Consider the following 51,508-nt stretch of genomic DNA (forward strand, 5'->3'; position numbering starts at 1 on the left):
ATGCATCACCAAATGCTGTTTGCCCAGTGTTCTCCACAATTCAAGCTGCCTTCATGGCAATCCGACCGTGGAAAGTCGGAAGTTTTGACCATTTTTGTCAATTTATTTCTCTCGCTACGCATTTGAAACTCTGCAACTTAACGAAATTGATTGCAATCGCAATATGGACATGCACAATCTTAATCTGGACGGGTGTTCAGAGGTATTCAGATTAAGAATTCAATTAACAACCGCAATCCATGAATAATACCGCTAGACACATTTTTTAAGTATTAACCCACTAAGAGGTATCAAAAGGCGAACTCCTGCAACAAGGGTTCGCCTAATACTTTTGTGGTGAAGTATAGGGGGATCGACACGTATTCGCTTCACGAATCCGTAAAGACCTTAAGCCTTCGGCTTTCGACCCACAACAGCCCACTGGGCTGCTGTGCTCTCGCGGGGTTCGATCCTTGAAGGCTTCACAAAAATGAAAAAGAGCCGAACTTGTCGGCTCGAAAATTCGTGGTGGAGCATAGGGGGATCGAACCCCTGACCTCAGGCTTGCAAAGCCCGCGCTCTCCCAGCTGAGCTAATGCCCCACATATGTTAGCAAATGTTTCACGTGAAACATTCTTGCCCGTTTGCCAAACCGTTCAGTCTGACAACAGACCCACACTTTTAATAAACGCTCCACCGGCTAACTCGGCTCACGATGGAGCGTTTATCGCAAAATGGTGGGCCCGAATGGATTTGAACCAGCGACCTCACGCTTATCAGGCGTGCGCTCTAACCAACTGAGCTACGGGCCCTCAAAAAAGTGCTTGACAAGACTACCTCATTTCAGCAGTTCGGGTCAAGGAATTTTTATAAGAATATTACAGTAATGGCGTAAATTACCAACAGATGAACTGGATAATACGCATAAAAAAGCCATTTCATAGGTTTTCCGCGACTTCCGCGGTAAAAACATAGCATTATTGTTGCCGCCGTATAGCCAATTAATGCATACCCAATAGTAAGCATGTCGTTAGTGCGAAGTCCATTAAATAAAGTTACACACATAGGAACAAGCATGGTGCCGATTATCGTTATAAGATTTGCTCGTCTTTCAGCACGCAGCATGCGCTCTTGTGCTGCGTGGTCAAAAACAGAAAGTTCATCACCTGAGATTTTTACATCGCGCAACACGCTAAACATATAAATTACTACTAACCCAGTAGTTGCCCAATCAAAATGCGCACTCAAAACTACTGTGCAACAAAGAGTTGCCAAAAGTCCAAAGCCTACTCCACACCTGTCGTTTATGCGCAAAATTCCTAAACCTATTAACAGCGTAAATAACACATTTCCACATGCACCAAACAACAATGAATACGGAATCTGGGAAACAAGCGCAAATACAAAAAGACGTAGTGCATACCTCTTTAAACTTGATGTATGAACATAACCTTCGACCAACAAAAACGCCATTATGGGAAAAGTAATGCCACCCGCAGCAAACAGTACAAACAATATTGGCAATGGCAACCAAGCTTCAAAAACATTTGCAACGTGATTGCACGTCATGGCAACAATGGCCACTATTTTTAACTCGAAACCAGTTATTTCTAAAGAATGTTTCACGTGAAACATTATAAATTCCGGCGGCTGCAACTAACCCCCACAGCACTTAGTTCAATAAGTACTTGCTATGGATGTCCGCTACAACCGCCGGACTAAACACCGCAACAATTCAATACACTTGCTGGCGTTTTCTGCTTATATTCAATCGTGCATCAAATTATCAAGCTAATTAATTTCCTCCACACCTGTTAAGCTAGCATCTTCATCAACGGAATCGGTGTTTTGTTTTTTCTTGTTGCCAGTGTCGCTAATGGCTACCGCAGTTACTCTGTCGCCATCTGATATATTCATGCAGCGCACGCCCTGAGCCTGCCGCCCAAGTTCACTGATTCCTTTCACAGGAGTGCGAACTATAACGCCCTCTTCAGAGATAATCATTATCTCGTCGCTAGCTTCCACAATCTTCATGGCAACTAGCAAGCCTTTCTTTTGCGTCATCGTAATAGTGTAAACGCCCTGTCCGCCACGATGATGTTCGCTATATTCACTGACAGATGTACGTTTGCCGTAGCCTTTTTCTGTTATAACAAACAAGTCTGTGCCCGGACGCGCTATTTCCATGCCTAGCACATGCGCATCGGCTGGCACCATCATGCCGCGCACACCTGTAGCAGTACGACCCATTGCGCGTACTTCCGATTCATCCCACAAAATGGCTTTACCCGCACTAGAAACCATTATGACTTTTTCGCCCTTCGCCACACGGCGCACCGAAATTAGCTCATCGTCATCATTCAGATTGATAGCAATTAAACCGTCGCGGCGCGTTCTGTCATATAGATCCATAGCGGTCTTTTTCACAGTACCCTTTGAAGTGGCGAACATTAGGAATTCGTCGGCTGGGAATTCTTTAGTAGAAATAACTGCCGAAATAGTTTCACCCTTTTCCAGCGGCAACAAATTTACTATAGCCGTGCCGCGGGCATGGCGCGAAGCTTCGGGAATGTCGTACACATGCAGACGATAAACTTTGCCTTTTGTAGAGAAGAACAGCATGTAGGAGTGATTAGTTGCCACAAACAGATGCTCTACGAAATCGGAATCTTTTAGGTTTACGCCTTGCATGCCCTTGCCGCCGCGCTTCTGCTGACGATAAGCTGTAACCGGCATACGTTTAATGTAGCCCGCTTCCGTCATGGTAACTACCATATTGTCGTCGGGAACCAAGTCTTCAACTTCTATATCGCGCGCTTCACCGGTAATGCGAGTACGGCGCGCATTTGCATATTTCCTGCGAATTTCAAGCAGCTCATCTTTGATAACACCGCGCAGCAAATGCTCATCATCTAGCAAGCTTTTTAGATAGGCAATGCGTTCGCGCAAATCGGACAATTCAGCTTCTATCTTTTCGCGCTCTAAGCCGGTCAAACGACGCAGACGCATTTCCAAAATAGCATCGGTTTGGCGTTTCGTTAATCCAAAACGTTCACGCAAACGCTCGCTTGCCTCTTTGTCGGTTTGGCTACTGCGAATTATATGGATAACCTCGTCAATGTTATCTAAAGCAACTATGTAGCCTTCTAAAATATGTGCCCGCTCTTCCGCTTTTGCTAATTCATAGCGCGTGCGGCGCGTAACAACATCTATCTGGTGCTGAATGTAGTAATGCAAGATTTCTTTTAGCGACAACACGCGCGGTGTATTGTCAACCAAAGCCAGCATGTTTATTCCGAATCCAACTTGCAACTGCGTATGCTTAAACAGCTTATTCAGTACTACCTGCGGAATAGCGTTGGCTTTTAGATCAATTATGATGTCTATTCCGCGACGATCTGCAGCATCATGAATGTTCGAAATTTCAGGTAGTTTCTTCTCGCGCACCAGTTCGCCTAGTTTTTCTAACAGGCGCTTACGGTTAACCTGATACGGAATTTCTTTCACAATAATAGAACTGCGACCCGACTTCTTCTCTTCAAACACACATTTAGCACGCACGGTTATATTGCCGTGACCAGTTTCATATGCGTCAACAATGCCTTTTTTGCCCATGATTAGACCACCGGTTGGGAAGTCTGGTCCCGGCATAGCGCTCATTAGCTCTTCGGTGGTGACATCAGGATTATCCAACATAAGAATAGTCGCATCTATGGCTTCACCCAAGTTGTGTGGCGGAATATTGGTAGCCATACCTACAGCAATACCATTACTGCCGTTAACCAACAAGTTCGGGAATCGCGCAGGAAGCACCTTAGGTTCTTGCAGGCTTTCGTCATAGTTAGGCTGAAAATCAACAGTTTCCTTGTCAAGGTCGCGCAGTATTTCCATAGCCGGCTTGTCTAAGCGCGCCTCGGTGTAACGCATTGCCGCCGCAGAATCGCCGTCAATGCTGCCAAAATTCCCGTGCCCGTCTACCAGTGGCAAGCGCATACTAAATGGTTGTGCCAAACGCACCATTGTGTCATACACCGCAGAGTCGCCATGAGGGTGATATTTACCTATAACATCGCCCACTGTACGCGCCGATTTCATATGCGGCTTCGTGGGTAGATAGCCCGATTCGTTCATAGCGTAAAGAATGCGCCTATGTACCGGCTTCAGGCCATCGCGAACATCAGGCAACGCGCGCGCAACAATAACGCTCATGGAATACTCCAAGAACGACTGTTGCATTTCCTTACCTAATTCCGCTATCTGCACATCACCAGTAACGGCAGTTTCTGCATCCGATAATTCGGCGCTTTCCTGCTCAGCAGCCTCTTTCTCGGTTACATCTGTTGTGTCGGGCGTTTCGCCCTCATGCTCTTCATTAAACATTTCGTTATCTGACATATTCTGCCTTCCTGCAGCATATTTCGTTGGTCTTTATATTTGCAGCAGTTATCGCTAAATATCTAAATAGCGAACATCTTTTGCATGGCGCTGGATGAACTCTTTTCGCGGCTCAACCTGTTCTCCCATCAATTCGCTTACCACGCGCTCGGCACGGGCAGCATCATCAATATTTACTTGCAAAAGTGTACGATTCTGCGGCTCCATCGTAGTTTCCCAAAGCTGCTCAGGATCCATTTCACCAAGACCCTTGTAGCGCTGCACGTCAAATTTGTCAGGGTCGGGAAGCGATGCCAAATAAGCCTTCAGTTCATCTTCCTTAAAGATATACTTCTCTATCTTTACGTTGCGGGAATTTTTTTTCTTCAGACCATATAGCGGCGGACACGCAATGTAGATGTAACCGCGGCTGATCAGCTCTGGCATATAACGATAGAAGAAAGTTAGCAGTAAACAACGAATATGCGCACCGTCTACATCAGCATCAGTCATTATGATAATGCGATGATAACGTGCTTTTTCAGCATCGAAGTCTTCACCGATATTTGTGCCAATAGCGGTGATAAGACTGCTGATTGTGTCGGAATTTAGCGATCTGTGCAAACCAGCGCGTTCCACGTTCAGAATTTTGCCACGTAGCGGCAAGATAGCTTGAAATTTACGGTCGCGCGCTTGTTTGGCTGAACCACCTGCAGAATCGCCCTCTACAATGAATATTTCCGACAAAGATGCATCTTTGCTAGAACAATCAGCCAACTTACCCGGCAGCGCAAAGCTATCAAGCACGCCTTTCCTGCGCGTAGCTTCCCTAGCTTTACGAGCAGCTTCTCTAGCTTTTAGCGCTTGGCTTGCTTTTTGCACAATGCGCTTTGCTGGTGTGGGGTTTTCTTCCAAATACTCTGCTAAACCTTGCGTAACAGCATTTTGCACAAGCGGGCGAATTTCGGTATTACCCAGCTTGGTTTTTGTTTGACCTTCGAATTGCGGGTCGTGCAGCTTAACGCTTATTATTGCGGCTAAACCCTCGCGAGTGTCATCGCCACTTAGGTTGCTATCTTTTTCTTTTAGCAACCCTTTACTGCGCGCATAATCGTTTAATGTGCGCGTGACGGCTTGCTTGAAGCCATCCATATGGGTGCCGCCTTCGTGTGTATTAATGTTATTCGCGAAAGCCATTATTGATGTGCTGTAACTACTTGACCACTGCATTACCACTTCTACTTCGCCATCTGCATTTTCAGCTGCGAAGTAGATAGGCTTGTTCAGAACTTCCTTGCCCTCGTTCAAATATTTCACAAAATCAATTATTCCACCATCGGCTTTGAAAGTTTCGGTGCGCTCTTTGCCAAATCGTTCGTCGTGCAGGGTTATTTTCAGCCCTTTGTTCAAAAATGCCATTTCGCGAAAACGATTAGCCAGCGTATCAAAATCAAACTCGGTAGTTTCAGTAAATATTTCTGGGTCAGGCCAGAACGTGGTTTTTGTGCCCGTGCCTTTTGCCCTGCCTATTTCGTGCAGTTTTGTAGCTGTTTTACCATGATCAAAGCCGATGGAATATTCCTTTCCATCTCGGCGGACACACACTTCCAACTTTGTAGACAGCGCGTTTACAACCGACACGCCTACACCGTGCAATCCGCCTGACACTTTATAACCTTCACCGCCAAATTTACCGCCAGCATGCAAAATGGTAAGCACAACTTCAACGGTAGGTATTTTTTCTTTAGGGTGTTTTTCTACAGGAATACCACGACCATTGTCGGCAACAGTAACGGAATTATCGGGATGAATCCAAACTTCTATTGTGTCGCAATAACCTGCTAGTGCTTCGTCAACAGAATTGTCCACCACTTCGTAAACTAAATGATGAAGTCCACGTGGACCAGTAGAGCCAATATACATACCTGGACGCTTACGAACTGCTTCCAAGCCTTCGAGCACCTGAATATCAGACGCACCGTAATTCTCCGGTTTAGCTGCCATTAACACGCTCCTATTTGTTTATGGGATTTGAGGCGTTTAGAGCGCCGTTTTCCAATTTTATCATACAAATAGTCGTTTTTTACTAATATGCTATCTTAAACGGCGAAATTTCAGCCTGTTTGAAGGGGTAATTTCACTATATGTGCATCTGAAATTGCTTTTTTGTCGAAATAGTCCATATTTGTAGTAGTTATGAATGTTTGAGAATCGCGTTGTAAATAATCAACCAGAGCGCTGCGGCGATCGCCATCCAATTCACTCATTACATCATCTAGTAACAAAATAGGCAAAGTGCCTAGAAGGTCTTCTATTATTTCAGCCTCGGCAAGTTTCCAAGCTAATACAGCCGATCGTTGTTGACCCTGACTGGCAAATTTGCCAGCATCCATATCATTAATGGCAAATTCGATACGATCATGATTTGGTCCAACAAGTGTGCGCCCAGCATTTAATTCGGCTGCGGTGTTCGCTTCGACCGCTTTTTGTAAGTCTTCATAAAAGTTTTCTTCATTCATCCATGAAGAAACATACGTACCACTAAGCTTTTCTCCACCAGATATTTGTTGATATTTGCGCGTAATTTCAGGCTCAATTCTGGTGAATAATGCGTGTCTATAATTCTCTAACTGCGATCCTACACGTACAAATAATTCATTTATCGCATCTAGCATGTTTTTTGCGCCGTCTTTAAGAAGTTTGTTTTTATGGTGCAGTACTTTTTCAAAATCTTTTTGTATAACATGATAATTTTTATTTAACTGAGCGCCTAGTGCATCTAAAGAATCACGCCGTTTACTGGGAGAACCTTTTATTAGATTCAAATCGTCTGGTGTAAAAGCAACCGATGGAACTAGTCCGCGTAAATCCGATGCACGCTTTGCTTTACCATTCAATTTATAATGCCGCGCCTTCTCTTCAAGTGCGAGTGCAATTTCAAGTTCTCTATTCCCGTCGCTGGCTTTTATTTCAACTCGCGAATTAGATGCACCATAGCGAAGCAGTTCCGCTGTTTTTGAATGACGAAAAGACTGCATAGATGTAAGCAGCTGTATCGCCTCTACAATATTAGTTTTTCCTATTGCATTAGGACCAACCAGTACCGTTAACTTACCCGGCACTTCAAGGTGCAGCCGATTGTACGACCTAAAATCGCGCAAATAGATATCTGAAATACGCAACATGCGGACTATAAAAACTATATACGTACAGGCATTATGAGATACAAATAATTTTCTGGTTCTTCAGCGCGCAAAATACCCGGTTTCATATCGGATTGCACTTCCAAATATACTTTTTCTCCGCTTATAGCAGACAGTCCATCTTGTACATACGAAGAATTAAAAGCAATTTGTATATCTTCGCCTTCAATTTGGCAAACTATAGTTTCTTGCGCAGTACCAACATCAGGCGCAGAAACAGTTATTTGCGTAGTTTGCGATGCTATATTTAAATCGAAACGCATAGGTGCAGTTGATGAACTTAATAAAGCTGCACGCTTAACACTTGCTGCTAGTTCTTTCACATCTATTTGCGCGCGGGATGTATAAGTATTTGGAAGTAACTGCTTATAATTTGGATAGTTGCCCTCGATACGTCTGTTAATAAATGTAACCGGTCCACATTTTGCAACTATTTGATTTTCCGCTAAAGCAATAGAAACATTACCTTCATTTCTTGGCAATGCTGCAATTTCATTAAGAAAATTCCCAAGAATAACTGCTTCAAAATCTTCAGCAGCAGAATCTGGCATTGGAATTTCTGTTATAGCAAGACGATAGGAATCAGTAGCAACCATTCGTAATACATGTTCTTCTAACGTGATAAGAACACCTGTTAATATAGCACGGCTTTCGTCGCGTGATACTACTCGCGAAACACGACGAACCATATCTTGAAATTGGATAAATGGAATTTCTAATTCACTATCGGTTTCTACGTGCGGAAAACCGGGGAAGTCTTCATAGTTAAGTGTACGTACTGAAAAAGATGAAGTATCGCATGTAATATGAGCGGTGTTATCAGACTCTTGAATACAAACAGCTGCATCAGCAAGATTTTTGACAATATCATTGAATAATTTACCGGGAACGACGGTTTTTCCGGGTTCATCTACTAGCGCCGGCAAAATATATTTCACAGAATATTCTAGGTCGGTCGATTGAAGTACCACTTCATCGCCACTAACATCCAACATAATTCCAGATAAAACTGGTAAAGTAGAGCGTGTAGATACACCTTTTAGTACCACTGAAAGCGCATTTTGTAGTTCTGTTTTGTTAATAGTGAATTTCATTCATGCTCCCTATATTGCTGAATTTATTTGTCATTATACAGTGCGAATATTCTTAATATATAGTTAATTCCGGCATCGCTTTATTTATAAAAATAACCGATTAATCTCAAAGGTTGGTCTTGTTTTTATTTCATATTTTACATTCAATATATATTTGAAATATCAAATTACTGTATGAAAATGTTGACAAAAATAATTTTTCAGAAAATATTTTTATTTTTATTTTTAATATCTCAAATAGTTTGAAAAATCCCGAAACTTTCAGCAAATTGTGAAAAAATATGAAAATCTAAATAGTATTATCGGTTTTATTCCTAGTCGTTTAATACTGAATTGTGGAAAATGTTGAAAACTTTTCTTTTAATTATCAAATTTGTGTAAAACTTTTAACTATCGCAGTTCTACCTTGTTTTTCTTTTATTTTGCACTGTTGAAATCTTCGTGCGTACTTTTTATTTTATTTTAATTTATTGGTATCTAGCTGGGATAATACAATTACAATTCAAAAATAGAACATAATTTCGCTTGACGGGATTAGTTTATTGTACTCAAGATATAACTTGATATTTTTATAAGTAACTTAACTGGGGAAACTAATTTTTCTAAAAAATCAAGCTAAAATCTAAAAAATATTTAACAATGCCTTATAAAAATTCATAGATTTTTTTCAACCTACTTAAATATTTTCCACTTTTTCTGAATTAAATGTTGAAAACTTTTATCGACCTCTATTTTTTCACCAGTATTTGATATATATTTCAGAAAAAGTGTCATACTTCTTTACCTAAAGTAATTAACTTGCTCTTTAAAGCGTCATTGAAAGGAGATGCAAAATTGGACTACTCTTTTGTACCTAATGCAGCGCGCATCGCCTTATATGACGATATGCTTAGTTCTCCTCAAATAATTGAGGTACCACCAGCTAATACTACTAATTTTATCGGAGAGTTATCTTCTCAAATATACAACTTATCCCGCCAAGCAGGTGGAGGTATTCCCTTCAGCGCTATAAAGCAAGTAACTGAAAATTTTATTCATGCAGATTTTCGCGAAATAGTTGTTTCTATTATGGATGATGGAAATACAATACGATTTACCGACCAAGGTCCCGGAATTAGCGATAAGCAACGCGCGCAACTTCCGGGTTTTTCTTCAGCAACTGAAGAAATGAAAAAATATATAGACGGAGTAGGTTCTGGATTACCTATTGTTCGAGAATACTTAGATGTAAAGCACGGCACACTTACATTAGATGATAATTTAAATGGTGGCTCAGTAGTAACGCTTAGTTTAACCCCTCAAAAAACTTCTAATTTTGAAAAGCACACACCAAATATACCTACAACAACTTCGCAAGTCTCTAATATACCTTCCGAAATAGTTTTATCTTCTCTTTCAAAAAGATCTCAACAAATTCTTTCGTTATTTAAAAATGAAAGCACTCTTGGAGTCCAAGACATATCAAATATGACAGATATCCCACTTTCAAGCACTCATTCCGAATTACGCAAGTTAGAAGAATCGGGAATTATTGAAAAACTTGGAAAGAAGCGTATTCTTAGTAATCTCGGACGTAATATTATTGAATCTCTCTAGTTTTCCACAATATAATCTTTCGGCTGGTATCATAATGAAAACTAGAACAATAACTAAGAAGATGGATTCTTAAGTATGAATAGTGACACTTTAAAACAAAAATGGGCAAATGTTTGCCAGCGTGTGGTGTCATACAATGATGTTGACAGTTTGCAATTTAGCGCACTAGCATCACGCTTACAGCCACAAGCTATAAGCGATGGATTTCTTATGCTTACAACTGAGAATGCATTTTTAAAATCGTGGGCTGAAAAAAGCTTTATAACTGCTATACAACGTGCATTACAAGACTTATATGGAATGCCTTTTATAGTTGTTGTTGAAATTGATGAAGTAAAAGAAGAACCAGCGGAATCGATATCTATTGAAACTACCCAAGTTTCTCAATTATCTCAAACGCAGAACATTAATCCTATTCCTAATCAATCAAACATCAATAATATAGGTGAAGAACCTAAACCTATAAGAACTACAATTAACACACCAAAATCTTCTCCTATTGAGCCAATAAACGTACAAAATGTTTCACGTGAAACATTTTTACCGGTTGAATCAAATTTAAATGAAGATTCAGTTGTTGATATAAGTTCAGCAAAACCAGATTCAGTACAACACGAGCAAGTATTGTCTTCTCTTACATTTGAAAATTTTGTTATTGGTGAATCAAACCGCATGGCATATTCTATGGCAGTTCAAGTCGCGGAAATGCCGGGCAATACAGCACTTAATCCTCTATTTATTTACGGGAAAAGCGGGCTTGGAAAAACGCATCTAATGCGCGCTATACAAAATTATATAAATGAAACTCAGCCACACCTTCACACAATATACGTTGACTCTGAAGAGTTAATTAGCGGGTATACCGATGCGGTAGCTGAACACGATCGTGAAAAATCAAGTTACAAAAATTTTAAAACATATTACGAAGCTGCCGACGTATTATTAGTTGACGATATTCAATTTTTGCAAGGTAAAAAACAAACTTTAGATATTGTTTTCCAAATTTTTAATAAGTTAACAAATCAAGGAAAACAAATAGTTCTTTCCGCAGACCGCGCCCCAAAAAATATAGACATAGATGAACGTTATAGTTCTCGGTTTGTGCAAGGTGGCACAATAGATATTCAACCACCTGAAGTTGAAACAAAACTTGCAATTGTTAAAAGCTATATAAATATGTACAGAAAATCTGAAGGAAATGAAAATCTTTCCATTCCTGAAGATGTGCAATTTTATATTGCAGAAAATTCTGGATCTAATATCCGAGAATTAAAAGGTGCTTTAACTATAGTTATTTATCATATTAATTTCTTACAGAGAGACACCATTTCAATTGGTGATGTAAGTCAGCTTTTAGAGAATCATTTTTCTGGGGGAATTCGCAAAAATCTTACTGTTGAAGATATACAAAAAGAAGTTGAACAATTTTATAAGGTAAAACATTCTGACTTAATTGGTCCAGCACGTGATAGAGGAGTAACTTATCCGAGACAAATAGCTATATATCTTTGCCGGCAGTTATTAGATCTACCTTTTAATGATATAGGGAAGAAATTTAATCGTGATCATACGACCATTATGCATTCAGTTTCTAAAGTTGAGAAGATGATCATAACAAACAGAGATGTACAAGAAGAATTAGAAGCCTTAAAACAAATGATTAAAGAACTTTAATTTATAAAATTTTGATACTTTCTTATCTACAGCTATTCCACATTGGTAATAAAAACAATCATAGTCTCTAACTTGAAAAATGTTTCACGTGAAACATTTTTCACCCGTTTTAACAGATTGAAATATCTGAAAAACTTAAATACTGGTGAATATATCTATGAAAACTAGCAATTTTTTCTACTTTTTTAATAATTTTTTGTGTAAAGATTTTTTCTATTAAAAATGCTGTGTATTTCAGCTACATTTTCTTAACCTAAATATTTGAATAAAATCTCATATTTACACTGGTGATTTGCAACTTTTCACCTTTTAAACCGTCTTTATTATATTTATTATTTCTTAAAACATTTATATACCCCATCTAAATAATATCCACTTATCGAATTTCATTGACAGTTTCCGCAGGTGAGATATACTTTTCAAACTGCTCTTTTTAGAAAAGGATTCATAATGAAACGTACATATCAACCAAATAAGCGCAAGCGTGCTAAATGTCATGGTTTCCGTGCCCGTATGTCCACTAAAGGCGGTCGTGCAGTATTATCTCGTCGCCGGGCAAAAGGTCGTAAGCGTCTCTGTGTCTAAAATAATTGGAAACTATTAAATCAAACGCTGAGATTTCTAAGATATTTAAGGAAGGTAAGAAGTCATCTAATAAATATATTACGGTGATTATTTTTCCTAAAAATCTTGAAAAACTTAGCCTAGATGCAGATTTTGAACACGGTCTAAACGGCCGTGTTGCTTTTATTGCTGGCAGAAAAAATGGAAATGCTTGTTGGCGTAATCGCGCAAAACGTAGGCTACGTGAATTAACTAAACAGTTTAATGGTCCGTGGTCTGGTTACGATGTACTATTAGTAGCAAAACATTCACTTACAGAAGCTAATTATAGTAAAGTGTCTTCTACTATAAAAAATACACTGCAAGAATTAGGTTTGGTGGAACCGGGTGCGGAATAGAATTCCGAAATTTGTTAAAAATATTCCTATGAACTTAGCCATAGGTTTAATTTTGCTTTATAAAACTCTTATTTCACCCTTATTACCATCTTCTTGTCGTTTTATTCCGAGTTGTTCGGAATATGGATTGATAGCGTTTAGAAGATTTGGATTCCGAAAAGGTTTTATTTTAACTATCAAAAGATTATTACGTTGTCGTCCGGGTGGTCCTCATGGATATGATCCGGTTCCAGATATGTAAATTCATTAGAAAGGGATTAACCTACTATGTGGGAAGTTATCTTGCAATGGATATTTAATGTTATCGATTTTTTCTACGGTTTAGTAGGAGACTGGGGTTTATCTATAATTATTATTACGGTAATTTTCCGTATTCTTGTAGCACCCCTTATGCATAAGCAGGCTAAATCAAATTACAAAATGCAAAAGATTCAGCCTCAAATGCAAAAGCTACAGGAAAAATATGCAGGTGATCAGGTAAGACTTAGCCAAGAAATGCAAAAACTTTATGCTGAAGCGAAGTTTAATCCATTGGCTGGATGTCTTCCAATGTTATTACAGATGCCTATATTTATTGCACTTTTTCAGGTTCTTCGGAATATTGGAGATTACATTCAAGGGGATCCGGGAGCTATTTCATTCTATAACCTCGTTCCGAGTCTTACTCAAACACCAGCCGGTGCATTTAGTGAAGGAATTGGAACATTTGTTCCCTATTTAATTCTTATGATTATTTTTGCTGGTGCAACATTCTTCCCTATGATTCAACAGCAATTAAAGAATAAAGACAATAAAATGCGTAATCAAACTTTGATTATGGGAATTCTTATGTCTTTGTTTATGCTTTGGATTTCATGGGGTTCTCCTGCTGGTGTACTTCTTTTCTGGGGTGTTTCTTCACTTATTGGTATTGCGCAGAATCAATTCACTCTTTCGAGATGTCGCAGAGCAGATGCCGCTGAAGAAGCAGCTGCGAAATTAGAAGTAAAACCTGTTGAGGTTGATGTAGTTCGTAAACAAAAAAAGCAACGTCAACATAAAAAGCATTAGTTTATTTTGATATGAATAATGTTTCACGTGAAACATTTTGGTTAATAAGGAGTTATGATGACGGAAGAACAAGAATTTAATATTGAAGATGATATTCAATCTGAAGTTTCTGAAGAAGAATTAGATGAGATTGCTGATAAATCTATTACTATTCTACAGAACATTCTAAAGCATTTTAATATCGGTGAAGTTGTTATTGATGAATATGAAGGGGATGAAGGAGAACTTATCTTAGATATTACCGGAAATGATCTTGCAGTAATGATTGGTAGACACGGTAATACTCTAGATGCCCTCCAAACTCTTTTTAATTCTATTATTATTCGTGAATTAGGTTATAGATATCCTATTGTTATCGATGTTGAGGGTTATAAAGGACGTCAAAGACAAAAACTTGAATCTATTGCTAGGTCGTCGGCAAGCCGCGCTGTTACTCAACATAGGAATGTTAGCCTTCATCCTATGACTCCATATGAACGCCGAATTATTCATGTAACATTAAAAGATAATAATAAAGTAACTACTATTTCTGAAGGCGAAGGAAATACTCGACACGTTATAGTTATACCGAATTCAAACTAAGTTTTTAGGTTGGTTTAGTGTTTCACGTGAAACATTTTAGCTATCAAAGTTAATTGTTTCACGTGAAACAATTTTTACTTAGAAATTAAAGGCTTTTTTTGAGCTAACCCTACACGTCTTGGTAATTGAATTGATGGTTGTGTAACTTTTTCGAACACTATACATTCTCTGTAAGTTTTGTCATCGCTTAAAATATAACTTCTTTTTGATAAAAAACTCATTCCTGTTTCTTTCTTAATCTGTTTTGCTGCTTTTAACTCTTCATCTGTATGCGATTTAAGACAAATAAGTCTTCCACCTATCTTTAAAAGAGGAGAAGCTAACTCTAAAAGAGATGATAAATTAGAAAGGGCTCTTGCAGTTAATACAGAAAATTCTTCCTTCTTTTCTAATGACAATTCTTCTATACGTTGATCACATACTGAAATATGTTCAGATAAACCTAAATCAGTTAGTATTTGATTTATTGCTGCCATTTTCTTTTTTACTGAATCTATAAGGATTGTATTTCTTCCAGAAACTACTCCAAGAGGAACTCCCGGGAATCCGCCACCTGAACCCATATCTCCATATAAACCTTTAGGTGCTTCATTCAGTTCCTTTATAACAGCAAGAGAATCTTCTATATGAAGAAGTTTTGCTTCTTCAAAATTTCTTATATTCGTTAAATTAATTTTATTATTTATCAACAATACAGATCTTAAATATTGTTCAATTAAATCATTCATTTATATCTCCATATGTTTCACGTGAAACATTTTTAAGTATAAGTAAAACGATTTTACCTTATGAATAGATTCTTGTTAGATTTCTGTAAGTTTTATGCAAGGTTTTTAATGAATTAATACAAGATTTTTGTTAGATTCATGCAAGGTTTTTGCAAGGTCTAAACAAGATTTTTATGTTGAACCGTATTATATTTCTGTAAGGTTTGATTGCTACACTTTATATATCTGAGAGAAAGGATATATATGTGTAGTTCACATCGTCACATTATGGCTGAACGAGCCAAAGAATTACGGAATAATATGACATGGGCAGAAAAGAAATTATGGTACAAATTCCTTAGAGAGTATGAACCAAGATTTTGTGCACAAAAAGTTGTAGGAAATTATATTCTTGATTTTTACTGCAATAAAGTTAGATTATGTATAGAATTGGATGGAGATTCTCATTACAACACTCGCGCCATTAGATATGATGAAATTAGAACTTTATATCTAGAAATGGAAGAAATAGAAGTTCTACGTTTTACTAATACAGATATAAAGGAATCGTTTGAAGGGGTTTGCGTAACTATAGATCAGGCGGTTAAGAGAAGGCGTAATGATTTATCAAATACGTTATTTGCGGCCTTACGCTCCAAACATTAAAAAATTGTTTCACGTGAAACAATTATATAGCTCTAATAACTCTAATAAATGTTTCACGTGAAACATTTATTAGAGTTACGTTTGATATACTCGTTAGAAACAGCCTTGAAGGGAGTTTTATATGGGGTTGCTTGATGGTCGTAAACGCAGTAGTTCTAAGTCAAACTCAGTAGAAGAAATTACAGATCCTATTGAAGATGTCGAAGTGGTTATTCGTGATATAACTCATCCACAGGAAGATATTTCTTCTCATCGTGAAATTAAGTCATATAAAGAAAAAAATCCTGTTAAAAGAGTTGTTGGACAGACAAAAATTATAGCAATCATTAATCAAAAAGGCGGAGTTGGTAAATCTACTACTGCGGTTAATTTGGCTGCTGCCCTCGGTGAACTAGGGAAACAGGTTTTACTTGTAGATTTAGACCCACAAGGGAATTCGTCTAGTGGTTTAGGAATTGAAAAATCTCTTGTTGATAGATGCATATATGATGTTATTCTTGCAGACTGTCCAATAGAAGACGTAATTATTCCAGATATATGTCATGGTTTAGATGTTGTTCCTGCCACTATTAACCTTGCTGGTGCTGAAGTTGAGTTAGTATCGGAAATGGCGCGGGAAAATAGACTTAAAGATGCTGTAGGTACTATGCGCGGCAAATATGATTTTATTTTGATAGACTGTCCCCCATCTTTAGGGCTTCTCACAGTAAATGCTTTAGTTGCTGCAGATAAACTACTTATTCCCATTCAATGTGAATTTTATGCATTGGAGGGTGTGACAAAACTTCTTGAATCAATGAAACGTGTCAAATCGCGTCTGAATCCAACTTTAGATATTTATGGTGTTTTATTAACTATGTATGACAGCCGTACCACTTTATCTAATCAAGTTGTAGATGAAGTTAAAGGGTATTTCGGAAGAATAGTTTTTAATACTGTTATTCCTAGAACGGTAAAATTGTCAGAGGCACCATCATTTGGACAACCTATAACTGAGTATGACCCTCGTGGAAAAGGTGCAATTGCTTATATGGAACTTGCTAAGGAAGTGATAGAACGTGGCTAAACCAGTGAGAAGTGGATTAGGTAGGGGATTAAGTTCTTTAATGGGTGGTCCCGTAGAACAGCCCCAAGAACGCACTACAAAACGCGATCAAGTTGAATATGAGGAAGATTTTGACTACGCGAATGTTTCACGTGAAACATCTACGAGTACATCTATGAAAAATTCTCAAGTTGAAATTATTAAAGAAAGCGTTAGAGAAGATAAAGTAGAGCCCAACTCATATCTGAATAAAAGTAGCGAAATTCTTTCAGAAAAAGAATTACTAGCTGCTGTTAAGAAAAGAATGGATGAAATACCTGTTAGTGATATATCTCCAAATCCAGATCAGCCACGAACTAATTTTAAACAAGATGAATTAGAAGAATTAGCTAAATCTATTAAACAGGACGGATTGTTACAACCTATTCTTGTAAGACCAATAGGTAATAATAAATATCAAATTATTGCTGGGGAACGCCGTTGGCAAGCGTGTAAATTAGCCGGTATAGATAAAGTACCTGTTCGTATCAAAGAAGTGGATGACGATAGAGCACTTGAATTAGCTTTGGTCGAAAATGTACAGCGTTCAGATTTGAATCCGATTGAAGAGGCTTATGGATATAAGCGCCTTATGGATAGAAAAAAGATGACACAGGCTGATATAGCTCAATCAATGTCAAAAGGGCGTTCGACGGTTGCAAATGCTTTGAGATTATTAGAGCTACCAGAAGACGCACAGCAACTTTTATTTGAGGACAAAATTACAGCTGGTCATGCACGAGCTATCTTATCTATTCAGTCAAAAGAGGGTCGTGAAAAGCTAACTGAAAAGTTAAAAGAGAAAAAACTTACTGTTAGAGAAACGGAATCTTTAGCTAGACTTATGTCGTTAAAACCCGGCGAAAGAGCGAGAGAAAAAGATGTATTACCTCAAACTTTCAAGACAGTTGCTAAGGCTCTAAAAGATGTTTTAAAAACACCTGTTAAGGTTAAATCTTCTAATGGTAAGAACAAAATAGAGATTGAATTTAAAGATGAAACTGATTTAAAAAGACTATTTGAAGAATTGATAGCTACTGTTTCTTAATATTTAAAAAGCCATCAAAAGATGGCTTTTTAATAAGAGACAATATATAAGACTAAAATGTTTCACGTGAAACATTTTAGTTGCTTACTTTAGATACGATTACGTTTTAATTGTCCACATGCTCCAGAAATATCAGAGCCTTTAGAATTACGTATAGTTGCCGAAATATGATTCAATTCCAATTCTTTAATCCATGTTTGAATAATTTTCATTGGAGAGCGTTTTAGGTCCGCATTAATTGCATTAAGAGGAATTAAATTTACGTGGCAAAGTAATCCTTCACAGAAATTTATAAGATTTAAAAGATCTTCTTTGCCATCATTTAATCCGTTAATCATTAAATACTCAAATGTTACACGGCGATTTTTTATATCAATATAGTTTTGGATAGAATTTTTTAATTTAGATAATGGTTGATTTTTCATTGACGGCATAAGTAGATCACGCTTAGATTGTATTGCTGAATGAAGTGATATAGCTAATGTAAACTGTTCAGGTTCTTCAGCAAATTTATTAATACCATCAAGAATCCCACAAGTTGAAACTGTAATATGTCGTGCGCCAATAAGGAAACCTTTATCAGTATTTAAACGGCGTAATGCTATAAGTAATTCGTCATAATTGAGAAAAGGTTCTCCTTGTCCCATTGCAACTACATTACTAATACGTTGATTAAAATCTTTATGTACAAAGGTAACTTGATCAATAATTTCTTGAGCTTTTAAATTACGAGAAAAACCTTCTTTACCAGTTGCGCAAAAAATACATCCCACAGGGCATCCTATTTGTGTAGAAAAACAAACAGTAAGTCGTTTATTAAAATTTTGTTGGGTGATGCTTTGATCAGCCAATTCTTCTTGGGTGTTAAAAGATTCAAATTGATCAATAGAAACATCATTTGAAGAAGTTGAAGGGATTCCAACAGTCTCTGTAACTAATCCATCCGATAATTGAAGTAGATATTTTCGCGTTCCATCTTCAGATTGAAGACATTCTATGACTTCGGTTTTGGAGAGTGGAAAAATTTGAGAAAGTTGCTCCCTTAAAGCTTTTGGAAGATTTGTCATTTCGTCATAAGAAGAAACATTATGAGTATGTAACCATTCATAAATTTGTTTTGCGCGGTATTTTGGTAAACGCAATTGTGTAAGCGTTTCTTCAAGCTCTTCTAAACTGTAAGAATAAATATCCATAAGTTCATTATACAAAAATGTTTCACGTGAAACATTTAATATTGCTTTTATAAATTAATTTGGTTAATACAGAATTGTGAGAGTTGCCTAATTTGTTTCACGTGAAACAAAAAGTTAATTAAATTGTGTTCAGATAAGCGATTAGGCTTTGTTATACTTCCACCCAAATGTATAACCCAAATGTATAAGTGATGTTGAAAGTAGAACAAATGTATGATATAATTAACCCAGAAAATATAAGAGTTGCTTTATTAGCGGGCGGAAATAGCAGCGAACGCGAAATATCTTTAGCATCTGGTGATGGAGCTCAAAAAGCATTAGAAGATGCGAATTTTAATGTAGAGCGATTAGATCCAGCTCGGAAGGAAGATCTAAAGCGTTTAATAGACGGGGGTTTTGATGTAGCGTTTTTGTGTCTTCACGGTCGTGGTGGTGAAGATGGTGCGTTGCAGGGATTTTTGGAGACTGTTGGACTCCCTTATACGGGGTCTGGCGTTTTGGCTAGTGCGGCGTGTATGGATAAAACAGTAGCAAAGCTATTTTATAAAGATGCAGGAATTCCCACACCGCAATGTGCTGTTATAAAGAGGGCTGATGGGTTTGATATAAAAGAAGTATTACAGAAGGTTAGTGGTTGTAATGAAAATGGATGCAAATGTGTGATAAAAGCGGCTTCAGAAGGCAGCTCTGTTGGGGTATATATCGAAGAAGGAGCTACTGCTATTGAGAATGCGATAAATAATGCATTTGAATATGACGATACAGTATTAGTAGAGCGCTATATCAATGGAACTGAATTAACAGTAGTAGTTCTTGGCGATAAAGATTTAAAGGCGCTGCCCATTATAGAAATTGTGCCAAAAAATGAATCGTACGATTTTGAAGCAAAGTATGCACTCGGTGGGTCGGAACATATTTGCCCAGCTAGGATAGACGAAGATATAACTAAAACCATTCAGCGTTTTGCGATGTGTGCGCATAAGGTGTTGGGGTGTAGTGGGGTTTCTAGGACCGATTTTATATTGGACAAAAATGGACAACCATGGGCGTTGGAAACAAATACGCTACCCGGAATGACGCAAACATCTTTATTACCGGATGCAGCTAAAACGGTGGGTATTTCTTTTCCAGAGCTGTGTACCGGGTTTATAAGAGATGCTTTAAACCGTGCATAAAGCATGTTAAGTTTGAACCATCCGTTTTAGGTTAGGTATAAAAATACATCCGGCGTCGAAAAGTGCGACTTATTAGAACGACCCATTATATTCGGTGCAGAAAAAGCACGCTGCATTAAAAAGCACGCTGCATTAAGCTGGGCGTTGAGAATGTGTACTTCATTAGGTTAGGCGTTGATAAAAAAGCGCTGTATCAAGCTATATGCTGAGAAAGTGCGCCTTATTAAGCCAAGCACTAAATTACGCACTAAAAAAGCACGACTTGAGCCCAAAAATAAGTACAGTAACTAAAGCTAATAGGAAAACCCAGCTAACTACAAAACATCCTTTGTTTCCAGTACGTCCCGTTTCTATTAGCTTATCTGTGATAGATCGACGGCTCTTTACAATGGCGGTACCCTTTGTTTTTTCAGGCATACTAATTGTTTGGGTGGGAAGCCATTCGCCATTACTTTCAATAATGCGAGCAATAGCATCATTTCCAAGGTTTACAGCTATACGTGTTCCATCAGCCATCATTTTGGAAACGTGTTTTATAAATTGCCCAAACGCATCTTCGCAAGATTTTGCGTAACATATAATTGCTACTTGTCCCCAATAATGACCCTCGTCAGGATGATCTGTAAACGCAACAAAAGATAAAACTGCGCGAGTTTCCATTTCTCGTGCAGCTGCAAGGCTAATTTCGCGTGAAACCGACGGATCAAGCATGCCAATACGCTTACTAAATCTATTAACAAGCCATGCGCAATGTTTTCCGCCATCTAATTCACAAACAATATCAAGCACATCACCAATCATATTGTCGGCGCCTAACAATTGCCCAGCATCTTTTTTCGATATAGTCTGAAAGTCAGCGTATTTGCCGAAGTAGTCGCTCAAATTCGCTCCGTTCTATAATGGTTAGGAATGCGGTTCATATTAGAATAGCATGCACATAGAAAACGCAGCAGTAAAACATAATAAACAGGCGCATTGTATGCCGCATAGTGTATCAGTCTGTATTAAACACAAAAGGTAGGAAAATGCCAACATGCCTCATAAAATAGCGAAATTCATATTAGACGGCACGTCCCCCGCAATTATAGAGCGCTATGCATCGCTTATAGCAAATGCTGAAAATGCTGACTATGGCGAATTCGATCGCAATATAGTCGTTATAGATACGGAAACTACTGGGATTTCGTTGCGTAAAGACGAATTAACCCAAATAGCCGCCGCCCGTATTGAACACGGCATAATAACAGATTGGTATATAACCTTTGTTAATCCGGGCATGCCAATACCTGACGAAGTAGCACATCTTACAAATATTCACGACAGTGATGTGGAAGGCGCTCCTGACCCGCAAACAGCTTTAGCTGGATTAGTGGAATTTGTAGGGGATGCGAAACTTGTTGCTCATAACGCTGCATTTGATCGCAGTTTTACAACAAAACATCCAGCGGGATACCCTTTGCTTGAAAATATTTGGATTGATTCGTTGGAACTGGCGCGCATAGCGCTGCCGCGCATGAAATCACATCGATTGATAGACCTTGTACGTGCATTTGATGCTCCACTGTCTACTCATCGTGCTGATGAAGATGTTGCAGCAACATGTGCGCTATATCGACTACTGTTGGCAGCGGTAGAAGCCATGCCCGCATCGCTTGTTCGAGAAATCGCTCAACTAGCGCCGCCTACAGAATGGCCAACAGGTATTGTTTTTGCTTATTTTGCGAACAAGGCACAAAAGAACAATTTGCAAAATGAAAATACGCCCAGTCCAGCTAATTCAACCACCCTTAATATAGGTGAAGCCAACGACGAATCGCCGCATATCGAACCATTTTCGCTCAAACAAGAACGCCAGAATGTGGCACGGAAAATGGGTAAAGCTAAAAACGATGCGGCAACAATGATATCGGCAGAATTGGCGCAACGAGCAGGCATAAACGTACCAGAGGTTTTGGAATTTCCCACTAAAAACGAAATAGACGAAGCGTTCTCTGAAACCGGCATTATTGGTACTATTTTTGAAGACTACCACCAAAGAGATGAACAATTGCAAATGGCGCAAGCTGTGCGAACGGCGTTTGCTACTTCTGATAATTTAGTGGTAGAAGCTGGTACTGGTGTTGGTAAATCTATGGCATATTTGGTGCCAGCAGCGCTTACTGCTTTACAAAACAACATAAATGTTGGAATTGCCACAAAAAGTAATGCTCTTTTGGATCAGCTGATTTATCACGAACTGCCTGCCCTTTCTGAATCGTTGCAAAAAACCACTGGAAAAACTCTGACATATGCCCCGTTAAAAGGCTTTACTCATTATCCGTGTTTGAGAAAGGTTGAACGCATTATGCGCGAAGGGGCGCGCATGGTAGCCGTGCAGGGTGAAGAACATACGCAGGCTCCAGCCATAGCGGCGCTGCTTTCATTTATTCAGCAAACTGAATACGATGACATGGATTCTTTGAAAATAGATTATCGCCTGTTGCCACGGCGCACCATAACCACAACAAGTCACGATTGCATGCGTCGAAAATGCCCATTTTTTGGTGCGGCGTGTTTTGTGCACGGTCAACGCCGTAAAGCGGAAGCATCCGATATAGTAGTAACAAATCATAGCCTATTCTTTTGCGACATAGCAGCAGACCACGGATTATTGCCTCCAATACGATATTGGGTAATAGATGAGGCTCATAGTGCCGAAATGGAAGCCCGCCGGGCTTTGTCGTTGGAATTGGCGGTAGACGCGCTCAACAATTTAGCAGCTAGGGTGTCGGCTGAAGAAAGCGCACGCAATGTGTTTGTTCGAGCAGAGCGCAACGTAATAGGTCCTGCCAGCACAGGCGAAAATATGTCGGCTACAGTTGCTGCGGAAGCATCGCAAGCCGATTTCGGCACTTTGTTTTATGCGCTAACTTCAAAAGCGAAGGATGCTGGCAGAAAATTCTCGCAAGCGGAAAGTGAATTTGCTTCCCATGTTCGCGACCTTCTTTATTTTGACACACAGAAAAAATCTAGCTATGAATACGTTGACTTGTGGATTAATGAAGAAATGCGCCGCAGCGAAGTGTTTCAGAGCTTAATTGCAATGGCTCAAATTTTGATTGACGCTTCCGAAAAACTTGTAAATGTATGCCAAGAGCTTGTTGGTTATATGGAAGATGCACAAGGTGCTGCTGTGGTACAGCGCGAAATTGCATCTGTTGCTTATGAATTAAAAGATGTCATAACTGCAGCTGATGCTATTTTCGTGCATCCATCGGAAATATATGTGTATTCAGCCAATTTAGCAAGAAAGCACGATCGCGGCGGCAGCACTATAACGGCACAGCTATATAACGTAGGCGCTAAATTAGACGAAACCCTTTATGTAGACACACATTCTGTGGTTTTTACATCTGCCACACTTACTGTTGCTGATTCTTTCAGACCTTTTATGGAAGCGATGGGTCTAAACACTTCTCCTCAGTCGCAGGCAAAAACATTGGCTCTAGGCTCTACATACGACTTCGATTCAAACATGACAATATATGTACCCAACGATTTGCCTGACCCTACAGCTACAGCGTACATTCCGCAATTGTGCGAATTGTTAAAGGAATTGCATGTGGCGCAGGGCGGCTCAATGCTTACTCTTTTTACTAATCGCAAGGAAATGGATACTTGTTTTGCGGAAGTGGCTCCACATTTAAAAACCGCAGATTTGCGCTTAGTTTGTCAGCGCTGGGGGGTTTCAGTAAAAGGCTTGCGCGACGACTTTCTCTCCGATGAAACACTTTCGCTTTTTGCGCTTAAAAGTTTCTGGGAAGGCTTCGATGCGCCCGGCTCTACACTACGCGGTGTTGTTTTGCCCAAACTTCCTTTTTCGAAACCAAGCGACCCGCTTTCATGTGAACGCAGCGCCCGCGACGATGCGGCTTGGCGAAAATGGGTGCTGCCTCAGGCGGTATTAGAAGTAAAACAGGCTGTAGGTAGGCTAATTCGAAAAGCTGAAGATGAAGGAATAGTGGTATTGGCTGATACGCGTCTGCTGTCAAAAGGTTACGGGAAAGTGTTCCTAAAATCGATGCCAAGTTGCGACGTTCGTATAATGCCAACCGCAGAAATAATTAAGGAAATAGCGGTGCGGAATCGCTAAGATATGCGGAAAGACTAAGTCGCGAAGACATGTTTGGTAATAGAAAAAAGTCAGGTGATGTAGGGCATATCAAGCCTAGTACCCAAGGTACATCGAACGAAATATCGTTCAGTGTTTTGCATGCAAAAAGTAATGCTGCTGCGCAAGATCAGGGCTCTCCTGCACGTCCGGCTTGGGAACTTCCGCAAGAAGAGTTAAACGCACGTCGTACAAAACGACGTCGCGGCAGGCGGCTTATGGCAGCAGCAATAACATTGGCTGTGGCTGCGATAGTGGTCGTTGTGGCTTCTATTGTTGTGGTAAACGTGCAGCGCCAGTTAGATCATGTGGCATATACGAAGTCTGTTCTTCAAAAAGTTCTGGACGAATGCGACCAGCTACAGCCGTTTAACGATTCAATTAACGATGCTTTGGTGCAAAACATTGGCACTAAGTCATATTCCGACCTTGAGTCAAACTATAAAACCGCGCAGACGCAATCAAGCCAACACGACAAACGCCTTCACGATCTAAAATCTGAAATAGAAGATGCGCAACAATATCTAACGCTTCCTGCAGACAAAGAAGCCGCCAATCAGGGGTTAGCGGCTATAAATGCGCAGCTCAATTTAATACAAATGGCTGCAAGCGACATGGAGTTTGCGCTGCCAGCCCAAAAGGCTTATTCAGATGCGGAAAGTGCCGTAGGCGATATTCTTCATGCGAACGATTTGGCAAGAGAAGCTACTGAGCTAACATCAAATATAAATGCCGAAAACGCGGCTGCGTCGAAAGCAAAGTCGGAAGAATGTCTAGCAGCTTTACAGACAGCTAGTGAAAAATTAAATTCCGTGCAAAATGAAGTGTTAACGCTGTCGAATGCGGTAGAGTCAACCGATTCTCAATCATCAACGGGGTCTTCCGAAGATGAAAACAAACAGCAACCCGAAGCGTCAGCTGAGGATAAAAGTGAGCAGCAACCCGAAGCATTAACTGATAACCAAAACGAACAACAGCCCGAAACACCAGCCGATCCCGATGCGGTTGTTTCGACATATATAGAATATGTCAATTTGCGCATTAAAGCTCAGGAGTCTGCCATAGCCTCTATGCAGGCTTATATCGATCGTGACAAAACCACTCTTCAGCAAGCTAACGACACATATAATCAATTGGAAACCCAAGCAGCATCGCTAATGGCTGAGCAAACCTTGTTGCCGTCGGACGATGTATCGGCGGCTTTTAACAAAGCGCGAACCCCATATGTTGACCAATGGAACTCTGAACTAGCGCGCGTAACGGTGGCATGTTCTGCCATTCGCGATTATCTATCATAAATTTGGGTTCATTTTAGTGTTAGCGTATACTGTGTGGTAATTGTGTCCAAACGTAGGATACAACGCTATGAAAGGCGCAATAAATGGCAGATGTCCAAGAATATGCCGCCCGCTTGGCACAAGCGATAGGCCCGAGGCCTGCAGGAACAGAAGAAGAGCAGCAGGCTTCATTTGTTATAGAAGATGTGCTTCAAAAAGAGGCATCTTTAAACGTGCAGTCTGAAGAATTCAACTGCAATCCTAATTTCGAATTACCGCGCATTATATGCTGCATAATTACTCTAGTGCTGGCAATTCTTACATTGTTTTTGCCAGTAATGGTATTACCTTCATTAATAGTGTGCGCAATAACGGCTGTGTTATACGTTCTTGAAGTAATGGGAATTTCGCCGCTGTCGCGCATGTCGAAACGCGGCGTTAGCCAAAATGTCATAGGAAAGTACATTCCTATGCAAACCGGTGAGCAGGTTTCAACTGCGCGTCGGCGCAAAGTGGTTCTTATAGCTAGATACGATTCTGGCAAAGTTGCCCGCGAACTATCTAGTTTGTGCGGCATCCTAAATATTATTCACTGGGTTGAACTAGCTGCTATGGTAATAGTGCCCGTTGCTTTGTTGCTGCGCATGATTACAAAAGCAGAAGGCGGTCTACTAATTTTTATTGATGTTCTTGTTGTAATAGGCATTATAGGGGCGCTGTTGCCTGTTGTTTCGTTTTTGCTGCGTCAAACTGCTCCATATAATGACGGCGCAAATTGTAATGCTGCCGGCGTTGCAGTTATGCTGGAAGTAGCAAAGCGCATAGGGCTTGGCTTATACGACAAAGATGAAGAAGTTGAAATTCATGGTGAAACTGCGGCTCGTGAAGCTGGCTTACTGCCGGCAAATGCGGAAGTGGATTATGCTGCAATGTCACCAGACGGTATGTCGCCATCTAATACCAACGCTATGCCTCCAATGGACTTATCGGCAGAAATAGAAGCAGTTCAAGCGGTACGTTCTCAATCGCAATCGACAGAACAGCCGGCAGAAGTTGTATCGGCTGTACCGCAAGGTTCACCACAGATTGCTTCACCGGGCGCTATTGATATGCAGCCCGATCAGGCTGCGCCTGTTCAGCCCACATCCGCACAGCCTATTCAGCCTGCTTCTGCACAATCTATGCAGTTTGCTGCAACGCAAGTTGTGCCAGCTTCGCCTGTTGCGGCTTCTGTATCTAACTCTTCAAACACAGACGTGCCAGATTGGTACAAGCGCGCTCGCGAAAAGGCAAACAAGTCGGCTACAGATTCAGTACCAGTACAGCGTTCGCGCTTTGCGGAAGCTATGGAAGCAGCAACCGCTGCTCGCGAAGCCGAAGCGGCCCGTGCTGCAGAACAACAAAAGGGACAAGTTTCTGAAGTAGAAAAGCGCCTTGCGGCTATGCGGGCTTCTATTATGGGAGAAACCGCGGCTCAGCATTCTAATAGTCATGCCCCTTCTGGTGTGGATGGCTTCTTGGCTTCTACTACTGATGCTCCTAATTATGAAACGGCAAGTGCCAGCGCTTCATTAGACGATTTAGCGAATGCTGAAAATTCAAATATTTCCGAAACTAAGCAAACGGGCAATGTGGCCGATCGCATAATTTCACATTCGCCAACAACGGCTGCTCAGCCTATAGCTGAAGAGAAACCGGACGCAGCAGTAAAACCATCTGCAACAACACAGTCTGAGTCTGCATCAGTGTCGCAATCTGCAACAGCACAAAGGCAGCCTGCAGTTTCCGAACCAGCACCTAATGCGGCGGCCAAACAGGAACCGCGACCGCGGCGCTCCATTTCGCTTCCTAGTCTTACAGGTGCAATACAGGCAGTAAACCAGAAGCAAAGTGCTGCAGCAGACAACGACGACCAAATCCAAAACGAGCCTGTTCTTCCAGACGTACAAGCGCGTCGCGAAAGGCAATCAGCGCTTTCAGCTTCCATTCCGTCGCTAGACGCGCCTTCTAGTGCCGAAAATACACGTGTAAAAGTTTCAGCGTATGATGACTTGGATGAACAAAACGGTGCAATAAATGTAAGTCAAGCTGGTTCGTTTACGGTAGGTGGAGCTACGGGTGCTTTTGAACCTGTCGGCAATGAATTGCTAGCCAATGTTGATCCGGACGATGTTTATATAGACGATGCAGACGATTCAGATTATGGAGACAGTTTTACAGAATCGGGCGCAATGGCTGGTCCGGGTTATGTAGACATGCCGTCTTCGCGGAAGTCGCGCGTGTTTGGTAAGTTCCGCCGCCATAAGAAGCGCGAAGAAGAATCGTTTACTGAAGCGCTTGGCATAGACGAAGATTTTGACGCTCGTAAGGTAGGCAAGAAGCGCGGTGGTTGGGAAAGTTTCCAGAACGAAAGCGCAGGCTTTAATGGTGCGTGGGACGAAGAAGACGATTGGGATGGTGGCGCGTTCTCGAAAGAGCGTTTAGGCGAAGCTCTTTCGCGTATAAAGCCCGGTAGCTCTGATGGGGAAGACCATTCGCGCACTCGTCGCAGCGCAGACGATTTAGAAACCCCGCGCACACGTTTTGCTGGTACCGAGATGGTCGACGATTATGAAGAGATGGCAGATTCTTCTAGAGTGTTAAATCCGTTTGCCGATATTCCATTGAAAGGTTTGGCTGAAGAGCGCGAAGCGGTACAAGAATTCCACAACGGACCTATCAATATGGAAATATGGTTCGTTGCCTTAGGTGCTGAATTGGCTGACAATGCAGGAATAAAAGCCCTTATTGATGCGCACGGAGCAGAGTTAAAGGGAGCTATGATTGTTGACCTAGATGGACTAGGTGCGGGCAACTTGTCTCTGATAGAGCGTGAAGGCATGTTCCGCCCGGTGAAGATGTCGTCTCGTATGAAACGCTATGTACGCAAGGCGTCGGCGGCATTAGGGTTAAGTGTTGGTAAAGGAAACATGCTTTGGCGTAATTCTGCGGCTTGTGTCGCTGCCCAAAATGGATATCAAGCGCTGCATTTAGCTGGCTTAGATGGCAACAAGCCTGCATATTTTGGTCAAGCAGACGATGTGATAGACAACATTTCAGAAGACATAATGCTGGAAAACGCCGATTTTGTAATGGAGTTTATTCGCGCTATTTAGTTTCTTTCTAAATAGCGCTGAAGCGTTTTCTCTAGTTCAATTATGCTAATTGGCTTAGACATGAAACCGTCCATGCCTGCGTCCATTGCTTTTTGACGGTCTTCATTAAACGCGTTGGCTGTCATGGCGATAATTGGAATATGCGCGAAGCCTTTATGTTGCTCGAAGATGCGTATCTTTTTGGTGGCTTCCAGTCCGTCCATTAGTGGCATTTGACAATCCATAAATACAAGATCGAAATGTTTGGGCTCTGCCGATATTATAGTTTTTAGCGCTTCAAGACCGTTATTAGCGGTGTCTACATCTACGCCAAACGACTGTATAAGCTCAGTTGCTATTTCGCAGTTTAGGGCGTTGTCTTCCACAAGCAATACGCGCCCGCTAAGTTTGCTAGGTTCTGTTTGCTCTGTTGATTCGTTGGGTTTTTGTACGTCGGTAATTTTGAGTGGCACTGTAACGGTGAATTTCGATCCGATATCTAGTTGACTTTCCACCTCTATGGTTCCGCCCATTAAGTCAACAATGTTTTTGGTTATAGACATGCCCAGTCCAGCACCTTCTGTAAACGAGGTAATTTCATTACGTTCCCGTTCGAAAGGCTCAAATACGCTATCGATAAAATCAGGACTCATTCCGATGCCGTTGTCTTCTACAACAAAACAATAATTATAAATTTCCGAATCTGATGTGGCTTCTTCAGAAATAAACACATGTACCCAGCCATTAGGCTTTGAATATTTCACTGCATTGCTCAAAATGTTTAGCAAAACTTGATGAATCCTTAGCGTGTCGCCAAGGACTATATCGTGCTGAACAGATATTGGCTCAATTTTAAGGTCGAGTGTTTTTGCGCGTGTTTGCGGCTGCACAATGGCAATCAAATCGTCCATAAGCTCTTTTATTGAAAACGGCTCGGCATTTAGGCTGATTTTGCCGCTTTCAATTTCGTTCATATCCAGCACATCGTTTATTAAGCTAAGAAGATGTCTAGAGGATACTCCTATGCGCTCTAAGCAGTTTTCCACGCGCTCTCGGTCGTCAATATGATTGCTGGCGATGGCGGTAAGACCAACAATGGCGTTCATAGGAGTGCGTATATCATGTGACATGCTTGACAAAAAAGTAGACTTAGCACGACTTGCGCTTTGTGCAAACTCTAGGGCGTTTTGCAGGCTTTCGGTCAGCCTTTCTTCGCTCTTTGTTTTTCGATGCAACAGTGTAAGATAAACACATAGCGATACAACTACAGCTATTATGAGCATCCAAGATATGAATATAGTTTGGCGACAGGCATCGTTAACCGTTTGATAAACACTTTCTACTGCACGAGTAGATTCATCTAAAATCCGAAGATCTATGTCTAGCAGTTTTGTTACTAATGGATAGAAATTGACACTCACATATTCGCCAACTTCATCTGCTTCGATAGCGGGGTCTTCGCAAAGCTCAACCAACTTAGCTTCGCGGTGGCGAAGTTCGTTGTAGCCGTTTTCCAATTCGGCAGCTTGATTCTTGTCAACAGACGGACAGCCCTTAATGACGTTTATGCATTCAGTTATTTGTGGATTAGCTTCATCAAAAGCATCTTGCATATCTTCTGCTGCTTCGGGAATGTTCATATAAATTGAACTTAGCGCAATTGTACGTATTTGAATGAAGCGGGTTTCCAAGTGTCCTGCAGCAACCGAGGCAGCATATGGGTCGCTTCGTACTGTTTCTACTTTGCTCAAGATGGTGGCGGTATTACCAACTGTGGTAAAAAAGAAAACAATTAGCAAAATGCTTACAATCGCAGCTGTTATGCGTGACAGCAATTTTGATTGTATGGCGTGGTGTTTTGATTTAATAGAAGAATCTATAAACATAGTGCTCCTTTTTGCCAACGTTATGAAAAGTATATCTGTTTTGGTATACTGCACCATGTCTTTTGGCAAAAGCCAACGTGGCTCAGTTGGTAGAGCAACGCACTCGTAATGCGTAGGTCAGCGGTTCGAGTCCGCTCGTTGGCTCCAGTAAATTCGCAGGTCAGCAAGCATTTTTGTCTGCTGACCTGTTTGTTTTACTTGAGAAATTCTCTGAAACTATCACAGAACTATCACAGTGAATTTAAAAACCGCTGTTTTAGGCCATATAAGCAGAAAAGTGTGTAAGGCTCAGTCCATCGCAAAAGGGTAAGAAGCGCTGTGATGGAACTCTGATCAAACCAGACCGTGTGTTGCCTTCGTCACTTTTTAGGCGAAAAATGGTCAAAACTTCCGACTTTCCACAGTCTATAATGCCAAATTACGCCAATTACGAATCAAAATGGAATAGGAGAACCCTGTTTGCCCAGTGTTCTCCACAATTCAAGTTAGCTATGTGGCACTATGACCATGGAAAGCCGGAAGTTTTGACCATTTTTCTAACTTTTTTGAACTAGTATACAGATGAGTTGAATCGTAATCTAGCGTCAAGGTGTTGAGAGCTTACCCAAAAGCCATCCAATAAACACTTTAAGCTATCTTGCGGAGGTATCGTTTTTTCCTAACACTAGAGCCTCCGCATAAGGTGCATCTCCACCTTTGCTTTCCGGCTTTAGTGAATCCGTTCTTTGACATTTTGCTGCCGCAAATGCTGCATTTTGAGATAGACACTGCTCACACCTGTCCATAACTGACTTTTTCCTAGAAAAAGCTTGTCTGAACAGGGATGTCAAGTGAGAATCCTACACACTTTTGCCTATATGAAAGTCGAGCGGCATCGACTTCAGAGGCATCTATTTGGTATCTGAACAGGGAAAACAGCATGAAATTTTACACACTTTTCTGCCTATATGCCGAAATATATGCTGACTTTTCAGCTTTCAAACTGTTTTGTCTTGACGTTGGATTGCTGGGAGCAATGTGTGATCTTAATTCTAAAACGATCACAGAAGGTTCAGCACTTTTTACAGAGTTTAAGGGAGCGCTTGCCGAACAATACGTAGAGCAAGAGTTAATTGCTCAAGGATTAAAGCCTGCATATTGGTCGTCAGAGAAAGGAACAGCCGAGACGGATTTCGCTGTTGAACTTGGTGGCAGAATCTTTCCCATTGAGGTGAAAGCAGGCGAAAATCTCAAATCGAAAAGCCTTAAGGTGGCATGCGAAAATTTAGCATTGAGCGAGCTGTACGCACATCACTTTCAGGCTATCGAGACGAAAGATGGTTGGTTAATATTCCGCTTTGGGCGATAGGTTCCTTGTCTGGTTTGGAAGACTGAGCATTTTTTCAAATCCGATTCGTGTAGAGCCAGTTTCGACCCCTTCAACTAGCGTTATAGTGCCGCATAGCGTAAAGCCAGCTTTTTTAATGGCTTGCAACATAGGACTGTTGTCTTTGTGGGTGTCTATGCGAATCGATTCCATTTTGTCGGTAGTGGCTTTGTCGCATGCAAACGTAAACAACTTGCCCATAATGCCTTGTCCGCGCAAGTTTGCATCTACGGCGCAGCGATGAATTGTGGCATATGGACCTGCTGTAAGCCAGTCACCTTCAATAGTTTTGTAGGCTGCATCTGGCATGTTGTAGTAGCGCAGTACGCCCACTACTCGTTCATTTTGCAGCGCTACATACAAGCCTTGTGCGGCAATATCGGATATCCATATATCACGGTTGGGATATCCGCGTTGCCATTGGTCTATTCCCATAGCTGCCATGTTCTTTTTTGCCTGTTCAGCAATGGCAACAATAGCGTCCAGATGCTTTGGTTGAGCGACTACGATATCTATCACAGCGCCTCCTCATCTAACAAGTGGGCGGTTTGTAAGTAATAAGGTACTGCCTGATTATTGAGTTATTTCGCTAGTCTGTTACAGTTATCGATTCTATAATTGGCTGCTTTGTTTCGTCCGAAATGGTACCCATTTGTGAATTATCGACATTAGCAATGTAGTCGGCAACAATAGCGTCTACTATAGCCATGCCTTCTTCACCTATCGTGCCGAAAGCTGCATATTGACCATCTAAGCTTGCACCTACCTGACTGCTGCTGCCTAGCGTAATGAAGAAAGTGCTAGTAGCCGAGTTTGGCAAAGTCGTGCGCGCCATAGCAACAGTTCCACGGTCGAAATTGTCAGCCAGCGGATTTTCAACACCATTGCTGCTAAATTCGCCAGTTATAGTGTCTAGTGACGAATCGTTCCCAGAAGCGCTATTGCCAAGGGTGCCGCCTTGTAAACAGAAATCTTCAACTATGCGGTAAAAAGTTTTGCCATTGTAATAGCTATTGTTCGCTAAGTTCACAAAATTGGTTACAGTGATAGGGGCTGCGTCGGCGTCCATCTCTACAGTTATAGGGTCATAACCCTCAACTTGAATGACAGCGTGATGTTTGCCGCTTAATAACTCGTCTTCTGAAAATTGCGCAGTTGCAGCTGGCGCGTTTTGGCTTTGCGCAGCAGCGCTGCTTGATGCAGAAGCAGAGCTAGAGCTAGAAGAGCCGCCCGAGCAACCCGCCAAGCCGGCTAAGACGGTCAAAGAAAGACAGCCAGCTATAGCGATTACAGCAATTTTGCGAACGTTTTTCATTCATTCTCCTATTCATTCAAACATACAAGTTTGTATACTTGGGAATCATTACTCATAGAGGTGTCATTGGTCAATGCTTTTATCAATGCGTTACCAAAAATCATATCGGGTGTGCCGTTTTGAGTATCGGAATACCAGTCGTTAAACTCCTGCAGCGACATCCATGAGTCTGGCTGAATTGATATATAGGTTTCGCCCGGATTCGACACTACTTGTGCCATTGTCTCTACGGGAATATCGCCCGTTGGTGGGTTTTTGAACGCTAGCTCAAGATTGAGATAGCTGGCTTCGGCAGCGTCGGTGTCTGTTCCGGTGTTGGCTTTGACGCGCTCCACCACGGCAAATTGTTGTCCGGCGGCAACTAGTACGGGCGAATCTAGTTCTATTTCATGGAAACCAGCGTGTTCAAACGTACAATCGGCTGAGGCGGCTAAAGTTCCATTGTTGTTATCTTCGCCATCATTTTTCATTGGAAGTGTATAAATCCAATAAGAAACAACTTCGTTTTCGTGGAAAGTCTGCGCAGTAATCGACTTTACCAATTCGGTCTTTTCAGCAGTAAATACATTGCCAACGCGCAGTATGTCTACATAGCTAGATGGCTCTGAGTATTCTGATACGCCCAAGTAGTCATATTGGTAAATATTGTTGTGTGCGCTTTCCGTGGGTTTAACTTCAAAAGCTACGGGTGATGTAATTGTGTGGTCGTAGTAAGACAACCAAAAAAAGCCACTGGATTTGCCATTGTCGGAAATGCCCCAATGTGTTGCATCAGAGCTTCCGCCAAGCGCGTTGTACAGCGCGTCGCTTCCCCAGTTGTTTTTGCACAGCCAAGCGCCATTAGCCGGTGGTTGACCGCTTTCTGTTCCCGAAAAATTGCTAGCGCTATAAGAGTCGTCCCAGCCTACTATGGTTACGGCATGGTTTGTAAATATAGAACTTGCAGCATCGTATTGTGCCCATGTGTTGTAGTCGAAGTGGCTCGCAGATCGCGCATCGCCCGGTAGCGACGTTTCGGCTTCTAGCGAAATTGCCACAGCGCCTATATCGACAAGCGCCTGCTTAATTTCGCGTGTAGCGTTGGCATCGTAGCCAATGTAGCGTACAGTTTCGTTGCTGGGGTCGTATTCCATAACGGCTGGGCTTGCAAGGTTCACAATATCGCTTACATACCAACCTACATCGTTAGTATTGCGCAAAGCGTTGTTTAACGACCAGTCTTGTCTACGCGCATCTGCCCCGCTAGACGCATCGCTATACCACGGAGCGGCACCCGGATAATAGCCGTTGTATTGATAAGGCGCGCTGCTTTCCAGAAGCAATTCTTGGCGTGTAGCTAGCGCCGCTTCCACTATGGAAAAATTGCCGCCTGCCAATTGGGTTGTATAGTCGCTCGGGTCTGTGCGATACAGTCCTTCGCCAGCTTGAGTTCCTGCGCTAGCTTCGTCTTGAAGTTCGTGCGAAAGCCATGCAATTGCCCGCTCTGATATATCTATCGCGTCGTTTAGGTCGGAAAGTTTCGGCGAAGACGCTTCGCTTGCTTCTTGTTCATAGCTAGAGTAGGTGCCATCAAGTTTTGCTTGTGCTTTCAATATTGAACTTTCGACGGCAGAAGCTATGGCGAATGCCCAACAAGCACCCCAAGGGTTTTGCAGCTTTACGCTGGTGGCAAAGTTGCCATTTGTTAGGTAGTAAGAATTAAGCGCTTGCGCGTCAATTTCATCAGCTGTGTCAACATCTTCGCTTTCCGCACCGCTGGCGTTTACTAGCGGATGTGCTTGGGCGCAAGAATGCACAGCGGCAATAGGCACAAACGCCAGTGCCGAAGCTAGTATTAACCCACACACATCGCGTAATATCTTGCTTGCGCGTTTCAAGTGCTACTTTACAACCAATACAGGTACGCCAGCTTTTTGCAGCACCGAATAGCACACAGAACCCAGCATGCCGCGAATAACACCCATACCGCGATGCCCCATGGCTATGCAATCAAATTCTAAGTCGCGTGCGTAATCTACGATGGAATCGTGCGGAGAGCCATTAACAACAGCAATGTTTACTTTATCGCCCTCTTGCACAATGCTTTTGATGTCGTCGGTTACGCGCTTTATTTCTTCATTTTCGGCTTCAGAATCTAGTGCTGAAATTGTATTCATATCAAGCGAGTCTCCCACTACGCCTGACATACGTGAAGCAATTTTGAAGGTTTCGGCGTTGTAGTCGCGCCACTCTACTACATTAAGCACGGTAACTTCTCCGTCGGTTCCTCGCATTAGCTCCAATGCGCTGGCAAGAGCATGGCGGGCGGGTTCAGAATTGTCATAAGGTACCAAAATCTTCTTATACATGATTCCTCCAGTTGGTTCGTTTCGACCATTTATGGCATTATATAAGGAAGTATGTATTCATGTCCGCAGCGTTGAGCAAGGAGTAATCTTCATGGGTTTCCTTTCGAGATTCGAAGGAAAAATGGAGGATACGGTAGAGGGGATGGCTTCCTCATTGGGTGGCTCGTCGCTTTCTCCTGTCCAAATAACGAAGAAAGCCGAAAAACAAATGCGGCGCGAAAAGATAGTTGGCGCTGGCGCGCAGTATGCTCCTACGCTTTATACGGTGTTGGTAAGCGAGGAAGACGATTCTAGGCTTTTCGGATACTATCCCACACTTGCTGGTGAGGTAGAAACTTATCTTATGGCGAAAGCAGCCGAGATAGGGTTAGTAATGGACGGTCAGCCGCTTGTGCGGTTTTTGGCTGATCCGGAATTAAAGCGCGGGAAGTTTGACGTTGTGGCTGAGATGGTGGCGGCACCGATAATTGCGCGCTTGCGCGATGAAGAAATGCAGCGCTATGGCATTGCGGCGCCTAGTAGTGGTGGACCGCGCGGGTCGTTAAGGCAGAGTGCGTCAAGGGGGTCAGGCGTTGGTGTGGTAGGTCGTGCGTCAAGGGGGGTTTTGTCGTCGGCTTCGCCGGTTCGACCTGCCCTCAGACCTACTGTATCGCCGCGGCCCGTTCCTGTGCAGGCGGTTTCTCCTGTGCAGCAACCTGCAGCGTTTGTGCCACAGCAACAACTTCAGGACGATTACAACGAGCAAGCGTATGCACAAGATTATCAAGATGATGCGTTTACTGACGATTCATTCGATGAAGATTTATACGATGAAGTACTAGATACTCCAAAAACTACGGTTATGGGAGCAGTTGAGCCTAAGTTTTCAAACAATTATTCGGCGGATATCGATGTTTATTTGTATGATGCTGCACGCGATCGCGCTTACGAACTTACGGGAAAGCCGCAGCGTATTGGACGCGAATCTAGCAACGATGTAGTGGTGCCCGATATAAATGTGTCGCGCGTTCACGCTGAAATACGTCGCGAATCTACAGGTACATGGGTTATCTCGGATTTAGGTTCTACGAACGGGTTATTTGTGAATAACCGTCAGGTGAAGACTGCGCCGCTTCGCGACGCTGACATAATACTTTTAGGTACGACCGAGCTGGAATTCCAGTTACTGTCGTAGCCGACAGGAGCGCATGCTGTGATAGATATCATATTGCTTATAGCGAGACTTCTTTTTGTTGCGCTGCTCTATCTTTTCCTGTTCGCCATTATGCGTACAGGCATAAGCCAAGTGCGAGGTACGCGCAAGAAAGGGCGCACTTGGAAAGTTTCGGTGGAACATGGACCAAAAGAGCTTCGCGGAGTGCAAATGGAAGTGAACGGTTCCATTATTGTGGGTCGCTCGCCCGGTGCCGATATCGTTATAGCTGCGGGTTACGTTTCTGGTCGTCATGCGAAATTCCAACTTATGGGACAGAATCTTTTTGTTGAAGATTTAGGTTCTACAAACGGAACTACTGTGAATGGTGAACTTATAGAGGCACCGCAGGCGCTTAAAAGTGGCGATGTAGTAAACGTGGGTGATGTCGCCATGCGCGTGAGGTATGAATGATGGCTGATACGAACGAGACAATGACGCATGTGTGCGCGGCACCGCATGCGGCGCATGCTACTGCTACATCTGTGCGACAGTTTGGTAGCCGGACCGACATAGGGTGTGTGCGAGAGCACAACGAAGACAGCCTAGTGGTGCAGCCGCCGCTTTATGCAGTATGCGACGGAATGGGTGGTCATGCAGCTGGTGAAGTTGCATCTGAAATAGCTGTAGAAATTCTTTCGCGTCGTTCTCCGCGAGTTCCCGATGCTGAAGGGCTTGGGCAGGCTGTGGAAGAAGCCAATCTGGCTATAATCCGCGCCGCGCAAAACGGCATGGGAAAACATGGAATGGGAACCACATGTACGGCTGCAATTTTAGAGAACGTGCGGTTAGTTATATCGCAGGTGGGAGATTCGCGTGCTTATTTACTTCATGCGGGCAGTTTGCAACAATTGACGCGCGATCATAGTTTGGTAGCCGATCTTGTGGAAAGCGGGCAGATAACGCCCGATGAAGCCAGAACGCATCCTAATCGCTCTATAATTACGCGCGCGCTGGGCAGCGACCCGCGCATGCAGAGCGATTTATACGAAATAAACGTGGCTGAGGGCGATAGGCTTTTGTTGTGCTCTGATGGTTTGTATTCCATGGTGGAAGATTCGCAAATAGAGCGCATTTTGAGGACGCGCCCCGATGCGCAAGATGCAGCTGATGCGCTTGCGGAAGCAGCCATTGCTGCTGGCGGGCATGATAATGTGACTACGGTTGTGGTAAATGTTACTGGCAATTCTGAAACACGCCATCGCAAGATGGAGCGCAAGACTAAAGTAACAGTTGGCGTAATAGTAGCGTTGTTTGTGGCTGTTTTTGCGGCAGCCATTATTGGGTTTAATATGTGGACTTCATCGGTGGCATTTTTAGGTGAAGTTGAAGGTAGAGTCGCGGTATATCAGGGCATTCCCGGCGAAGCGTTTGGAATTAGCTTTAACGATTTGCAGCAAGTGAGCGATGTGGAAGTTGACGATTTGCAGCCCGGGGTAGCCAATCGTGTTCGCAATGAAGACATACGTTGCGATTCGTTAGAGCAGGCTTACGATTTAGTGGAGACATACAAGGAAGAAACCACGAAAACTGGTGAAGTTCCGCAAGCGGAAGATTCGGCAAATTCTGCTAATTCTGCGAACCCAAAAGCCGCGGCAGATCCTGCAGCTGCGGCGAACTCGGAGGCATAGGATGACCCGCCGAGGCATAGAATTATTGCTGCTGATAATAGCTGCGCCTATAGTTATAGTGCTGTTTGCTATGCTGGTGGTTACGGGTGGTCAAGAGCTGTCGTTTAATACTCTGGGCGTGCCCATTGGCATATTCCTAGCGTTTTTCATTGCGCATCTTGCCATACGTAAACTGGCACCCAACGCCGACCCGGCAATTCTGCCAATAACATTCGCGTTAAGCGGCATAGGCATAGCGTTTGTTACGCGGCTTGTGCCCGATTTGGCGTCGCGTCAGCTGATGTGGCTATTTGCCGGCGTGGCTGTAATGATTGTGGTGCTGCTAGTTGTGCGCAACCTAGACAAACTGGCGAATTATAAGTACACATTTATGATAGTTGGCGTGTTGCTTTTGCTCTCGCCTATGCTACCTGTGGTGGGCACCGAAATAAATGGCAGCCGCTTGTGGTTAACAATGGGTAGCTTCTCGTTTCAGCCGGGCGAATTAGCGAAAATTTGCATTGTTGTATTCTTGGCTGGCTATTTAGCGCAAAATCGCGAAATGCTGTCGGTGTTCACGTGGAAAGTAGGACCGCTGCGTTTGCCTTCGCTTGCTACGTTGCTGCCGTTACTTGCCATGTGGGCTTTAGCTTTCCTTATAGTAGTGTTGGAGAAAGATCTTGGCAGCGCGCTTGTGCTGTTCTTGGTGTTCCTTATTATGCTGTATGTTTCTACTGGCAAAGTGCTCTACGTTGTGGTGGGGCTTTTTCTGGCTGGAATTGCGGCAGTAGCGCTATTCTTTATGTTTAGCCACGTTCAAACGCGCGTAGCAATTTGGCTAGATCCATTCGCAGACGCGCAAAATAAGGGTTATCAGATAGTGCAAAGTTTGTACTCGCTGGCTGATGGCAATTTGTTCGGCGTGGGTATTGGTCGTGGAATGGCTGACCTAATTCCTTACGTGGAAAGCGATTTCATTTTTAGTGCCATAGGCGAGGAATGCGGGCTTTTGGGCGCAGCTGGTGTTTTGCTTTTGTACTTGTGCTTCGCTATTCGCGGCATGCTAACTGCAGCGCGTGCGAAATCGGATGTTAGCTCGTTTATGGCTGTGGGCGCTACGTCTATTGTGGTGCTGCAAGCATTCATTATTGTGGGCGGCGTTACGCGGTTAATTCCTCTAACCGGCATTACGCTTCCATTCATAAGCCAAGGTGGTTCAAGTTTATTGGCGGGCTTCATTGTGGTGGCTATTTTGCTGCGTGCGGGCGATGCGGGCACCGGTGCCGATGTTGAAATGACTTCTGCTATAAGCCGGTCGCGCCACTCTTCCAATAGCGTGCTTGGGCGCGTGGCTTTAGGCAAAAACATAACGTATGCGCTTGTATTTTTCAGTGTTTTGTTTGCGCTTTTGGTGGCTAATCTGACTTACATAATGGTAGTAAACGCTCAGGCTTACCAGAATATGCCGGGCAACAATCACACTATAGCAAAAGAAGAAAAAAGCGAACGTGGCACCATTTCTACTTACGATGGCGTGGTGTTGGCGCAATCGATTGAACAGGCTGATGGCACCTACGAGCGCAATTATCCAGCGGGTACGCTTGCCGCACATGTGGTTGGTTACTATTCCAGCAAATACGGTACATCTGGAATAGAGGCATCCTATAACGACACGTTGAAAGGTCAGCGCAATTTCGCAAGTTGGAGCGAAGTAGTGAATTCGCTTGCGGGCATTTCGCAGCCCGGAAATGACGTTACGCTTACACTGAACTCGAAGATTCAGGAAGCGGCGCAAGAGGCAATAGCGGGATACAATGGCGCATGTGTGGTTATGGATCCAACTACAGGCGCAGTTTTAGCTATGGCATCGTCGCCGACGTATGATGCGGCTGATATAGAAAATGTTATGCAGAATTCGAGCGCGGGTTCGTCGGAATTGCTAAACCGTGCTACGCAGGCACTTTATGCGCCGGGCTCCACATTTAAGATAGTTACGCTTTCAACGGCTTTAGCCAATGGAGTGGCTACGCTAGATTCGAAATATGACGCACCGGGCAAAATGGATATTGGCAACGCGCCGGTTACTAATTTTCGCGATCGTGACTATGGCAACATTACTTTAGAGCGCGCCTTTGAGGTGTCGTCGAATACTGCGTTTGGGCAGCTGGGCGTGCAAATTGGTGCCGACGGTCTGGTGGCAGGTGCCGACTCGTTCGGGTTTGATGCGCAGATAAAACTGGAAGTTCCGTTGGCTAAATCGTTGATGCCCGACCCAGACGAAATGACAACTTGGGAGACTGCTTGGGCTGCTGCAGGTGAACCTGTTGGCGAACACGAGAGCCCTGCTGGACCGCAAGCTACAGTATTGCAGATGGCGCTTGTTGGAAGCGCGATAGCCAATGATGGGCAGGCAATGCAGCCATATTTGGTTGAGGGAGTTTATAACGCCAATGGTGAGCGCAGCTTTACGGCGCAGCCTAGTAAGTTGACGCGCGCTGTTAGTAGCGATGTAGCAGCGCAAGTGCTTGAAGCTATGAAAGGCGTGGTTGCTAATGGTACTGGCGGCGCTGCTGCTATTAACGGTGTAACTGTTGCGGGTAAAACGGGTACTGCTGAACACGAAGGTAAGGAAAACGATAGTTGGTTTGTTGGCATTGCCGATGCTGATGGGCAGCGCAATGTGATAGTTGCTCTAATGCTAGAAGAAGCAGGAAGTAAGACATCGGCAGCGGCTAAAGCGAAGAGCGTTATACAGACCGCCCTACAAGTGCAAGGAGTTTTATAGAGGAATGCCCGATCGGTGAAAATGTTTCACGTGAAACAATTTAGGAAGCATAGCAAGATTGAATTATGACAAAGACAAGAATGTTTCACGTGAAACATTTTCACAACTTGCATACTAGCTCTATAAAAATTAGTTACTAAGAGGGATTGAGGTTATAATGTTTGGAACTGTGACAACTCCTGCTTTAAATGCAGAAAAAACAAACTTTAAGGAGTTATCGTGAGTGGAATTGGACCTATGACCGGCAAGGTATTTAGCGGTCGGTATGAGATAGGTGAGCGCATAGGTATTGGCGGGATGGCTGAGGTCTATACCGCGCAAGACAGCGTGCTTGGGCGCACCGTTGCCGTAAAGGTAATGTTGCCGCAATTCGCTGAAGACCCAGATTTCGCGCGGCGTTTCCGTCAGGAAGCTGCGGCTGCTGCCAACCTTCAAAGCCCGTACATAGTAAACGTGTACGACTGGGGTCACGATGATGGTACATATTTCATAGTTATGGAATATGTTCGCGGGTCTGACCTTAAAACGGCTATAGAACAGCGCGGTGCCATCAACCAGCGCAAAGTGGCTGAAATAGGCATTCAGGTTTGCCAAGCGCTTTCAGTTGCTCATTCGCAAGACATAATTCATCGTGACGTTAAGCCGCAAAACATAATGGTTCAGCCAGACGGCAATGTGAAGGTGATGGATTTTGGCATAGCGCGTGCAAAAAATTCCAATTCTGACAAAACGCAAACCGTACTTGGTACGGCGCATTACATTTCGCCAGAACAAGCACAGGGCAAAGATTTAACCCCGGCAAGTGATATTTATTCGCTTGGCATAGTGTTGTACGAAGCAGCTACGGGTACATTGCCTTTCGATGGACCCGATGCCGTTAGCGTTGCACTTATGCAGGTGCAAAATATGCCGCCAACTCCGCGCGAAATAAACTCAGACATTTCCGTAGAGTTTGAGCAAATAATACTTATGGCTATGGAGAAAGATCCTGCCAAGCGTTTTGCCACAGCGAATGATATGCGCATAGCACTTACTGATTTTTTGGCTGGTCGTCCAATCGGATCGCTTGACGGATTTACAAGTGCACAGACCAGCGTTATAACGCCTATAGGCGTGGCGGGCGGCGGAAGTGTTGATTCTACACAGGTTATGCCTGTTACTAAAGGCGGTGCTCGCGGTTCGCATGCGGCATCTGGTGGCTACAGGGCAGATTATGGAAACGACAATGGCTCGGGTAAGAAAAAAGGTGTCATAATCGCGGTTTGTGCGATTGCAGCCATTGCTGTTATAGCTGTGTTGGCGTTTGTGTTCTTGGGTGGCGGCGAAAAGGGAGAAGTGCCTGAAGTAACCGGTAAGACAACTTTGGAAGCTCAGCAGATGATAGAAAATGCTGGCTTCAAGCTAGGAAAAACAGACAGTGCGTTTGATACCAGCGTTCCAGCAGGACAGGTTATAAGTCAGAATCCGAAAGGAGGCACAGAGGCAGTTAAGGGTTCAAAGATAGACTTAGTAATTTCTCAGGGCACAGAAGAAGTTGAAGTGCCCGATGTCTTGGGCATGTCGCTTCCCGATGCGCAAAAAGCGCTAGCAGCTAAGGGCTTCATAGTTGGGAAAACAACTGAAGGCTATAGCGATGAGTATTCTGAAGGACAGATAATGGAGCAGTCTCCGGTGGCAAAAGGCAAAGCTGCCGAAGGCTCGAAAGTAGATTTGGTGGTGTCGAAAGGCTCTGAACAGGCAACTGTGCCTAGCATAGAAGGGCTAGACATCGATACAGCACGCAAACGCGCCGAAGCAGAGGGGCTAACCATATCGCAAAGCGGCAGCCAAAACAGCGACAAGATAGCTGCTAACTGCGTAATTAGCCAAAACCCGGCAGCGGGCACAAAGGTAGCTAAGGGCTCAACTATTTCATATGTAATATCGAATGGCAGCAGCGCCATAATTGTGCAAGGTGTCGTGGGTTATACGGAATCTGGAGCAAAAAGCGCATTGAGCAATCAAGGATTGAAAGTAAGTGTTGATTACGCATATTCCGATAGCGTAGCTAAAGGTAACGTTATAAGCCAAAGCCCATCGGCGGGCACCAGCGTTAGCAAAGGAGCTACAGTAACTATTGAAGTATCGGAAGGTCCTGAGGCTCCAGCACCGTCGTCTTCAAGTAGTGCGTCTAGTAGATCTAGCCAGTAGATGTAAAAACAAATTAGAAACAATGTGGGTGCTGTAGATTTATACGGCACCCACATTGTATACTCATGTATAGGTTCCGCTCCTGCCATTTTCGCGATGGACCGATGCTTTTAAAAAGGGAGTCCTAGATTGCGAATGAAATGGGGATTCGTGTCCGTTGATACGAAAGCCAGGAAGTTCGCTGCGGACACCCACCTTATATGGTGGGTTCATCCTTTCAGCAAGGGGCGGAACCCTAATATTAAATTAAGCCTCTAAAGCGCGCAGGTCGTTCGCATCGAAGCTAAGCGGACCTTCTATCAAACAAGTGTATTCACCTTCCGCATCTATATCTACCAAAACATGCGATCCGTCATGCAACTCACCGCTTATAACTTTCTGCGCTATACGATCAACAACTTCGCGCTGTATCAGACGCTTCAGCGGGCGCGCACCAAACACCGGGTCGTAACCATCTATTGCTAGATGTTCCATAGCTGCAGGCGTTACATCTAGTGTTATGCGGCGATTCGCCAGCCTATCCCGCACTTCCTCAAGCTGCAAATCAACTATAGGCTCTATCGTAGAAATGTTAAGTTCATTGAACGTAACGATGTCGTCTATTCGGTTGAGAAATTCCGGACGGAAAGTGGACCGCAGCGCATCTTGCAGTTTATTCGTAAAATCGCTCATACGCTTTGCTGCCTGCTCTGGTGTCATTTTAGCGATATCTTCAATCATATCGCCCATAGTTTCGCCGCTGCCACCATTGTGCCCATCAAATGCCGCGCCTTCGTTAGCATGATCGCGAATAATTTGGCTGCCGACGTTGCTGGTCATGATAATAATGGTGTTCTTGAAATTCACCACACGACCTTGCCCGTCGGTCAAACGACCATCGTCTAGCACCTGTAACAGCACGTTAAACACATCGGGATGCGCTTTTTCCATCTCGTCTAACAGCACCACAGAATACGGATGACGTCGCACGGCTTCGGTTAGCTGACCGCCCTCGTCGTAGCCCACATATCCCGGAGGCGCGCCTATCAAGCGCTGCACACTGAATTTTTCCATGTACTCTGACATATCTATACGAATCATAGCTTTGTCGCTGTCAAACAAATACTCAGCCAGCGCTTTGGCAAGCTCGGTTTTGCCAACGCCAGTTGGACCTAAGAACAAAAAGCTGCCGATGGGCTGTTCTGGGTCAGACAAGCCTGCACGATTGCGCCGTATAGCACCAGCGACCACATTTACAGCTTCGTCTTGCCCTATAACGCGCTTCTTCAGTTCTTCTTCTAAATCAACCAGTTTTTCCATTTCGCCTTGCATCATTTTCGTAACAGGAATACCGGTCCACGTAGATACAACCTGCGCAATTTCTTCTTCGGTTACTTCTTCTTTCAAGATAGCGCCAGCTTCTTGGCTAGCTTTAAGCGATTCCTCGGCTTGATGAAGCTGCTGCTGCAACTGCGGAATGCGCGAGTAGCGAATTTCGCTAGCAAGCGCCAGATCACCGCTGCGTGTGGCGCGCTCCTCTTCAAGCTGCGCAGAATCTAGTTCTGCTTTCAAATTCTGAACGCCAACAATTACATCTTTTTCGTTTTGCCAAGCAGCTTTTTGCTTATCTAGCGCATCGCGCGCGTCTGCTATATCGCGACGCAGCTTTTCGAGACGTTCGGCAGAGGCTTCGTCACTTTCCTTCATAAGCGCCTGTTCCTCTATCTGCATTTGAGTAAGATGACGCTCTGCCTTATCAACTTCTTCAGGCATACTGTCAATTTCTATGCGCAAACGACTGGCAGCCTCGTCCATAAGGTCAATTGCTTTGTCGGGCAGGAAGCGATCGGCAATGTAGCGGTCGGAAAGTTCTGCCGCCGAAACAATAGCCCCGTCGGTTATGCGCACGCCATGATGAATTTCGTACTTCTCTTTCAAACCACGCAGAATGGCAATAGTGTCTTCAACTGTAGGTTCGTTAATTATTACTGGCTGGAAGCGCCTTTCAAGCGCCGCATCTTTTTCTACATACTTGCGGTATTCGTCTAGCGTGGTAGCACCAATAGCATGCAGTTCGCCACGCGCCAGTGCAGGTTTCAACATATTGCCGGCATCTAGCGAACTATCGCCACCGGCACCCGCGCCAACAATTGTGTGTAACTCGTCGATAAACAAAATTATGTTACCGCCAGCATCTTTCACTTCGCGCAACACAGCTTTCAGGCGGTCTTCAAATTCACCGCGATACTTTGCACCTGCCATCATAGCGCCCAAATCTAGGCTGATAATTTCACGATCTTTCAAGCTGGACGGAACGTCGCCTGTAACAATGCGCTGAGCCAAACCTTCCGCAATAGCTGTCTTGCCCGTGCCGGGTTCGCCAATTAATACAGGATTGTTCTTCGTGCGGCGGCTAAGAACCTGTATGGTGCGACGAATTTCCTCCGAACGCCCAATAACAGGGTCTAACTTTCCTTCACGCGCTTGCTGCGTTAAGTTTTGCCCGTACTGCTCCAGTGCTTCAAATTGTGTTTTGTCGGTTTGCGACGTAACGCGCGTATTGCCACGCAGCGTATCGTAAGCCGATTCAATATTTTTGCGCGTTATGCCTGCTGTGGTTAGCAGCTTGCCAGCTTCGCCTTTGTCTTCCGACAAAGCTATAAGCATATGTTCGCTGGTAGCGTAGCTGTCGCCCAATTTCTCTGCTATTTTTACTGCGTTGTCTATTGTCTTTATGAATGCTTGCGAAGGTGGCGATATGGGCATAGCGCTGCCCGTTTGCTTTGGCATTTTCGCAATTGTATCCGATATGTTTTGCGCCAGCCACACCGGGTCGGCACCAATGCGCTTAATGATTGCGGCAATGTTGTTTTCATCGGCATCTATCAGCGCTTTTAGTAAGTGTATCGGTTCTACCATTGCAGAATCGGCATCACTTGCCACGCCAAGCGCGGCTTGTACTGCCTCCTGCGCAGTAACCGCTAGTTTATCTAATCGCATTGCGTTTCCTATCTCTTCACCTGCGAAAATAAATGCAGGTTTTTAAGTTTCTAGCCGCCGTGTATTTCTTTGGAATAAAACGTTACGGTGGTCGAAGTGTTATTCAACCAGTGATACACGGGCGGTAAATCACGTATACTCATAAGTGCATTTACTGGTACATGCGGTGAAAGTTCGTTCACACGCCTAGCCAAACGCTGCACACGTTTATGCAGGTTATCCAGTTCGTATTCGCACTCGTCTAATCGCGTTTGCAAATCTAGAATTCGCGTAACGCCCGCCAAGTTTATTCCCTCGGCTGTAAGCTCGTTTATCAATTCAAGCCGTTCTATGTCGGCTTGCGAATACATACGAGTATTTCCACTTGTACGCTGCGGAGATAACAGCCCTTTTTGTTCGTAAGTGCGAAGCGTTTGCGGATGCACTCCTGCTAATTCAGCCGCTACACCTATCATGTACAGCGGCCTATTTCTGTCCTCTGGTCCTACCATGGCCGCACCTCTTCTTCGGTTGCAGCTTGGAAATCTTCCAGTGCCTTTTTCTGCGCATCGTTAAGAGCATCAGGAATCTTCACATGCACCTTTATTTTCAGATTGCCAAAGCTGCCTTTCTTTTTCAAATCGGGCGCACCTTTTCCTTTAATGGTAAGCACGGTGCCATCCTGCGTACCCGCAGGCACCTTAACGCGCACTTTCGTGCCATCAGGCGCGGGAACCACAATTTTTGCACCCAACGCAGCTTCAGCAATGTTGACGGGCATGTCAAGTACAACATCGGCTTTGTCGCGCGTGTAATATGGATGCTCGGTTATGTGAGTAGTTATCAGTAAGTCGCCAGCTTGACCGCCATCTGCGCCTAAGCCACCTTTGCCCTTATAGCGCAATCTGCCGCCTTCGCGTGCACCCGCAGGAACTTTTACATCTATAGTATCTGCTTCTTGTTTGCCGGGAATGCGCACTGAAACACGCTTCGTAGTGCCGTGGAAGGCTTCATCAAATGTAATATCTAACACTACATTTAAATCTTGACCACGTTGGTTTTTAGATTTCCCGAAATTGCCGAATTCCCAATCGGTACCAAAAGCGCCTTCTCCGTGACGAATACTCTCTAGAATATCCGCCCAGCTTCCATTAAATCCACTACCAGTGGTATATGTGTAAGTGCCGCCGCTACCGCCGCTGCCACCAAAAATATCTTCATAGTTGAAGCCTTGCGTGCCCGCGCCACCCCACGGAATATGGTTTTCATTTGCAGTACCATACTGATCGTAAAGTTGGCGTTTCTTGTCGTCGGAAAGCACTTCATAGGCTTCGTTTATTTCTTTGAATTTGGCTTCATCTCCGCCCGCATCGGGGTGATGCGTGCGCGCCAGCTTGCGAAAAGCTTTCTTTATTTCATCAGCCGACGCGGTGCGTGGAACGCCAAGTGTTTTATAGTAATCGGGCGTAGCTGTTGCTGCCATGCGTTCCACTCCTTTCAAACAATTAAAGTCTCAATTAAAGACACCCCAATACTGAATTATTCTTTTTCAGCAGGTTTTTCCCGCTTTGGTCCGCCAGTTGTTACCGTTACCATTGCAGGGCGTAACACTTTCGAACCCATCTTGTATCCCTTTTGGTATACCTCGTTTACCGTTTCGTCGGGTTGGCTTGTGTCTTCAACGGTACCTACAGCCTGAGCCTCTAGCGCATCAAACGCTTCGCCCACCGGGTTAAGTACCACTACTCCGTCTTTCTGTAGTGTGTCTACAAATTTGGCAAGCACCGCTTTTACGCCATCCAACAAGCCATCTGTTACGTCAGTGCTGGTGTTTTTCTCGGCGTAATTTATAGTGCGCTCTAAATCGTCCAAAACTGGCAGCAGACTTACCACTAATTTCTCAGCTGCACGAACCTTCTCTTCTTCGCGCTGTTCTTTAGTGCGTCTGCGATATGTATCCCATTCAGCATGAAGGCGCACATATTTGTCTTTCCATTCAGCTATTTCGGCGGCAGCTGCGGCTGCTGCATTATCTTCGGTTTCAGTTTCGGCTACTTTTTCGCCTTCATCCTGAAAACGCTTTGCCGCATCAGCCACTAAAGCTTCAGCCTCATCTTCGAGTGAAGTTGCTTCCGATTGTTCGCTAGATGTCGCATTTTCAGCATTAGTGTCGGTTTTGGCGCTGGAGTTAGCATCAGCACCATTGTCTGCAGCATCTGCCTCATTTGGCTTTACTGCATCGGGTGCGCCTGTTGGCGCACCCTCTTGCATATCTTCTGCAGCCTTTGCTGCTTGGTCTTTGGTCGAATCGGTCATGGCTTTATTTCTCTTTCGACTCGTCTTCGTCAACTACTTCGTAGTCGGCTTCTAGGGTGTCATCGGAAGATGTGCTCTCAGCAGTTGCAGCTTGTGCGCCTGCGTCTGCACCTTCGGTGGTATAAACAACTTCAGCCAGTTTGTATCCAGCCTGCTGCATCTTCTCAGTAGCTGTGCGAATTGCGTCTATATCGCTACCTTGAAGTGCACTTTGTGTTTCCGCTATTGCGCTTTCAGCTTCGCTCTTAGCATCGGCTGGAACCTTGTCGCCTAACTCATCTAGTGTCTGCTGTGTGGCCGTAACAAGAGCCTCGGCGTTGTTGCGAACTTCAACTTCTTCCTTGCGTTTCGCATCTTCTTCGGCATGCTGTTCAGCATCTTTAACCATGCGATCAACTTCATCGTCAGACAAAGCCGTGCTGCCAGAAATGGTTATCTGCTGTTGCTTGCCAGTGCCCAAATCCTTAGCAGAAACATTAACGATACCGTTTGCGTCAATGTCGAAAGTAACCTCAATTTGTGGAACGCCACGGCGTGCAGCCGGAATGCCATTCAGCTGGAAGCGACCTAGTGTCTTGTTGCCGGCTGCCATTTCGCGCTCGCCCTGTAGAACGTGAACTTCCACGGAAGTTTGGTTGTCAGCTGCGGTAGAGTAAATTTCGGTCTTGCGGGTAGGAATAGTTGTGTTGCGTTCGATCATCTTGGTCATAACGCCACCCATTGTTTCAACACCCAGCGAAAGCGGAGTTACGTCAAGCAGCAGAATGCCAGTTACATCGCCTGAAAGCACGCCGCCTTGGATAGCTGCGCCCATAGCCACAACTTCATCGGGGTTTACAGACATGTTCGGCTTTTTGCCGGTCAGCTTCTCGACAAGCTCTTGCACAGCGGGCATACGAGTAGAACCGCCAACCAAGATAACCTCGTCAAGTTCTCCTGCCTTCAAGCCTGCATCTTTCAGAGCCTGTTCGACAGGCTTCTTGCAACGCTCTAGCAAATCTTTAGTAATGCTCTGGAATTCTGTGCGTGTAAGCGTAAGATCAAGATGCTTCGGACCATCGGCACCAGCTGTAATGAACGGCAAGTTGATGTTGGTTTGCGAAGTGGAGGAAAGCTCCATCTTTGCCTTTTCAGCTGCTTCCTTCAAACGCTGCAGCGCCATCTTGTCTTCGCGAAGGTCGATACCGTTGTCAGCCTTGAATTTGTCTGCCATCCAGTCGATTATGCGCTGATCCCAGTCATCGCCACCAAGGTGATTGTCGCCTGCGGTAGAGGCAACCTCAAATACGCCGTCGCCCAATTCTAGTACCGACACGTCGAATGTGCCGCCGCCCAAGTCGAACACGAGGATTTTTTCGTCGTGGTCAGCCTTGTCAAGACCATAAGCCAAAGCGGCTGCGGTTGGTTCGTTGATAATGCGCTCTACATTTAGACCAGCAATCTTGCCTGCGTCTTTAGTTGCTTGACGCTGAGCATCGTTGAAGTAAGCCGGAACGGTAATAACTGCCTGAGTAATAGTGTCGCCGGTTTGTTTTTCAGCATCGGCTTTCAACTTTTGCAGCACCATTGCCGAAATTTCTTCTGGAGTGTAATTCTTGCCGTCAATATCGATAACGGCGCGACCGTCTTTGCCTTTTTGTACGTTGTAAGAAACGGTTTTCTGCTCTTCTGAAGTTTCGTCATAACTACGACCAATAAAACGCTTCACTGAAGAAACGGTGTTTTCAGGATTAGTAACTGCCTGATTCTTTGCAGCTTTGCCTACAACACGTTCGCCATCTTTACGAAAACCCTCAACAGAGGGAGTTGTGCGGTCGCCTTCGGCATTTACTAGAATCTCAGGCTCGGAACCTTCCATAACTGCCATAGCGGAGTTAGTGGTACCTAAGTCGATTCCAAGTATCTTAGCCATATTAATGCCTCTCTTTCGTGTTTGAGTATCAATTTCTCTGATGTTGTGACTACTATAAAATCTAAGTGCCTTACTGTCAAGTTTTCTATGCGTGGAATTTTCAGTTCGCCGCACTTAGGGAACTTTACACACATTTCAAACACATTTGTTCGAAATGCTATAAGTGTTTCTATTCGGTTTAGAATTGTTACGAAGACGAAAAACTAGACGTGAGTTTTCTATAAATTGAATTCTTGAAATAACTGTTCGCGATAAGCTGCATCTTCAGAAGCTTTAAGGACATCGTCGTGTCTGTTTTCTGAGAACAGTCTTTCAATAAGTATCGCAAACCTATTGACACCCTGCTCTAGACCTTGTTCCAGCCCTTGCTGTAACCCTTGTTCCAGACCCTGTTCCATCCCTTGTTCCAGACCTTGCTGTATTCCTTGTTGCATCCCTTGAGCAAGCCCTTGCTGTAAACCTTCTTGTAGCCCTTGTTCCAGACCTTGCTGTAAGCCTTCTTGCAATCCTTCTTCCATTGCTTTTTTGCGAGCATCTTTTACAGCTTCTGCAAGGACTTCTTGCATTTCTGCTCTGACAGCATCTTCTGCAGCCCATTTAGCTTCTCGCCTTATATCTTCTTCTATAGTGCTTACAGAAAACACTTTATCCACCCACTCTCTTTTCTCATTGGCTCTATCTA

General features: G+C 43.6%; 38 protein-coding genes, 3 tRNA genes, 1 other RNA gene and 1 pseudogene. 22 read left to right on the forward strand and 21 right to left on the reverse strand.

The features are described from left to right. Window positions 1-505: 505 nt before the first annotated feature. From G7Y37_RS06830 to dnaN, 7 genes are all read right to left on the reverse strand, one after another. Window positions 506-581 (reverse strand) — tRNA-Ala (locus G7Y37_RS06830). Window positions 582-714: 133 nt separating this feature from the next. Continuing rightward, window positions 715-791, reverse strand: a tRNA-Ile gene (locus G7Y37_RS06835). 55 nt (window positions 792-846) lie between these two features. Beyond that, window positions 847-1,614, reverse strand: a complete 768-nt coding sequence (locus tag G7Y37_RS06840; RefSeq protein ID WP_165062728.1) for a TraX family protein — start codon at window positions 1,612-1,614, stop codon at window positions 847-849. Window positions 1,615-1,770: 156 nt separating this feature from the next. Beyond that, window positions 1,771-4,374, reverse strand: coding sequence for a DNA gyrase subunit A (gene gyrA / locus G7Y37_RS06845; RefSeq protein WP_165062729.1), 2,604 nt, complete (start codon window positions 4,372-4,374; stop codon window positions 1,771-1,773). 54 nt (window positions 4,375-4,428) lie between these two features. Then, window positions 4,429-6,357 (reverse strand): DNA topoisomerase (ATP-hydrolyzing) subunit B, encoded by a 1,929-nt coding sequence (gyrB, locus tag G7Y37_RS06850; protein ID WP_165062730.1) that lies wholly within the window; start codon window positions 6,355-6,357, stop codon window positions 4,429-4,431. A gap of 110 nt (window positions 6,358-6,467) precedes the next feature. Further along, entirely contained in the window at window positions 6,468-7,538 is a 1,071-nt protein-coding gene (locus G7Y37_RS06855; RefSeq protein ID WP_165062731.1) for a DNA replication/repair protein RecF, read from the reverse strand. Between the two features lie 14 nt (window positions 7,539-7,552). Then, on the reverse strand, window positions 7,553-8,650 hold the full coding sequence (gene dnaN, locus G7Y37_RS06860; RefSeq protein ID WP_165062732.1) for a DNA polymerase III subunit beta: 1,098 nt from the start codon (window positions 8,648-8,650) through the stop codon (window positions 7,553-7,555). 834 nt (window positions 8,651-9,484) lie between these two features. Here dnaN and G7Y37_RS06865 point away from each other — a divergent pair. From G7Y37_RS06865 to G7Y37_RS06895, 7 genes are all read left to right on the forward strand, one after another. Beyond that, complete coding sequence (locus G7Y37_RS06865) at window positions 9,485-10,246, forward strand: ATP-binding protein (protein ID WP_241156050.1); 762 nt, start codon at window positions 9,485-9,487, stop codon at window positions 10,244-10,246. 75 nt (window positions 10,247-10,321) lie between these two features. Then, window positions 10,322-11,920 carry a chromosomal replication initiator protein DnaA gene (gene dnaA / locus G7Y37_RS06870; RefSeq protein ID WP_165062733.1) on the forward strand — a complete coding sequence of 533 codons (1,599 nt, stop codon included), beginning with the start codon at window positions 10,322-10,324 and terminating at the stop codon, window positions 11,918-11,920. Window positions 11,921-12,370: 450 nt separating this feature from the next. Beyond that, a complete protein-coding gene (rpmH, locus tag G7Y37_RS06875) occupies window positions 12,371-12,505 on the forward strand; it encodes a 50S ribosomal protein L34 (RefSeq protein WP_165062734.1) in 135 nt (44 codons plus the stop codon). 5 nt (window positions 12,506-12,510) lie between these two features. Further along, the gene (rnpA, locus tag G7Y37_RS06880; protein ID WP_165062735.1) at window positions 12,511-12,882 is read left to right on the forward strand and encodes a ribonuclease P protein component; all 372 of its coding nucleotides are present in this window, start codon (window positions 12,511-12,513) and stop codon (window positions 12,880-12,882) included. A 28-nt stretch (window positions 12,883-12,910) separates the two neighbouring features. Then, window positions 12,911-13,123, forward strand: coding sequence for a membrane protein insertion efficiency factor YidD (gene yidD / locus G7Y37_RS06885; protein WP_206214129.1), 213 nt, complete (start codon window positions 12,911-12,913; stop codon window positions 13,121-13,123). Window positions 13,124-13,149: 26 nt separating this feature from the next. Continuing rightward, window positions 13,150-13,932, forward strand: coding sequence for a YidC/Oxa1 family membrane protein insertase (locus tag G7Y37_RS06890; RefSeq protein WP_165062736.1), 783 nt, complete (start codon window positions 13,150-13,152; stop codon window positions 13,930-13,932). A gap of 57 nt (window positions 13,933-13,989) precedes the next feature. After that, the gene (locus tag G7Y37_RS06895; protein WP_165062737.1) at window positions 13,990-14,514 is read left to right on the forward strand and encodes a R3H domain-containing nucleic acid-binding protein; all 525 of its coding nucleotides are present in this window, start codon (window positions 13,990-13,992) and stop codon (window positions 14,512-14,514) included. A gap of 74 nt (window positions 14,515-14,588) precedes the next feature. On the opposite strand, the gene rsmG is transcribed toward G7Y37_RS06895, so the two are convergent. Further along, window positions 14,589-15,242: a 16S rRNA (guanine(527)-N(7))-methyltransferase RsmG gene (rsmG, locus tag G7Y37_RS06900; RefSeq protein ID WP_165062738.1), complete on the reverse strand. Its 654-nt coding sequence runs from the start codon at window positions 15,240-15,242 to the stop codon at window positions 14,589-14,591. Window positions 15,243-15,485: 243 nt separating this feature from the next. Here rsmG and G7Y37_RS06905 point away from each other — a divergent pair, with 243 nt between their 5' ends. The 3 genes from G7Y37_RS06905 to G7Y37_RS06915 all read left to right on the forward strand — a co-directional run bounded on the left by G7Y37_RS06905 (window position 15,486) and on the right by G7Y37_RS06915 (window position 18,019). Continuing rightward, window positions 15,486-15,887 (forward strand): endonuclease domain-containing protein, encoded by a 402-nt coding sequence (locus tag G7Y37_RS06905; RefSeq protein ID WP_165062739.1) that lies wholly within the window; start codon window positions 15,486-15,488, stop codon window positions 15,885-15,887. A 121-nt stretch (window positions 15,888-16,008) separates the two neighbouring features. Next, the gene (locus G7Y37_RS06910; protein ID WP_165062740.1) at window positions 16,009-16,953 is read left to right on the forward strand and encodes a ParA family protein; all 945 of its coding nucleotides are present in this window, start codon (window positions 16,009-16,011) and stop codon (window positions 16,951-16,953) included. Next, window positions 16,946-18,019, forward strand: a complete 1,074-nt coding sequence (locus tag G7Y37_RS06915) for a ParB/RepB/Spo0J family partition protein (protein ID WP_241156051.1) — start codon at window positions 16,946-16,948, stop codon at window positions 18,017-18,019. The genes G7Y37_RS06910 and G7Y37_RS06915 overlap by 8 nt, the downstream gene beginning before the upstream one ends. 89 nt (window positions 18,020-18,108) lie before the next feature. On the opposite strand, the gene rlmN is transcribed toward G7Y37_RS06915, so the two are convergent. Further along, on the reverse strand, window positions 18,109-19,212 hold the full coding sequence (rlmN, locus tag G7Y37_RS06920; protein WP_165062741.1) for a 23S rRNA (adenine(2503)-C(2))-methyltransferase RlmN: 1,104 nt from the start codon (window positions 19,210-19,212) through the stop codon (window positions 18,109-18,111). A gap of 209 nt (window positions 19,213-19,421) precedes the next feature. Between rlmN and G7Y37_RS06925 the strand changes: the two genes are divergently transcribed. Continuing rightward, the gene (locus tag G7Y37_RS06925; protein ID WP_165062742.1) at window positions 19,422-20,387 is read left to right on the forward strand and encodes a D-alanine--D-alanine ligase; all 966 of its coding nucleotides are present in this window, start codon (window positions 19,422-19,424) and stop codon (window positions 20,385-20,387) included. A gap of 240 nt (window positions 20,388-20,627) precedes the next feature. Here the strand turns inward: G7Y37_RS06925 and G7Y37_RS06930 are convergent, their stop codons facing one another. Beyond that, window positions 20,628-21,269, reverse strand: coding sequence for a hypothetical protein (locus G7Y37_RS06930; protein WP_165062743.1), 642 nt, complete (start codon window positions 21,267-21,269; stop codon window positions 20,628-20,630). A gap of 151 nt (window positions 21,270-21,420) precedes the next feature. Here G7Y37_RS06930 and G7Y37_RS06935 point away from each other — a divergent pair, with 151 nt between their 5' ends. The 3 genes from G7Y37_RS06935 (at window position 21,421) to G7Y37_RS06945 (ending at window position 28,969) form a co-directional block, all read left to right on the forward strand. After that, complete coding sequence (locus G7Y37_RS06935; protein ID WP_165062744.1) at window positions 21,421-24,519, forward strand: helicase C-terminal domain-containing protein; 3,099 nt, start codon at window positions 21,421-21,423, stop codon at window positions 24,517-24,519. 29 nt (window positions 24,520-24,548) lie between these two features. Then, window positions 24,549-25,835, forward strand: a complete 1,287-nt coding sequence (locus G7Y37_RS06940) for a hypothetical protein (protein WP_165062745.1) — start codon at window positions 24,549-24,551, stop codon at window positions 25,833-25,835. An 83-nt stretch (window positions 25,836-25,918) separates the two neighbouring features. Beyond that, window positions 25,919-28,969: a hypothetical protein gene (locus tag G7Y37_RS06945; RefSeq protein WP_165062746.1), complete on the forward strand. Its 3,051-nt coding sequence runs from the start codon at window positions 25,919-25,921 to the stop codon at window positions 28,967-28,969. Here G7Y37_RS06945 and G7Y37_RS06950 read toward each other — a convergent pair. After that, window positions 28,966-30,834, reverse strand: coding sequence for an ATP-binding protein (locus G7Y37_RS06950; RefSeq protein WP_165062747.1), 1,869 nt, complete (start codon window positions 30,832-30,834; stop codon window positions 28,966-28,968). The two genes, G7Y37_RS06945 and G7Y37_RS06950, sit on opposite strands and share 4 nt — an antisense overlap. A 71-nt stretch (window positions 30,835-30,905) precedes the next feature. Here G7Y37_RS06950 and G7Y37_RS06955 point away from each other — a divergent pair. Together G7Y37_RS06955 and G7Y37_RS06960 are read left to right on the forward strand one after the other, a co-directional pair. Next, window positions 30,906-30,981 (forward strand) — tRNA-Thr (locus tag G7Y37_RS06955). Between the two features lie 772 nt (window positions 30,982-31,753). After that, on the forward strand, window positions 31,754-32,182 hold the full coding sequence (locus tag G7Y37_RS06960; RefSeq protein ID WP_206214130.1) for a DUF4143 domain-containing protein: 429 nt from the start codon (window positions 31,754-31,756) through the stop codon (window positions 32,180-32,182). Here the strand turns inward: G7Y37_RS06960 and G7Y37_RS06965 are convergent. The 4 genes from G7Y37_RS06965 to G7Y37_RS06980 form a co-directional block, all read right to left on the reverse strand. Next, window positions 32,159-32,719 (reverse strand): GNAT family N-acetyltransferase, encoded by a 561-nt coding sequence (locus tag G7Y37_RS06965; protein WP_165062748.1) that lies wholly within the window; start codon window positions 32,717-32,719, stop codon window positions 32,159-32,161. The genes G7Y37_RS06960 and G7Y37_RS06965 overlap by 24 nt on opposite strands. 70 nt (window positions 32,720-32,789) lie before the next feature. Next, window positions 32,790-33,515, reverse strand: a complete 726-nt coding sequence (locus G7Y37_RS06970) for a peptidylprolyl isomerase (protein WP_165062749.1) — start codon at window positions 33,513-33,515, stop codon at window positions 32,790-32,792. Between the two features lie 8 nt (window positions 33,516-33,523). After that, the gene (locus tag G7Y37_RS06975; RefSeq protein ID WP_165062750.1) at window positions 33,524-35,392 is read right to left on the reverse strand and encodes a lectin like domain-containing protein; all 1,869 of its coding nucleotides are present in this window, start codon (window positions 35,390-35,392) and stop codon (window positions 33,524-33,526) included. A 3-nt stretch (window positions 35,393-35,395) separates the two neighbouring features. Next, window positions 35,396-35,863 (reverse strand): universal stress protein, encoded by a 468-nt coding sequence (locus G7Y37_RS06980; protein WP_165062751.1) that lies wholly within the window; start codon window positions 35,861-35,863, stop codon window positions 35,396-35,398. A 91-nt stretch (window positions 35,864-35,954) separates the two neighbouring features. Between G7Y37_RS06980 and G7Y37_RS06985 the strand changes: the two genes are divergently transcribed. The 6 genes from G7Y37_RS06985 (at window position 35,955) to ssrS (ending at window position 43,878) form a co-directional block, all read left to right on the forward strand. Further along, the gene (locus tag G7Y37_RS06985) at window positions 35,955-37,037 is read left to right on the forward strand and encodes a DUF3662 and FHA domain-containing protein (protein ID WP_165062752.1); all 1,083 of its coding nucleotides are present in this window, start codon (window positions 35,955-35,957) and stop codon (window positions 37,035-37,037) included. Window positions 37,038-37,055: 18 nt separating this feature from the next. Further along, window positions 37,056-37,469, forward strand: coding sequence for an FHA domain-containing protein (locus tag G7Y37_RS06990; protein ID WP_165062753.1), 414 nt, complete (start codon window positions 37,056-37,058; stop codon window positions 37,467-37,469). Next, a complete protein-coding gene (locus G7Y37_RS06995) occupies window positions 37,469-38,686 on the forward strand; it encodes a Stp1/IreP family PP2C-type Ser/Thr phosphatase (RefSeq protein ID WP_241156052.1) in 1,218 nt (405 codons plus the stop codon). The genes G7Y37_RS06990 and G7Y37_RS06995 overlap by 1 nt, the downstream gene beginning before the upstream one ends. 1 nt (window position 38,687) lies before the next feature. Then, a complete protein-coding gene (locus tag G7Y37_RS07000) occupies window positions 38,688-41,450 on the forward strand; it encodes an FtsW/RodA/SpoVE family cell cycle protein (protein WP_165062754.1) in 2,763 nt (920 codons plus the stop codon). A gap of 219 nt (window positions 41,451-41,669) precedes the next feature. Next, window positions 41,670-43,640 (forward strand): Stk1 family PASTA domain-containing Ser/Thr kinase, encoded by a 1,971-nt coding sequence (gene pknB, locus G7Y37_RS07005; protein WP_241156053.1) that lies wholly within the window; start codon window positions 41,670-41,672, stop codon window positions 43,638-43,640. Between the two features lie 70 nt (window positions 43,641-43,710). After that, window positions 43,711-43,878, forward strand: a non-coding RNA gene (gene ssrS, locus G7Y37_RS07010) — 6S RNA. 8 nt (window positions 43,879-43,886) lie between these two features. Here the strand turns inward: ssrS and G7Y37_RS07015 are convergent. From G7Y37_RS07015 to G7Y37_RS07040, 6 genes and pseudogenes are all read right to left on the reverse strand, one after another. Continuing rightward, window positions 43,887-46,619: an ATP-dependent Clp protease ATP-binding subunit gene (locus G7Y37_RS07015; RefSeq protein WP_165062755.1), complete on the reverse strand. Its 2,733-nt coding sequence runs from the start codon at window positions 46,617-46,619 to the stop codon at window positions 43,887-43,889. 50 nt (window positions 46,620-46,669) lie between these two features. Next, entirely contained in the window at window positions 46,670-47,110 is a 441-nt protein-coding gene (locus G7Y37_RS07020; protein ID WP_165062756.1) for a heat shock protein transcriptional repressor HspR, read from the reverse strand. Then, a complete protein-coding gene (locus G7Y37_RS07025) occupies window positions 47,104-48,081 on the reverse strand; it encodes a DnaJ C-terminal domain-containing protein (protein WP_165062757.1) in 978 nt (325 codons plus the stop codon). The genes G7Y37_RS07020 and G7Y37_RS07025 overlap by 7 nt, the downstream gene beginning before the upstream one ends. Before the next feature lie 56 nt (window positions 48,082-48,137). Continuing rightward, window positions 48,138-48,914 carry a nucleotide exchange factor GrpE gene (locus G7Y37_RS07030; protein WP_241156054.1) on the reverse strand — a complete coding sequence of 259 codons (777 nt, stop codon included), beginning with the start codon at window positions 48,912-48,914 and terminating at the stop codon, window positions 48,138-48,140. A gap of 4 nt (window positions 48,915-48,918) precedes the next feature. After that, a complete protein-coding gene (gene dnaK / locus G7Y37_RS07035) occupies window positions 48,919-50,826 on the reverse strand; it encodes a molecular chaperone DnaK (RefSeq protein WP_165062758.1) in 1,908 nt (635 codons plus the stop codon). Window positions 50,827-51,044: 218 nt separating this feature from the next. Then, a pseudogene (locus tag G7Y37_RS07040) lies at window positions 51,045-51,508 on the reverse strand (hypothetical protein); the annotation flags it as partial.

This window comes from Adlercreutzia sp. ZJ154 (assembly GCF_011039055.1).
In the GTDB taxonomy this organism is placed as follows: domain Bacteria; phylum Actinomycetota; class Coriobacteriia; order Coriobacteriales; family Eggerthellaceae; genus Adlercreutzia_A.

Bases quoted from the DNA above. Each gene is read 5' to 3' on its own strand.
- gyrB (WP_165062730.1), bottom strand. From the start codon at position 6,357: ATGGCAGCTAAACCGGAGAATTACGGTGCGTCTGATATTCAGGTGCTC.
- dnaA (WP_165062733.1), top strand. From the start codon at position 10,322: ATGAATAGTGACACTTTAAAACAAAAATGGGCAAATGTTTGCCAGCGT.
- G7Y37_RS06960 (WP_206214130.1), top strand. From the start codon at position 31,754: ATGAAATTTTACACACTTTTCTGCCTATATGCCGAAATATATGCTGAC.
- G7Y37_RS07000 (WP_165062754.1), top strand. From the start codon at position 38,688: ATGACCCGCCGAGGCATAGAATTATTGCTGCTGATAATAGCTGCGCCT.
- G7Y37_RS06895 (WP_165062737.1), top strand. From the start codon at position 13,990: ATGACGGAAGAACAAGAATTTAATATTGAAGATGATATTCAATCTGAA.
- G7Y37_RS07020 (WP_165062756.1), bottom strand. From the start codon at position 47,110: ATGGTAGGACCAGAGGACAGAAATAGGCCGCTGTACATGATAGGTGTA.
- G7Y37_RS06925 (WP_165062742.1), top strand. From the start codon at position 19,422: ATGTATGATATAATTAACCCAGAAAATATAAGAGTTGCTTTATTAGCG.
- G7Y37_RS06980 (WP_165062751.1), bottom strand. From the start codon at position 35,863: ATGTATAAGAAGATTTTGGTACCTTATGACAATTCTGAACCCGCCCGC.
- G7Y37_RS06950 (WP_165062747.1), bottom strand. From the start codon at position 30,834: ATGTTTATAGATTCTTCTATTAAATCAAAACACCACGCCATACAATCA.
- gyrA (WP_165062729.1), bottom strand. From the start codon at position 4,374: ATGTCAGATAACGAAATGTTTAATGAAGAGCATGAGGGCGAAACGCCC.
- G7Y37_RS06945 (WP_165062746.1), top strand. From the start codon at position 25,919: ATGGCAGATGTCCAAGAATATGCCGCCCGCTTGGCACAAGCGATAGGC.
- G7Y37_RS06910 (WP_165062740.1), top strand. From the start codon at position 16,009: ATGGGGTTGCTTGATGGTCGTAAACGCAGTAGTTCTAAGTCAAACTCA.
- G7Y37_RS07025 (WP_165062757.1), bottom strand. From the start codon at position 48,081: ATGGCAGCAACAGCTACGCCCGATTACTATAAAACACTTGGCGTTCCA.
- G7Y37_RS06985 (WP_165062752.1), top strand. From the start codon at position 35,955: ATGGGTTTCCTTTCGAGATTCGAAGGAAAAATGGAGGATACGGTAGAG.
- dnaN (WP_165062732.1), bottom strand. From the start codon at position 8,650: ATGAAATTCACTATTAACAAAACAGAACTACAAAATGCGCTTTCAGTG.
- rlmN (WP_165062741.1), bottom strand. From the start codon at position 19,212: ATGGATATTTATTCTTACAGTTTAGAAGAGCTTGAAGAAACGCTTACA.
- G7Y37_RS06890 (WP_165062736.1), top strand. From the start codon at position 13,150: ATGTGGGAAGTTATCTTGCAATGGATATTTAATGTTATCGATTTTTTC.
- yidD (WP_206214129.1), top strand. From the start codon at position 12,911: ATGAACTTAGCCATAGGTTTAATTTTGCTTTATAAAACTCTTATTTCA.
- G7Y37_RS07030 (WP_241156054.1), bottom strand. From the start codon at position 48,914: ATGACCGATTCGACCAAAGACCAAGCAGCAAAGGCTGCAGAAGATATG.
- rsmG (WP_165062738.1), bottom strand. From the start codon at position 15,242: ATGAATGATTTAATTGAACAATATTTAAGATCTGTATTGTTGATAAAT.
- G7Y37_RS06905 (WP_165062739.1), top strand. From the start codon at position 15,486: ATGTGTAGTTCACATCGTCACATTATGGCTGAACGAGCCAAAGAATTA.
- G7Y37_RS06995 (WP_241156052.1), top strand. From the start codon at position 37,469: ATGGCTGATACGAACGAGACAATGACGCATGTGTGCGCGGCACCGCAT.
- G7Y37_RS06935 (WP_165062744.1), top strand. From the start codon at position 21,421: ATGCCTCATAAAATAGCGAAATTCATATTAGACGGCACGTCCCCCGCA.
- G7Y37_RS06940 (WP_165062745.1), top strand. From the start codon at position 24,549: ATGTTTGGTAATAGAAAAAAGTCAGGTGATGTAGGGCATATCAAGCCT.
- G7Y37_RS06970 (WP_165062749.1), bottom strand. From the start codon at position 33,515: ATGAAAAACGTTCGCAAAATTGCTGTAATCGCTATAGCTGGCTGTCTT.
- dnaK (WP_165062758.1), bottom strand. From the start codon at position 50,826: ATGGCTAAGATACTTGGAATCGACTTAGGTACCACTAACTCCGCTATG.
- G7Y37_RS07015 (WP_165062755.1), bottom strand. From the start codon at position 46,619: ATGCGATTAGATAAACTAGCGGTTACTGCGCAGGAGGCAGTACAAGCC.
- G7Y37_RS06855 (WP_165062731.1), bottom strand. From the start codon at position 7,538: ATGTTGCGTATTTCAGATATCTATTTGCGCGATTTTAGGTCGTACAAT.
- rpmH (WP_165062734.1), top strand. From the start codon at position 12,371: ATGAAACGTACATATCAACCAAATAAGCGCAAGCGTGCTAAATGTCAT.
- G7Y37_RS06840 (WP_165062728.1), bottom strand. From the start codon at position 1,614: ATGTTTCACGTGAAACATTCTTTAGAAATAACTGGTTTCGAGTTAAAA.